The 54,923-nt window shown below is 47.3% G+C and carries 66 protein-coding genes, 1 rRNA gene and 2 other annotated features; all 67 genes read right to left on the bottom strand.

Annotated features, from left to right (window positions below; genetic code table 11):
* Positions 1-71: 71 nt before the first annotated feature.
* Positions 72-806, bottom strand: coding sequence for a hypothetical protein (locus ACTRXH_RS13815; protein ID WP_474282609.1), 735 nt, complete (start codon positions 804-806; stop codon positions 72-74).
* A gap of 70 nt (positions 807-876) precedes the next feature.
* Positions 877-1,614, bottom strand: a complete 738-nt coding sequence (gene truA / locus ACTRXH_RS13810; protein WP_474263653.1) for a tRNA pseudouridine(38-40) synthase TruA — start codon at positions 1,612-1,614, stop codon at positions 877-879.
* A gap of 19 nt (positions 1,615-1,633) precedes the next feature.
* Positions 1,634-2,431: an energy-coupling factor transporter transmembrane component T family protein gene (locus ACTRXH_RS13805; protein ID WP_474263651.1), complete on the bottom strand. Its 798-nt coding sequence runs from the start codon at positions 2,429-2,431 to the stop codon at positions 1,634-1,636.
* Positions 2,424-3,299, bottom strand: coding sequence for an energy-coupling factor transporter ATPase (locus ACTRXH_RS13800; protein ID WP_474282607.1), 876 nt, complete (start codon positions 3,297-3,299; stop codon positions 2,424-2,426). The genes ACTRXH_RS13805 and ACTRXH_RS13800 overlap by 8 nt, the downstream gene beginning before the upstream one ends.
* A 4-nt stretch (positions 3,300-3,303) precedes the next feature.
* Positions 3,304-4,107 (bottom strand): energy-coupling factor transporter ATPase, encoded by an 804-nt coding sequence (locus ACTRXH_RS13795; RefSeq protein WP_474282605.1) that lies wholly within the window; start codon positions 4,105-4,107, stop codon positions 3,304-3,306.
* 137 nt (positions 4,108-4,244) lie between these two features.
* On the bottom strand, positions 4,245-4,604 hold the full coding sequence (gene rplQ / locus ACTRXH_RS13790) for a 50S ribosomal protein L17 (protein ID WP_022794495.1): 360 nt from the start codon (positions 4,602-4,604) through the stop codon (positions 4,245-4,247).
* Between the two features lie 36 nt (positions 4,605-4,640).
* Positions 4,641-5,585, bottom strand: a complete 945-nt coding sequence (locus ACTRXH_RS13785; protein WP_022794494.1) for a DNA-directed RNA polymerase subunit alpha — start codon at positions 5,583-5,585, stop codon at positions 4,641-4,643.
* A gap of 131 nt (positions 5,586-5,716) precedes the next feature.
* Positions 5,717-6,112: a 30S ribosomal protein S11 gene (gene rpsK, locus ACTRXH_RS13780; RefSeq protein ID WP_022794492.1), complete on the bottom strand. Its 396-nt coding sequence runs from the start codon at positions 6,110-6,112 to the stop codon at positions 5,717-5,719.
* Positions 6,113-6,138: 26 nt separating this feature from the next.
* Positions 6,139-6,507 carry a 30S ribosomal protein S13 gene (gene rpsM / locus ACTRXH_RS13775; RefSeq protein WP_022794491.1) on the bottom strand — a complete coding sequence of 123 codons (369 nt, stop codon included), beginning with the start codon at positions 6,505-6,507 and terminating at the stop codon, positions 6,139-6,141.
* Between the two features lie 18 nt (positions 6,508-6,525).
* Positions 6,526-6,639 carry a 50S ribosomal protein L36 gene (rpmJ, locus tag ACTRXH_RS13770; RefSeq protein WP_084687350.1) on the bottom strand — a complete coding sequence of 38 codons (114 nt, stop codon included), beginning with the start codon at positions 6,637-6,639 and terminating at the stop codon, positions 6,526-6,528.
* A gap of 70 nt (positions 6,640-6,709) precedes the next feature.
* Positions 6,710-6,928, bottom strand: coding sequence for a translation initiation factor IF-1 (infA, locus tag ACTRXH_RS13765; protein ID WP_022794490.1), 219 nt, complete (start codon positions 6,926-6,928; stop codon positions 6,710-6,712).
* A gap of 3 nt (positions 6,929-6,931) precedes the next feature.
* On the bottom strand, positions 6,932-7,240 hold the full coding sequence (locus ACTRXH_RS13760; protein ID WP_022794489.1) for a KOW domain-containing RNA-binding protein: 309 nt from the start codon (positions 7,238-7,240) through the stop codon (positions 6,932-6,934).
* 251 nt (positions 7,241-7,491) lie between these two features.
* Positions 7,492-8,145, bottom strand: coding sequence for an adenylate kinase (locus ACTRXH_RS13755; protein ID WP_022794488.1), 654 nt, complete (start codon positions 8,143-8,145; stop codon positions 7,492-7,494).
* A gap of 70 nt (positions 8,146-8,215) precedes the next feature.
* Positions 8,216-9,508 (bottom strand): preprotein translocase subunit SecY, encoded by a 1,293-nt coding sequence (gene secY, locus ACTRXH_RS13750; RefSeq protein WP_322527237.1) that lies wholly within the window; start codon positions 9,506-9,508, stop codon positions 8,216-8,218.
* The gene (gene rplO, locus ACTRXH_RS13745) at positions 9,508-9,948 is read right to left on the bottom strand and encodes a 50S ribosomal protein L15 (RefSeq protein ID WP_298788697.1); all 441 of its coding nucleotides are present in this window, start codon (positions 9,946-9,948) and stop codon (positions 9,508-9,510) included. The genes secY and rplO overlap by 1 nt, the downstream gene beginning before the upstream one ends.
* A 35-nt stretch (positions 9,949-9,983) precedes the next feature.
* On the bottom strand, positions 9,984-10,169 hold the full coding sequence (gene rpmD, locus ACTRXH_RS13740; RefSeq protein WP_022794485.1) for a 50S ribosomal protein L30: 186 nt from the start codon (positions 10,167-10,169) through the stop codon (positions 9,984-9,986).
* A gap of 13 nt (positions 10,170-10,182) precedes the next feature.
* Positions 10,183-10,683 carry a 30S ribosomal protein S5 gene (gene rpsE / locus ACTRXH_RS13735; protein ID WP_022794484.1) on the bottom strand — a complete coding sequence of 167 codons (501 nt, stop codon included), beginning with the start codon at positions 10,681-10,683 and terminating at the stop codon, positions 10,183-10,185.
* Between the two features lie 20 nt (positions 10,684-10,703).
* Positions 10,704-11,063, bottom strand: coding sequence for a 50S ribosomal protein L18 (rplR, locus tag ACTRXH_RS13730; RefSeq protein ID WP_298788702.1), 360 nt, complete (start codon positions 11,061-11,063; stop codon positions 10,704-10,706).
* A gap of 45 nt (positions 11,064-11,108) precedes the next feature.
* Positions 11,109-11,645 (bottom strand): 50S ribosomal protein L6, encoded by a 537-nt coding sequence (gene rplF, locus ACTRXH_RS13725; RefSeq protein WP_474263643.1) that lies wholly within the window; start codon positions 11,643-11,645, stop codon positions 11,109-11,111.
* 32 nt (positions 11,646-11,677) lie between these two features.
* On the bottom strand, positions 11,678-12,076 hold the full coding sequence (rpsH, locus tag ACTRXH_RS13720; RefSeq protein ID WP_079475117.1) for a 30S ribosomal protein S8: 399 nt from the start codon (positions 12,074-12,076) through the stop codon (positions 11,678-11,680).
* Positions 12,077-12,140: 64 nt separating this feature from the next.
* A complete protein-coding gene (rplE, locus tag ACTRXH_RS13715; RefSeq protein ID WP_022794480.1) occupies positions 12,141-12,680 on the bottom strand; it encodes a 50S ribosomal protein L5 in 540 nt (179 codons plus the stop codon).
* 31 nt (positions 12,681-12,711) lie between these two features.
* Complete coding sequence (gene rplX, locus ACTRXH_RS13710) at positions 12,712-13,035, bottom strand: 50S ribosomal protein L24 (protein WP_079475115.1); 324 nt, start codon at positions 13,033-13,035, stop codon at positions 12,712-12,714.
* A gap of 47 nt (positions 13,036-13,082) precedes the next feature.
* The gene (gene rplN / locus ACTRXH_RS13705; protein WP_079475114.1) at positions 13,083-13,451 is read right to left on the bottom strand and encodes a 50S ribosomal protein L14; all 369 of its coding nucleotides are present in this window, start codon (positions 13,449-13,451) and stop codon (positions 13,083-13,085) included.
* Positions 13,452-13,483: 32 nt separating this feature from the next.
* Complete coding sequence (rpsQ, locus tag ACTRXH_RS13700; RefSeq protein WP_462868226.1) at positions 13,484-13,750, bottom strand: 30S ribosomal protein S17; 267 nt, start codon at positions 13,748-13,750, stop codon at positions 13,484-13,486.
* Positions 13,751-13,773: 23 nt separating this feature from the next.
* A complete protein-coding gene (gene rpmC, locus ACTRXH_RS13695) occupies positions 13,774-13,977 on the bottom strand; it encodes a 50S ribosomal protein L29 (protein WP_091616711.1) in 204 nt (67 codons plus the stop codon).
* Positions 13,967-14,401, bottom strand: a complete 435-nt coding sequence (rplP, locus tag ACTRXH_RS13690; protein ID WP_022794475.1) for a 50S ribosomal protein L16 — start codon at positions 14,399-14,401, stop codon at positions 13,967-13,969. Before rplP ends, rpmC begins: the two co-directional genes overlap by 11 nt.
* A 1-nt stretch (position 14,402) precedes the next feature.
* Positions 14,403-15,062, bottom strand: coding sequence for a 30S ribosomal protein S3 (gene rpsC, locus ACTRXH_RS13685; RefSeq protein WP_462868227.1), 660 nt, complete (start codon positions 15,060-15,062; stop codon positions 14,403-14,405).
* A 3-nt stretch (positions 15,063-15,065) separates the two neighbouring features.
* A complete protein-coding gene (gene rplV, locus ACTRXH_RS13680) occupies positions 15,066-15,407 on the bottom strand; it encodes a 50S ribosomal protein L22 (RefSeq protein WP_022794473.1) in 342 nt (113 codons plus the stop codon).
* Positions 15,408-15,430: 23 nt separating this feature from the next.
* A complete protein-coding gene (gene rpsS / locus ACTRXH_RS13675) occupies positions 15,431-15,709 on the bottom strand; it encodes a 30S ribosomal protein S19 (RefSeq protein WP_022794472.1) in 279 nt (92 codons plus the stop codon).
* A gap of 60 nt (positions 15,710-15,769) precedes the next feature.
* Positions 15,770-16,609, bottom strand: a complete 840-nt coding sequence (gene rplB / locus ACTRXH_RS13670) for a 50S ribosomal protein L2 (protein ID WP_022794471.1) — start codon at positions 16,607-16,609, stop codon at positions 15,770-15,772.
* A gap of 32 nt (positions 16,610-16,641) precedes the next feature.
* The gene (gene rplW, locus ACTRXH_RS13665) at positions 16,642-16,929 is read right to left on the bottom strand and encodes a 50S ribosomal protein L23 (protein WP_022794470.1); all 288 of its coding nucleotides are present in this window, start codon (positions 16,927-16,929) and stop codon (positions 16,642-16,644) included.
* A complete protein-coding gene (gene rplD / locus ACTRXH_RS13660) occupies positions 16,929-17,552 on the bottom strand; it encodes a 50S ribosomal protein L4 (protein ID WP_022794469.1) in 624 nt (207 codons plus the stop codon). Before rplD ends, rplW begins: the two co-directional genes overlap by 1 nt.
* 18 nt (positions 17,553-17,570) lie before the next feature.
* Entirely contained in the window at positions 17,571-18,212 is a 642-nt protein-coding gene (gene rplC, locus ACTRXH_RS13655) for a 50S ribosomal protein L3 (RefSeq protein WP_474282603.1), read from the bottom strand.
* 43 nt (positions 18,213-18,255) lie between these two features.
* Positions 18,256-18,567: a 30S ribosomal protein S10 gene (gene rpsJ / locus ACTRXH_RS13650; RefSeq protein WP_027847395.1), complete on the bottom strand. Its 312-nt coding sequence runs from the start codon at positions 18,565-18,567 to the stop codon at positions 18,256-18,258.
* 320 nt (positions 18,568-18,887) lie between these two features.
* Positions 18,888-20,078 (bottom strand): elongation factor Tu, encoded by a 1,191-nt coding sequence (tuf, locus tag ACTRXH_RS13645; protein ID WP_022794466.1) that lies wholly within the window; start codon positions 20,076-20,078, stop codon positions 18,888-18,890.
* 130 nt (positions 20,079-20,208) lie between these two features.
* Positions 20,209-22,287 (bottom strand): elongation factor G, encoded by a 2,079-nt coding sequence (gene fusA, locus ACTRXH_RS13640; protein WP_322527242.1) that lies wholly within the window; start codon positions 22,285-22,287, stop codon positions 20,209-20,211.
* A 51-nt stretch (positions 22,288-22,338) separates the two neighbouring features.
* Positions 22,339-22,809, bottom strand: coding sequence for a 30S ribosomal protein S7 (rpsG, locus tag ACTRXH_RS13635; RefSeq protein WP_022794464.1), 471 nt, complete (start codon positions 22,807-22,809; stop codon positions 22,339-22,341).
* Positions 22,810-22,848: 39 nt separating this feature from the next.
* Positions 22,849-23,268 (bottom strand): 30S ribosomal protein S12, encoded by a 420-nt coding sequence (gene rpsL, locus ACTRXH_RS13630; protein WP_022794463.1) that lies wholly within the window; start codon positions 23,266-23,268, stop codon positions 22,849-22,851.
* Positions 23,269-23,385: 117 nt separating this feature from the next.
* The gene (locus ACTRXH_RS13625; RefSeq protein ID WP_474263638.1) at positions 23,386-23,637 is read right to left on the bottom strand and encodes a 50S ribosomal protein L7ae-like protein; all 252 of its coding nucleotides are present in this window, start codon (positions 23,635-23,637) and stop codon (positions 23,386-23,388) included.
* Positions 23,638-23,714: 77 nt separating this feature from the next.
* Positions 23,715-27,332 carry a DNA-directed RNA polymerase subunit beta' gene (rpoC, locus tag ACTRXH_RS13620; protein WP_474282601.1) on the bottom strand — a complete coding sequence of 1,206 codons (3,618 nt, stop codon included), beginning with the start codon at positions 27,330-27,332 and terminating at the stop codon, positions 23,715-23,717.
* A 121-nt stretch (positions 27,333-27,453) separates the two neighbouring features.
* A complete protein-coding gene (gene rpoB / locus ACTRXH_RS13615) occupies positions 27,454-30,993 on the bottom strand; it encodes a DNA-directed RNA polymerase subunit beta (RefSeq protein WP_474263634.1) in 3,540 nt (1,179 codons plus the stop codon).
* Positions 30,994-31,566: 573 nt separating this feature from the next.
* Positions 31,567-32,163 carry a class I SAM-dependent methyltransferase gene (locus ACTRXH_RS13610; protein ID WP_474282599.1) on the bottom strand — a complete coding sequence of 199 codons (597 nt, stop codon included), beginning with the start codon at positions 32,161-32,163 and terminating at the stop codon, positions 31,567-31,569.
* 105 nt (positions 32,164-32,268) lie between these two features.
* Positions 32,269-32,631 carry a 50S ribosomal protein L7/L12 gene (gene rplL / locus ACTRXH_RS13605; RefSeq protein WP_319630636.1) on the bottom strand — a complete coding sequence of 121 codons (363 nt, stop codon included), beginning with the start codon at positions 32,629-32,631 and terminating at the stop codon, positions 32,269-32,271.
* 52 nt (positions 32,632-32,683) lie between these two features.
* Entirely contained in the window at positions 32,684-33,190 is a 507-nt protein-coding gene (gene rplJ, locus ACTRXH_RS13600) for a 50S ribosomal protein L10 (RefSeq protein ID WP_322527246.1), read from the bottom strand.
* A 43-nt stretch (positions 33,191-33,233) separates the two neighbouring features.
* Positions 33,234-33,387 (bottom strand) — a sequence feature (ribosomal protein L10 leader region).
* Between the two features lie 100 nt (positions 33,388-33,487).
* Positions 33,488-34,186 carry a 50S ribosomal protein L1 gene (rplA, locus tag ACTRXH_RS13595; RefSeq protein WP_474263628.1) on the bottom strand — a complete coding sequence of 233 codons (699 nt, stop codon included), beginning with the start codon at positions 34,184-34,186 and terminating at the stop codon, positions 33,488-33,490.
* A 120-nt stretch (positions 34,187-34,306) separates the two neighbouring features.
* Positions 34,307-34,732, bottom strand: a complete 426-nt coding sequence (rplK, locus tag ACTRXH_RS13590) for a 50S ribosomal protein L11 (RefSeq protein WP_022794455.1) — start codon at positions 34,730-34,732, stop codon at positions 34,307-34,309.
* 179 nt (positions 34,733-34,911) lie between these two features.
* A complete protein-coding gene (gene nusG, locus ACTRXH_RS13585; RefSeq protein ID WP_091616735.1) occupies positions 34,912-35,445 on the bottom strand; it encodes a transcription termination/antitermination protein NusG in 534 nt (177 codons plus the stop codon).
* Positions 35,446-35,500: 55 nt separating this feature from the next.
* The gene (gene secE / locus ACTRXH_RS13580) at positions 35,501-35,698 is read right to left on the bottom strand and encodes a preprotein translocase subunit SecE (RefSeq protein ID WP_474263626.1); all 198 of its coding nucleotides are present in this window, start codon (positions 35,696-35,698) and stop codon (positions 35,501-35,503) included.
* A 296-nt stretch (positions 35,699-35,994) separates the two neighbouring features.
* The gene (gene glpK, locus ACTRXH_RS13575) at positions 35,995-37,524 is read right to left on the bottom strand and encodes a glycerol kinase GlpK (RefSeq protein WP_474282597.1); all 1,530 of its coding nucleotides are present in this window, start codon (positions 37,522-37,524) and stop codon (positions 35,995-35,997) included.
* A 33-nt stretch (positions 37,525-37,557) separates the two neighbouring features.
* A complete protein-coding gene (locus tag ACTRXH_RS13570; RefSeq protein ID WP_474282595.1) occupies positions 37,558-38,385 on the bottom strand; it encodes an MIP/aquaporin family protein in 828 nt (275 codons plus the stop codon).
* A 351-nt stretch (positions 38,386-38,736) separates the two neighbouring features.
* Positions 38,737-39,405, bottom strand: a complete 669-nt coding sequence (sigH, locus tag ACTRXH_RS13565) for an RNA polymerase sporulation sigma factor SigH (RefSeq protein ID WP_474263619.1) — start codon at positions 39,403-39,405, stop codon at positions 38,737-38,739.
* 61 nt (positions 39,406-39,466) lie between these two features.
* On the bottom strand, positions 39,467-39,979 hold the full coding sequence (locus ACTRXH_RS13560) for an NYN domain-containing protein (RefSeq protein ID WP_474263616.1): 513 nt from the start codon (positions 39,977-39,979) through the stop codon (positions 39,467-39,469).
* Positions 39,976-40,728, bottom strand: coding sequence for a 23S rRNA (guanosine(2251)-2'-O)-methyltransferase RlmB (gene rlmB / locus ACTRXH_RS13555; RefSeq protein WP_474282593.1), 753 nt, complete (start codon positions 40,726-40,728; stop codon positions 39,976-39,978). The genes ACTRXH_RS13560 and rlmB overlap by 4 nt, the downstream gene beginning before the upstream one ends.
* Positions 40,725-41,141, bottom strand: coding sequence for a Mini-ribonuclease 3 (locus ACTRXH_RS13550; RefSeq protein ID WP_474263612.1), 417 nt, complete (start codon positions 41,139-41,141; stop codon positions 40,725-40,727). Before ACTRXH_RS13550 ends, rlmB begins: the two co-directional genes overlap by 4 nt.
* 1 nt (position 41,142) lies before the next feature.
* Positions 41,143-42,537 (bottom strand): cysteine--tRNA ligase, encoded by a 1,395-nt coding sequence (gene cysS / locus ACTRXH_RS13545; RefSeq protein ID WP_474282591.1) that lies wholly within the window; start codon positions 42,535-42,537, stop codon positions 41,143-41,145.
* Positions 42,537-43,211: a serine O-acetyltransferase EpsC gene (gene epsC / locus ACTRXH_RS13540; RefSeq protein ID WP_474263608.1), complete on the bottom strand. Its 675-nt coding sequence runs from the start codon at positions 43,209-43,211 to the stop codon at positions 42,537-42,539. The genes cysS and epsC overlap by 1 nt, the downstream gene beginning before the upstream one ends.
* An 88-nt stretch (positions 43,212-43,299) precedes the next feature.
* Positions 43,300-43,517, bottom strand: a binding site (T-box leader).
* Between the two features lie 9 nt (positions 43,518-43,526).
* The gene (gltX, locus tag ACTRXH_RS13535) at positions 43,527-44,987 is read right to left on the bottom strand and encodes a glutamate--tRNA ligase (protein ID WP_474263606.1); all 1,461 of its coding nucleotides are present in this window, start codon (positions 44,985-44,987) and stop codon (positions 43,527-43,529) included.
* A 55-nt stretch (positions 44,988-45,042) separates the two neighbouring features.
* Positions 45,043-45,522, bottom strand: a complete 480-nt coding sequence (gene ispF, locus ACTRXH_RS13530; RefSeq protein WP_474263604.1) for a 2-C-methyl-D-erythritol 2,4-cyclodiphosphate synthase — start codon at positions 45,520-45,522, stop codon at positions 45,043-45,045.
* Complete coding sequence (gene ispD, locus ACTRXH_RS13525; protein WP_474263602.1) at positions 45,522-46,217, bottom strand: 2-C-methyl-D-erythritol 4-phosphate cytidylyltransferase; 696 nt, start codon at positions 46,215-46,217, stop codon at positions 45,522-45,524. Before ispD ends, ispF begins: the two co-directional genes overlap by 1 nt.
* Before the next feature lie 239 nt (positions 46,218-46,456).
* Entirely contained in the window at positions 46,457-47,581 is a 1,125-nt protein-coding gene (locus ACTRXH_RS13520; RefSeq protein ID WP_474263600.1) for a PIN/TRAM domain-containing protein, read from the bottom strand.
* Between the two features lie 183 nt (positions 47,582-47,764).
* Complete coding sequence (gene radA / locus ACTRXH_RS13515) at positions 47,765-49,153, bottom strand: DNA repair protein RadA (protein ID WP_322527260.1); 1,389 nt, start codon at positions 49,151-49,153, stop codon at positions 47,765-47,767.
* 132 nt (positions 49,154-49,285) lie between these two features.
* Positions 49,286-51,742 carry an ATP-dependent protease ATP-binding subunit ClpC gene (gene clpC, locus ACTRXH_RS13510; RefSeq protein ID WP_474263597.1) on the bottom strand — a complete coding sequence of 819 codons (2,457 nt, stop codon included), beginning with the start codon at positions 51,740-51,742 and terminating at the stop codon, positions 49,286-49,288.
* A 30-nt stretch (positions 51,743-51,772) separates the two neighbouring features.
* The gene (locus tag ACTRXH_RS13505; RefSeq protein WP_474263595.1) at positions 51,773-52,837 is read right to left on the bottom strand and encodes a protein arginine kinase; all 1,065 of its coding nucleotides are present in this window, start codon (positions 52,835-52,837) and stop codon (positions 51,773-51,775) included.
* Positions 52,837-53,412: a UvrB/UvrC motif-containing protein gene (locus ACTRXH_RS13500; RefSeq protein ID WP_474263592.1), complete on the bottom strand. Its 576-nt coding sequence runs from the start codon at positions 53,410-53,412 to the stop codon at positions 52,837-52,839. Before ACTRXH_RS13500 ends, ACTRXH_RS13505 begins: the two co-directional genes overlap by 1 nt.
* 14 nt (positions 53,413-53,426) lie before the next feature.
* Positions 53,427-53,891, bottom strand: a complete 465-nt coding sequence (locus ACTRXH_RS13495; protein ID WP_322527264.1) for a CtsR family transcriptional regulator — start codon at positions 53,889-53,891, stop codon at positions 53,427-53,429.
* Between the two features lie 141 nt (positions 53,892-54,032).
* Positions 54,033-54,743 (bottom strand): MgtC/SapB family protein, encoded by a 711-nt coding sequence (locus ACTRXH_RS13490; protein ID WP_474263590.1) that lies wholly within the window; start codon positions 54,741-54,743, stop codon positions 54,033-54,035.
* Between the two features lie 103 nt (positions 54,744-54,846).
* Positions 54,847-54,923, bottom strand: a 5S ribosomal RNA gene (gene rrf / locus ACTRXH_RS13485); the annotation flags it as partial.

The raw sequence follows: 54,923 nt of genomic DNA, 5'->3' as shown, positions 1-54,923 counted from the left end.
CAGGAAACGTTGTTTTTTTATAATCAATTTTTTCCGTAGCCGGCTACGTTTTCAGCTGGCCTTAAAGACTGTTAACGCACGGCCAGCCAGAGTACTGTGTACAGTGCGCAGCCTGCGGCAAAATACCGGAACGTGCTCTTCCGGTGCTGAGGTATTTCTTCCTGCATTACCTGATAAATAATACCCCCGGAAATAAACGCATAGATAACTGACACCCACTCGTCCTTTAAATCAATGAGCAATCCAAAGAGCCAGCCTGCTAAAACTCCCGCTACTAAAAGCCACCGGCCAAATTTATCAAAGAGACGATGATTGATGGAGCGCATGCTGATATCTGAGGTTAACAGATAGACCGAAAGGGCAGCGAAATAAAAGACAGTTTCCTTTGCTGTGCCCATTTGGCCATGAAGCAGCAGGTAGCCTACGATAACATTAAACAATGTATAAAATGTAAGCGGAATTAAAAAGTAGAGGTTCCCGCTCCGAAGACGATCCCTCACGCTGTCTTCCCGATGAAATGAATGAGCAACCTTTTCAAGGGCATAGGTTAAAAGCAGGCCTCCCATAGCCACCAGGTAAGCATCATTATTTACCGTTTCTAAAAAAGCAGTACTGGTCTGGCTGTCAATCTGCTTTTGAGAAGTGCTCAAATTTGGCAGAGTGATAGAAAACACGTAAGCGATCGCTACTCCACCGGAAATCGAAATCAGCTTGCGGCGACCTGCGTTGGATATACGTCCGACAAATTTAACCGCAGCATGGACAGCAGCAAAAACCAGGACGAACAGAAAACTTACAAACGTCATAACCTCAGCTCCCTTAATTTTCTACCCACTACTGCTTTTTATAACCGGCCTGGATAAATACTTTCATCTGTCAGTAATTCACCTTCCAAAGATACAGACCGTGGCCGGGGGCCGTGTTACCGGCAGCAGCCCGCTCCTTCGCTTCAATAATAGATTTCATTTCTTCAGGGGAACGGTTGCCCTTTCCTATTTCGAGAAGCGTTCCTACAGCAATGCGAATCATATTGTATAAAAAGCCCGACCCGCGGAACGTAAACCACAGCTCCTCCCCGTCTAGCGTAGCATCTGCTTTGTATACCGTGCGGGTTTTTTCCTTCACGTCGGTATTGGCAGCGCAAAAGGAGGAAAAGTCGTGCTCCCCTTCAATGTAGCGGACTGCCTTCTGCACAGCTTCAACGTCCGTTGGATATGGGTAATAAAAGGCATGATTCCGGCGAAACACGTCACGCTCCTTACGCAGCAGCACGCAGTACCGGTACTCTTTCTCCACTGCGTCAAAACGTGCGTGGAAATCTTCATTGGCATACGCGGAGTGCCAGACGTGGATATCTTTTGACAGAAAGGATTCAAGGGCCTTTCCCCATTTGTGCTCCGGCAGCTGCAGCGGAGAATCAAAATGGAATACCTGGCCTTTTGCATGCACACCTGAATCCGTCCGGCCTGAAGCATGGATTGGCACATGGACACCTTTGTGCATTTTCTGGAGCGCCTCCTCGATTTCTCTCTGGACCGTCCGGCGGCCCGGCTGCACCTGCCAGCCTTCAAAAAACGTACCATCATACGCTACTGTTGCTTTCACTCTAGGCATTGGACTTTCCTCCTTTCGTTTACTGGCGTAAAAACAATAAAATAACTCCAAATGCCGCGATCAGAACGCAGCATAAAGTATCTCTCCAGCCCCACACGAGCAGACGGAGCTTTGTCCGCCCTTCTCCTCCGTTATAGCCGCGGGCCTCCATAGCATAGGCCAAATCCTCCGCCCGGCGGAAGGCACGTACAAATAACGGCACTAGAAGAGAAACAAATGCCTGCATCCGGTCCCGCATGGAGCCTTTGTTAAAATCAGCGCCGCGGGCCGTCTGGGCTTTAATAATTTTTTCTGTTTCCTGCAGGAGCGTAGGAATAAACCGGATCGCAATCGACATCATCATCGCCACATCGTAGGCGGGAAACCTAAAGCGCTCGAGCGGGGAAAACATTTGCTCTAATGCATCTGTAAGGTCAATCGGGCTCGTTGTCAGCGTTAAAAGCGACGTGAAATACACGAGCAGCAGCAAGCGAAGAGAAATAAACAGTCCCTGGCGGATGCCTTCCTCATAAAACGAAAATATACCGATCGAAAAGAGGATGTCTCCTTCTCTTGTAAAAAAAGCGTGCAGAAAAAATGTTAATATCACTAAAATAAATACCGGAAACATTCCCTTGCGGATATATCGAAATGGCACTCCGGAAAGAAAATAAACGGCTATCGCCGCCGCTCCGAAAAGCGCATATCCATTCCAGCTGTTCACGAGAAAAACTACAATGATTAAAAACAATACGGCGGCAATCTTCGCCCGGGGATCCATATGATGAAGAAAGGAGCGCCCCGGCAGATACTGGCCGATTATGACATTTTCAAACATGTGGCACCTCTCCGTTCTGAACGGCCTGCTCCCAGTAATCTGCAGCTTCTGCCGGAGAAAGCTTATAATGGGGGAAGCGGATACCGCTGTCCCGTTCAATCTGCTGAAGCACCCGTACCTGCTCCGGGATATCCAAATCCATTCCCTGCAGCTTTTCCCGCTGGGCATAAATGGCTTCCGGTTCTCCCTGCATTTTGATCTCTGCATCCTCCATCACATACATGTACTCAGCAAATGCAGCCGCCTCCTCCATTTGATGCGTAATCATAATCGTTGTCGGCTGATACATAAGCTGCCAGTTCATAAATAGCTCCAGAATTTCTTTTTGTCCCTGGGGATCGAGACCAGCAGTTGGTTCGTCCAGAATAAGAATGTCCGGGTTGGTGGCAAGCACCCCGGCTATTGCTACCCTCCGCATCTGCCCCCCGCTCAGCTCGAACGGCGAGCGCTCCAGCAGTGTTTCACTAAGCCCCACCTGCTGCAGCAATTCTGGAAGCTTCTTTTGTATCTCCGCTATGTCCATTCCCTTATTTTTCGGCCCAAACAATAAATCTTTTTCGACGGTTTCCTCGAACAGCTGGTGCTCGGGATACTGAAACACCATTCCTACATGACTCCGCACCGTTTTGACCATTTTTCGCTTTGTTTTGGCTTCCAGCTGGTAATCCCCTACTGTTACCACGCCGGCGGACGGCTTAAGCAGTCCATTGATGTGCTGCACAAGTGTTGATTTCCCGGAGCCGGTACGCCCAATAACAGCCGTCACTGAAGAAGAGCGGAAGCAGGCATCTATGTTTTTAAGTGCTAATGTTTCAAACGGCGTTTTTTTCATATACACATGGCTTACGTTTTGAAAATTCACATCCATGCTGCTACTCTCCTTCAACCATGGTACGGAGCGTTCGTATATCGATCCTCCGCTTCTTTGCTTCTCTGTAAAGCTGATATTTATACGGAAGGGGCATCCCTTCTGCCTCCATCCACTCCAGCTGATCCGGGATGCTGGCCGTAGTTACATCTTTTTCGATTCGTCCTGCTTTCATGAACCAAATACGATCGGACATAAAGGCTTCTTCAAGATAATGAGTAATCGATACGATTGTGATGCCCGATTCGCGGCACAGCCGGTTCATTGTTTCCAAAATTTCTTTTCTGCCATTCGGGTCAAGCATGGAGGTCGATTCATCAAACACCATCACCTGAGGACGTAAAGCAAGAACTCCGGCTATCGCCGCCCGCTGCTTTTGGCCTCCGGACAGGCGGTGCGGCTCCATATGTAAAATATGCCCGATGTTTACCCAACGGCTGACTTCGTCAATGCGTTCGAGCATTACTTCTCGCGGAATTCCGGCGTTTTCCATTCCAAAAGCAATATCGTCACGCACCGTCGGAGCCACAAACTGATGCTCAGGGTTTTGGAAAACCATCCCCACTTCCCGCCGAATCATTTGCAGAGAATCCTCATCTGTGGTCTTTTTACCCAGCACAAGAACGGACCCTCCGGTCGGCTGGGACAGACCGTTAAAGAGACGGGAGAGTGTCGATTTCCCGGAACCATTGGCTCCTATAATCGAAAGCCATTCCCCTTTATGAATCTTTTTATTTAATCCTTTCAGCACCTTTTCGTCGCTTTCCTCGTATTGATATTCAAGATTCTGGAGTTCGATAATCGCCATGCCCTCTCCCCTCCCTTTAATGTTCGATTTTTGCATAGAAAAAAAGCAAGACGCAGTCTTTACAGACATCGTCCTGCCTCTTTTACATGTTACCTTCATTTGCAAATGAAAGAAATGTATAAACGAGGGCTTCCCGTTTATACAAGTTCGATAATAGCCATTTCAGCAGCGTCTCCACGGCGCGGTCCGAGTTTCAGTACGCGCGTGTATCCGCCTTGACGGTCTTCGTAACGAGGACCGATTTCAGAGAACAGCTTCTGAACAGCATCCTGGCCTTCTTCATTAGCTGTTTCCTTGCGAACGAATGCAGCTGCCTGACGGCGGGCGTGCAAATCTCCACGTTTTCCAAGAGTAATAATTTTTTCTGCGATCGGCTGTACTTCCTTCGCTTTTGCGTGAGTTGTTTCGATCCGGCCGTTAATAATAAGGTCGGTAGTCAAATCACGAAAGAGCGCTTTTCTTGCCGATGTGTCGCGTCCAAGCTTTGAGTATGGCATTACAATTCCCTCCTTTGATCAAACAAATATTTATGATTAGTCCTCTTCGCGCAATCCGAGGCCGAGCTCACCGAGCTTTTCCTGAACTTCTTCCAGCGATTTGCGTCCGAGGTTGCGGACTTTCATCATATCTTCTTCTGACTTCTGCGTCAGCTCCTGCACAGTATTGATGCCTGCGCGTTTCAGGCAGTTATAAGAACGGACCGAAAGATCAAGCTCTTCAATTGTCATTTCAAGCACTTTTTCTTTTTGGTCTTCCTCTTTTTCCACCATAATCTCCGCATTCTGTGCCTGATCGGTCAGGCCGATAAAGATATTCAAGTGCTCATTCATGATTTTTGCACCAAGGGATACTGCCTCTTCGGGACGGATGCTGCCGTCTGTCCAGACATCCAACGTTAACTTATCGTAGTTGGTAATCTGTCCGACACGAGTATTTTCCACCTGGTAATTTACACGCTCGACCGGCGTATAAATAGAATCAATGGGAATGACACCGATTGGAAGGTCGTCGCTGTTGTTTCCTTCAGCCGGGACATAACCGCGTCCGCGATGAGCGGTAAGGCGCATATGCAGGTTGGCGTTTTTTGATAACGTAGCGATGTGAAGATCCGGATTTAGAATTTCCACGTCGCTGTCGTGCGTGATATCCCGTGCAGATATCGTACCTTCTCCCTGCACATCAACTTCAAGCACTTTTTCATCATCAGAGTACACCTTTAAAGCAAGCTTTTTCAAATTCAAAATAATGGTTGTTACGTCTTCAAGTACGCCTTCAATCGTAGAAAACTCGTGAAGAACCCCATCGATTTGAACCGTAGAAACCGCTGCTCCCGGTAACGAGGATAAAAGAATACGACGCAGGGAATTCCCCAGGGTAGTACCATAACCACGTTCCAATGGTTCAACAACAAATTTGCCAAACTTGGCATCTTCGCTCACTTCGACCGCTTCAATGTTAGGCTTTTCAATTTCGATCATTTGTTTGCGTACCCTCCTTCAAACGTCGTACATCCGGCAGCCGGTGCCGGAAAGTAAGGAAAACAGGAAAGCGAAATGCAAAAGCACTCCTTTTAGCCTGAATCCTTTGCAATAGTCATGTTCGCTTTCAGTTATGCACGTGGACGTTTTGGCGGGCGGCACCCGTTATGAGGTACTGGCGTAACATCACGAATGACCGTAACTTCTACACCGGTTGCCTGAAGGGAACGAATTGCAGCTTCACGTCCAGCTCCTGGACCTTTCACTGTAACTTCTACGCTTTTCAATCCGTGTTCCATTGCAGCTTTTGTTGCTGTTTCTGCAGTCATTTGAGCTGCGAATGGAGTGGATTTACGGGAACCTTTGAAACCAAGCACTCCAGCGCTTGCCCATGCAAGTGTGTTTCCCTGGACGTCCGTAATGTTTACAATCGTGTTGTTAAACGTCGAGCGGATATGAGCCACACCCGACTCTATATTCTTGCGCTGACGGCGTTTACGTGGTGCGTTCGACTTTGCTTTTGCCATAATAGGTAACCTCCTTTATGAATAAATTATTTACGTTTGTTTGCTACTGTACGACGCGGACCTTTACGGGTACGGGAATTGTTCTTCGTGTTTTGTCCGCGAAGCGGCAGTCCACGACGATGACGGATTCCACGATAGCTTCCGATCTCCATCAAGCGTTTGATGTCGAGGGACGTTTCACGGCGAAGATCCCCTTCTACCGTATGGTTGTTATCAATAGCCGTACGGATACGGGCGAGTTCGTCTTCAGTTAAATCACGCACACGGGTGTTTTGGTCAACGTCAGCTTCGTTCAGAACCTGAACTGCAAGCGATTTGCCGATGCCGTATACGTAAGTGAGTGAAATAGCAATACGCTTATCACGCGGAATATCTACTCCTGCAACACGTGCCATGCGGGCACCTCCTTTTTATTATCCTTGTCTTTGTTTATGCTTCGGGTTCGAGCAAATTACCATTACCGAACCTTTACGGCGAATAACTTTACAATTGTCACAAATCTTTTTAACGGAAGCTCTTACTTTCATTTTCCATTTACCTCCTTCACTGCATGCATGCCATGCATTGGTAAGAGTGCTCAAGAATGAACTTGCGGGTCTATTTGTAGCGGTACGTAATACGTCCGCGGGAAAGATCGTACGGTGAAATTTCTACAGTTACTTTATCACCAGGAAGAATCCGGATAAAGTGCATACGGATCTTACCGGAAACATGCGCTAAAATTTTGTGTCCATTTTCAAGCTCGACACGAAACATAGCGTTTGGAAGAGGCTCAACCACCGTACCTTCCATTTCAATAACATCATCTTTAGCCATGAATTAATTCTCCTTTTCAAATAAGGCTTCTTGTTCAAAAAAGGTGTAAAGAGCGTGCCGGATTTTCGCGTTAGTCACTCGGCCGGTTTCTATTAAACTCGACTGTACCTCCGGCGAAATATACGAAAGCAATTCTACGTGGGACGTGTTTTTCTTCTTTCCCCGATCGAACTTTCGTCTTTCCCCGTCCGCCAGCATCAGAAACTTATCATCCAGCACATCGATTACTACCGCGTACTGACCAGCTTCGCGCCCCCGGGTCACTCGAACGATTTGTCCCAGATCGGGTCGCCTTGACTCCGAATCTTTCATGCATGCATCCTCTTTTCCTTAGGCTTCGTTAGGATTTAGCAACCTGAAACCGTAATAAACGGACCAGGTTGTCCAACCATCGGAGAGGGTGTATACGTGTTTGCTCTAGGCAAATTCAGTGTACCCCTAAAATGATGGTATTGCATCATGTTCCCGGGTCGTATCCGATGGGCTCCGCGTTACTTATGAAACGCTTCTGCCACATCGCACTTCCCGTATTATAACGAGTTCCCGACCCGTTTTACAAACAATCATGCACGAAGGTCTTTCAAGAGTGCTTCAATGTCATGAAATACTTTATCTATATCCTGATCTCCATCGATGTTACGGAGATATCCTTTTTCTTCATAGAAATCAATCAGCGGCTGCTGCTGTTCAATGTTCACTTCCAAACGGCGCTTAACCGTTTCCGGTTTATCATCATCGCGCTGAACGAGTTCACTTCCGTCTACATCGTCAATCCCTTCCTGCTTCGGCGGATTGTAAATCACGTGATAAGTCCTGCCTGAAGAAGGGGAAACGCGACGGCCGGTAAGACGTTCTTCAAGTTTTTCTTTTGGAACATCGATGTTCAGTACGTAATCGAGCTGCCTGCCCATATCCGCCAGCATTTTTTCCAGTGCACCAGCCTGCGCCGGAGTTCTAGGAAAACCATCGAGCAAAAATCCGTTTCGGCAGTCTTCTTTCTGCAAACGTTCTTCAACAATACCGTTTGTGACTTCGTCTGGAACTAAATCACCAGCATCCATGTAAGACTTTGCCTGTCTACCAAGCTCGGTCTCTTCTTTAATGGCTGTGCGGAACATATCCCCAGTAGAAATGTGGGGAATATTGTATTCTTCACTAATTGTTGCAGCCTGCGTGCCTTTTCCAGCACCCGGCAGCCCCATCAATATCAGATTCACGCTATCTCCTCCAACGACTATTTTACCCGAAGGGAAGCGGCATAGGCGAGCTTCGTCTTCGAGGCCAATTCTATTTAATGAAACCGCGATAGTTCCGTTTAACTAACTGGCTTTCTACTTGCTTCATCGTTTCCAAAGCAACCCCTACAACGATTAGAAGGCCTGTACCGCCAATTTGAATCGACTGTGGGAGACCCATCTGTGTGATGAAAAAGACTGGAATGATGGCAACCACGGTTAAAAACAGGGCTCCGACGAATGTAAGCCTGTAGAGCGTCCGCCGAATGTACTTTTCAGTGGCAAACCCTGGGCGTATGCCGGGAATGTAGCCACCCTGCTTTTTCAGGTTCTCCGTCATTTGTTCGGGATTCACCTGCACAAAGGCATAAAAGTACGTAAACGCAATGATTAAAGCTGCATATACGACCATTCCTATAGGCTGCGTATAATCAAAGTTATTTACAATCCAGTTGGCAATCGCATTCTCTTCCCCAATAAAGCTCGCTGCTGTTGGCGGAAAAATAAATAACGCCAAAGCAAAAATTACCGGGATAACCCCTGCAGCGTTTACTTTTAAAGGAAGATGTGTCGACTGGCCGCCAACCGGGCTCCGTCCAACAGTTCGTTTTGCGTATTGAATAGGAATTTTGCGCAGCGCCTGCTGTACAAAAATGACGCCTACAATAATAGCAAGAACTGCTACTGCCAGAAGCGCTATAGTGATAATGCCTATATATAACTCTCCGCCAGCATCCTCGATCTGCGTCGCATAAATTTGGTTGATTCCATTAGGAATACCCGCCGCAATACCGGCAAAGATCAGGATAGAGATACCGTTCCCCACACCTTTTGCAGTGATTTGCTCACCAAGCCACATTAAAAAAGCCGTGCCGGCTGTCATTATCAACGCAATAAATATATACTTTGCAGCATTTGGGTCCGGAATAAGCCCTGGAAAATAGTTGTTAAACCCAACTGACATTCCAAGTCCCTGAACAAACGCAAGAACAATAGTAAAATAACGGGTGAACTGATTCAGTTTCCGTCTTCCTGTTTCCCCCTGCTTTGCCCATTCCGAAAATTTAGGCACAACATCCATACGAAGCAATTGTACCACAATTGAAGCGGTAATGTATGGCATGACGCCCATCGCAAATATGGAATACTGCGACAGCGCCCCGCCTCCAAACGTGTTTAAAAAGCCAAATGCACTTGCTTCATCAGAGAAATTTAGCACCTGGCGGTTTGTTCCAGGTACCGGAATAAAACTTCCGATCCGAAATATAATCAACATGGCTAAGGTGAACAACACCTTGTTTCGAATGTCACTCACACGAAACATGTTGATAATCGTGCGGAACATTAGACCACCTCGGTTTTTCCGCCTGCTGCCTCAATTGCTTGCACTGCTGAAGCAGAGAACTTGTTCGCGTGCACCTGAAGCTCTTTCTCCAACTTGCCGTCGCCTAAAATTTTCACGCCATCTTTGTACTTGCTGATTACGCCTTTTTCAAGCAACGCTTCTGGAGTTACTGTTGTACCGTTGTCGAAGCTGTTGAGCGTTTCCACATTAACAATAGCGTACTCTTTACGATTAATATTCGTAAAGCCGCGTTTTGGCAAACGCTTGAAGATAGGGTTCTGCCCACCTTCAAAACCTGGACGTACACCACCGCCGGAACGGGCGTTCTGCCCTTTTTGTCCGCGGCCGGAAGTTTTGCCGTTGCCGGAAGCCGGCCCGCGGCCTACACGGTTACGCTGTTTGTTTTTGCCTTTTGCAGGCTGAAGTTCGTGGAGTTTCATGTTGCCACCTCCCTGTCATTTAGGAATGAAATTTATTAGTTCAGTTCTTTTACCGTCAGCAGGTGAGCTACTTTGTTCACCATACCGCGGATTGCAGGATTGTCTTCTTTTACTACCGTACGGTTGATTTTATGCAAACCAAGTGTACGGACTGTAACACGTTGTTCTTCCGGGCGCCCGATCATACTGCGGGTAAGGGTGATTTCCAATTGTTTGGCCATTTGCTTTCCCCCCTTATCCTAACAATTCTTCGACGCTCTTACCACGCAATTTAGCTACTTCTTCAGCTGTTTTCAAAGAAGTTAATCCGTTGATAGTAGCGCGAACCATGTTAATAGGATTGTTGGAACCGAGAGATTTCGACAGAATGTCCTGTACGCCGCCAAGCTCTAAGATGGCACGTACCGGTCCTCCAGCGATTACCCCAGTACCTTCAGATGCAGGCTTCAATAGAACGTTGCCTGCGCCGAAGTGACCAGTGATTTCGTGTGGAATAGTTGTTCCTACGATCGGAATCTGTACAAGGTCCTTTTTAGCGTTTTCTACCGCCTTACGGATTGCTTCTGGTACTTCAATAGCTTTACCCTGGCCAAAGCCGACGTGGCCGTTACGGTCTCCAACTACTACGAGTGCTGCAAAGCGGAAGTTACGTCCACCTTTTACAACTTTTGCGACACGGTTGATGGTTACAACACGTTCTTCAAGCTCCAATTTATTCGGATCAATACTTTGCATTCTTGTCCCTCCCTTACTTTTTAGAATTTTAGTCCGTTCTCGCGGGCTGCTTCAGCGAGTTCTTGAACACGGCCGTGATAAACAAATCCACCCCGGTCAAAAACGACTGTGTCATAGCCTTTTTCTGTAGCACGCTTGGCGAGAGTTTCTCCGATTTTGCGGGCTGCCTCTTTATTGCCGCCATTTTCGATTCCGGAATTTTTCTCCATTGTCGATGCTGCTGCCAGAGTCACTCCTGCTTCGTCGTCAATCAGCTGCGCATAGATATGCTTTGCAGAACGGAAAACGTTCAGACGAGGACGTTCTGGTGTGCCGCTGATTTTGCGGCGGATACTCATATGGCGTTTCTTACGTTTTTCATAACTTGTTGCTTGAGCCATCGTACAGTTCCTCCTTTCGTGCTTGTTGCGATGTTAATTAACCGATTATTTACCCGTTTTACCTTCTTTACGGCGAACTTCTTCACCTTCGTAGCGGATTCCTTTGCCTTTGTAAGGTTCAGGAAGACGCACAGAGCGAATGTTGGAAGCTACTGCCCCGACGCGTTCTTTATCAATACCGCGGACGGTCACTTTCGTGTTAGAAGGTACTTCAATATCGATTCCTTCCTCGGAAACGAATTCTACCGGGTGGGAGTAACCAACGTTTAACACTAACTTCTCGCCAGTCTTTTGCGCACGATAACCTACGCCGACGAGCTCGAGGTTCTTTTCGTACCCTTTTGTTACACCTTCTACCATGTTGTTTACAAGGCTTCGGGTCGTACCATGAAGCGAACGGTACGTTTTATTGTCAGAAGGGCGTTCAAAAGTCACTTCCGACTCTCCAATATTCACAGTAATAACCGGGTGAAGATCACGGCTCAATTCACCTTTTGGTCCTTTAACTGTTACTGTATTTCCTTCTTTAGCGATTGTTACGCCTTCTGGAATTTCGATTGGTTTCAGGCCAATACGAGACATATTGCACACCTCCGTTCTTTATAACGATTTTATTACCAAACGTATGCGAGTACTTCGCCGCCAACGTTTTGTTTTCTTGCTTCTTTATCAGACATAACACCTTTAGATGTAGAAATCACTGCGATACCAAGTCCGCCCAGCACTTTAGGAACCTCGTTGGATCCTGCATAAACACGGAGACCTGGTTTACTGATACGTTTGATACCGGAAATAACTTTCTTGTTTTCCGTACCTGTTTTTAAGAATAAGCGGATCATTCCCTGTTTTTTATCATCGACATATTCAACGTCGCGAATGAAACCTTCCAGCTTGAGGATTTCAGCGATTTCTTTTTTAAGGTTCGATGCAGGAAATTCTACTTTCTCGTGGTTCACCATGTTTGCGTTGCGGATACGAGTAAGCATATCAGCAATCGGATCTGTCATGACCATTTGAATACCTCCCTCCCAGTTACGGGGTCGTGCGCCGGCGCCTGCCGGCGTTTACGTGAATAATTTATTTTTGAAATGGCATGCCCATTTGATCGAGCAGCTCGTAAGATTCTTCATCAGTAGAAGCAGTAGTAACGATAACGATATCCATTCCGCGTACTTTTTCTACCTGATCGTAGGAAATTTCCGGGAAGATCAATTGTTCGCGTACACCAAGCGTGTAGTTGCCACGGCCGTCAAATGCTTTGTTTGACACACCGCGGAAGTCACGGACACGTGGAAGCGTGACGTGGATTAATTTCTCCAGGAAGTCATACATACGTGCTCCGCGCAAAGTTACCTTTGCACCGATTGGCATACCTTCACGAAGTTTAAATCCTGCAATAGAACGTTTTGCTTTTGTAATCAAAGGCTTCTGCCCGCTGATTGCTTCCAGCTCTTCTACTGCTTTATCCAATGAGCGAGGGTTTTGTACTGCTTCCCCAACACCCATGTTAATAACAATTTTATCAACCTTCGGTACTCCCATTACGGAAGAGTAGTCGAATTTCTCGTGCAGACTCGGTACGATTGATGTTTGATACTTTTCTTTTAAAGCGTTCATTCGTGTGACCTCCTCTCGTCCTTTGTCTTACTTAGTTCAGGGCTTCACCTGATTTTTTGGCGACACGTACTTTTTTGCCGTTCTCTACCTTGTGACCAACACGTGTTGGTTCGCCGGATTTCGGATCAAGCGGCATAACGTTTGATACGTGAATGGCAGCTTCTTGGTTTAAGATACCGCCTTGTGGGTTTTCCTGGGAAGGCTTCGCATGTTTTTTCACGATGTTAACACCTTCGACGATTACACGTTCCTGTGCAGGCATTGCTTTAAGGATAACGCCTTCTTTGCCTTTATCCTTGCCGCTGATTACTTTTACTTTTTCACCCTGTTTAACATGAAGCTTATTTTGGGCCATTTTCGCACCTCCTTAACGGGACATCACGACTTCGCATGATATTTGTATTACAGAACTTCCGGTGCAAGGGAGATAATTTTCATATACTGCTCATCACGAAGCTCTCTTGCTACTGGGCCAAAGATACGTGTTCCACGTGGTCCTTTGTCCGTACGTACGATTACAGCTGCGTTTTCGTCAAAGCGAATGTAAGAACCGTCTGGACGGCGAACGCCGCTGCGGGAACGTACAATAACTGCCTGAACTATTTCGCCTTTTTTGACAACGCCCCCTGGTGTTGCTTGTTTGACAGAGCATGTAATCATATCACCGATATTAGCAGTTTTACGGCCGGAACCGCCTAAAACTTTTATGCACTGTACTTCGCGGGCACCAGAGTTATCCGCTACTCTTAAGCGTGATTCTTGTTGGATCATAAGTCACGGTACCTCCTTTCTTTAAAAACGATTTAAAGAATAACTGATTCTTCTATTACTTTCACGAGACGAAAACGCTTGTCTTTCGAAAGCGGGCGGGTTTCCATGATCTGGACGATGTCGCCAACTTTTGCAGTGTTTTCTTCATCGTGGGCTTTAAACTTTTTGGAGTCTCTGACACGTTTGCCGTACAACGGGTCTTTTTTATAAGTTTCAACAACAACAGCAATCGTTTTATCCATTTTATCGGATGTCACGCGGCCGTTATAAACCTTACGGTTGTTACGTTCTTCAGCCATATTGGTTTAACCTCCTTTTCCTTTTAGCCTTTGTTCATCCCGAGTTCACGTTCACGCAACACGGTTTTGGCACGTGCAATATCTTTTCTTACAGTACGGATGCGGGCGGGATTTTCCAACTGACCAGTCGCTAATTGAAAACGAAGGTTAAAAAGTTCTTCTTTCAGGCTTTTTGTTTGGTCTTCGATTTCTACTGTGGTTAGATCTCTCAATTCATTAGCTCTCATTTGCCTCACCACCCACTTCTTCGCGTTTCACAAATTTCGTTTTAATCGGTAACTTGTGAGCTGCAAGTCTCAAAGCCTCACGGGCAATTTCTTCGTTAACCCCGGCAATTTCAAACATGATCTTTCCTGGTTTTACAACAGCTACCCAGCCTTCAGGAGAACCTTTACCGGAACCCATGCGGACTTCGAGGGGCTTCGCTGTGTATGGCTTGTCCGGGAAGATTTTGATCCAGACTTTACCGCCACGTTTCATATAACGAGTCATAGCGATACGTGCAGATTCGATCTGGCGGTTCGTGATCCAGGAAGCTTCCACTGCCTGCAGTCCGTACTCGCCAAAAGTGATTTCTTTGCCGCCTTTTGCACGGCCTCTCATTTTGCCACGGTGTTCGCGACGATACTTTACGCGTTTTGGCAATAACATATTAGTTGCCTCCTTCCTCTTTGTTCGTTCCTTTCGTTGGAAGGACTTCTCCGCGATAAATCCAGATTTTTACACCCAGTTTACCGTACGTTGTATCTGCTTCTGCAGTGCCATAATCAATATCTGCACGCAACGTATGGAGAGGTACTGTTCCTTCACTGTATCTTTCAGAGCGGGCGATGTCTGCGCCGCCTAAGCGTCCGTTTACTTCTGTCCGGATCCCTTTTGCTCCTGCGCGCATCGTACGCTGAATAGACTGTTTCATTGCACGACGGAAAGAAATACGATTTTCAAGCTGGCGGGCAATGTTTGCCGCTACGAGACGGGCATCCATGTCTGCCTGCTTTATTTCTGCAATGTTAATGTGAACCCGCTTGTTAGTCAGGTTGTTCAAGTCTTTACGGAGTGCTTCCACTTCCGAACCACCGCGGCCGATAACCATTCCTGGTTTCGCAGTATGGATCGTAATATTCACACGGTTTGCCGCACGTTCGATTTCCACAGTAGAAATAGAAGCGTCAACGAGCTTCGTTTCGATGTGACGGCGCACTCTGTAGTCTTCATGAAGCAAAGTCGCGTATTCTTTTTCCGAATACCATTTCGATTCCCAATCACGGATGACTCCAACACGAAGTCCGATAGGATTAACTTTTTGTCCCACGCGTTATCCCTCCTTTTTTTCTTCGACGATTACAGTAATGTGACTCGTACGTTTGTTAATGCGGCTTGCGCGCCCCATTGCACGTGGGCGGAAACGTTTGAGTGTTACTCCCTCGTCTACGAATGCTTGGCTGATGTAAAGATTTTCTGGTTCCATCTCATAGTTGTGCTCTGCGTTGGCGATAGCAGAGTTAATAACTTTCTCAACAATCGGAGACGCCGATTTTGGCGTGTTCTTAAGGATGGCAATAGCTTCTCCGACGGATCTTCCCCGGACTAGGTCTATCACAAGACGAGCCTTGCGGGGGGCGATACGGATCTGCTTTGCTACTGCTTTTGCTTCCATGTTTCTTTACCTCCCCTCAGGTCTTATCTTTTCGTTTTTCTATCGTCATTTTTATGGCCTTTAAACGTTCTAGTTGGTGCGAATTCACCAAGCTTATGGCCTACCATATCTTCAGATACATAAACAGGTACGTGCTTGCGTCCGTCGTACACTGCAATCGTATGGCCGACAAATTCCGGGAATACTGTGGAACGGCGTGACCAGGTACGAATAACTTCTTTATTGTTCGAATCGTTTAGTCTCTCGATTTTATTCATCAAGTGCAAGTCGACGAAAGGTCCTTTTTTTAAACTACGACCCATGAGAGAACCTCCTTTCGCGATTAACCTGCGATTCCGGAGAACCGCAGCTTCATCTTTTTATTATTTTTTCTTACGGCGACGGCCACGCACGATATATTTATTGGAATCTTTATTGCGTTTTCTTGTTTTATAGCCAACTGCAGGCTGACCCCAAGGGGATACAGGTGCAACGCGTCCGATTGGCGCACGGCCTTCACCACCACCGTGTGGGTGATCGCTAGGGTTCATTGCGGAACCACGAACGTGTGGACGTTTGTTTAACCAACGGGAACGTCCGGCTTTACCGATGTTCACCAGCTCATGCTCTACGTTTCCAACCTGACCGACAGTTGCACGGCAGGAAGCGAGGATTAGACGGGTTTCACCGGAACGAAGACGCACGAGTACGTACTTGCCTTCTTTACCAAGAACCTGGGCTTCTGCTCCAGCGGAACGAACGAGCTGTCCGCCGCGGCCCGGCTTCAATTCGATGTTATGAATAACAGTACCTACCGGAATATCACGAAGGTCCAATGCGTTACCAAGTTTGATATCTGCACTCGAACCAGCCATGATTTCCTGGCCGATTTTCAACCCTTTTGGAGCAAGGATGTACCGTTTTTCGCCATCAACGTAGTTGATAAGCGCGATATTTGCTGAACGGTTTGGGTCATACTCGATCTCAGCAACTTTACCTGGTACGTCGTTTTTATTACGTTTAAAGTCAATAACACGGTATTGACGTTTATGCCCGCCGCCCTGGTGACGACTGGTCATACGACCCTGGTTATTACGACCGCCTTTTTTATGAAGCGGTTCAAGCAGCGAACGTTCTGGTGTTTCTGAAGTGACTTCGCTGTGCTTGTTTACCGACATGTGACGGCGGCCGTTTGTGGTCGGTTTATACTTTTGGATAGCCATGCTCATTACCCTCCTTCGTATCTATTTGTTAATTAAGCACCTTCGAAGAATTCAATATCTTCGCTATCTGCTGTAAGCGTCACGATCGCTTTTTTACGGTTGGGTTTGTACCCTTCATGACGGCCAAAACGACGGAATTTACCTTTTTTGTTCATTGTATTTACTTTCTCTACCTGAACATCAAAGATTTCTTCAACCGCGTTTTTGATTTGGAATTTATTAGCTTTCACGTCTACTTCAAACGTGTATTTCTTTTCGTCCATCAAGTCAGCGGAGCGTTCTGTAATAACGGGTTTTTTAATTAGGTCACGTGCTTCCATTATGCGAACACCTCCTCTACTTTCTTCACGGCGTCCTGTGTCATAACCAATTTGTCATGTTTCACAACGTCCAGGACGTTTACACTGCTTGCCGTGAGGAATGTTACGTTAGGAAGATTGCGTGCAGACAGACCGACTGTTTCATCGTCGTTGCCGGTAACAATCAATACCTTCGTATCAATGGAAAGAGAAGAAAGTACTTTAACCATCTCTTTCGTTTTCGGAGCATCAAACTTCAGCTCATCAAGCACGACAAGATCATTTTCCTGTGCTTTGCTTGCGAGTGCTGATTTGATAGCCAGACGGCGAACTTTTTTCGGAAGCTTATAGCCGTAAGACCTTGGCGTCGGACCGAACACGATACCACCTTTCACCCATTGCGGGGAACGGATGGAACCTTGACGGGCACGGCCTGTGCCTTTTTGGCGCCATGGCTTGCGTCCGCCACCGCGGCGTTCGGAACGGTTTTTCACTTTGTGCGTTCCTTGTCGTAACGATGCTTGCTGCATGATTACTGCGTCATACAGGACGTGCTCATTTGGTTCAATACCGAAGACAGTGTCTGCTAATTCGATATCTCCTACGCGGGAACCGGTTTGGTTTAGTAAATCTACTGTTGGCATCTTGCGCCCTCCTTTCTATTATGCTTTTTCAGTGTTTGCTTTCACAGCGTTCTGTACTGTTACGTAGCTGCGTTTCGCACCAGGAACGTTACCTTTAACTAAAAGCACGTTGCGCTCGGTATCTACTTTAACAATCTCCAGGTTTTGTACTGTAACCGTGTTGTTACCCATACGTCCAGGGAGCTTTTTGCCTTTCAATACGTGGTTAGGGTCGATAACGCCCATCGCACCAGGGGCACGGTGGAAACGGGAGCCGTGCGTCATTGGTCCGCGGGATTGGTTATGGCGCTTGATAGCACCCTGGAACCCTTTCCCTTTGGATTTCCCAGTGACGTCTACGATATCTCCTTCTGCAAATGTTGCTACACTGACCTCTTGACCAACCTCGTAATCCCCTGGGTTTGTCCCGCGGATTTCTCTAACGAAGCGCTTGGGGGTCGTGTTTGCTTTCTCAGCATGTCCTTTTTCCGGTTTGATTGCGCGTGCTTCTTTTTTGTCGTGAAAACCTAGCTGAATAGCTTCGTATCCATCGGACTCAGTAGTTTTCTTTTGAAGCACAACGTTTGGCTCTGCTTCAATGACCGTAACTGGAAGCAGTTCGCCGTTTTCTTTAAACAGTTGCGTCATGCCGAGTTTTTTACCCAAGATTCCTTTGGCCATGAGTCACACCTCCTAATAAATTTTGATTTTCATATATTTGTTATTATAATTTGATTTCGATGTCTACACCCGATGGTAGATCTAAACGCATAAGCGAATCTACCGTTTGTGGCGTTGGCGTTAAAATGTCGATTAAACGTTTATGTGTACGCATTTCAAATTGCTCACGAGCATCTTTAAATTTGTGCGTAGCACGAAGAATTGTATAAACAGATTTCTCTGTTGGCAATGGAATCGGTCCAGAAACACCTGCACCAGAACGTTTTGCCGTGTCTACAATCTTTTCAGCGGATTGATCCAACACTCTGTGATCATACGCTTTTAAACGAATACGAATTTTTTCATTAGCTGCCATTAAAAGCCCTCCTTCTCGTCCGATTTTACAGACATACTCCGCGAAAATTTCCTCACACCTGGTCATGGCAATGGACCCGGGTGTGTCAGCAACCTTCCGCATCATCGCCTGACCGTGGGTGGATATAGAAGTATTTCTATGTCTCCCATGGTCACACTTCATCTATTATAGTGATCGTTCGCCTTTTACGCAAGGGGTTTTTCAAAAAAATCTCGGTGTGTCCCCCCTTTTTCCCTTTTATCTTTAAGAGCTTTAATTAATATGGAAGAAATAAAAAAACCTCTAATGCTTTTCAGCATTAGAGGAGAATAATCGGGTGATTATTTTTGGATAGTAGAAACAACGCCGGCGCCAACTGTACGGCCGCCTTCACGAATAGAGAACTTAGTTCCTTCTTCGATAGCGATTGGGTTGATGAGCTCAACTGTCATTTCTACGTTATCGCCAGGCATTACCATCTCAACGCCTTCAGGCAGTTGGATGATACCAGTTACGTCCGTAGTACGGAAGTAGAACTGTGGGCGGTAGTTAGAGAAGAATGGAGTATGACGTCCACCTTCGTCTTTGGAAAGTACATAAACTTCTGCTTTGAAGTTAGTGTGTGGAGTAATCGAACCTGGCTTTGCAAGAACCTGGCCACGTTTGATGTCATCACGGGACACACCACGGAGAAGCGCACCAATGTTGTCGCCAGCTTCTGCATAGTCAAGAAGCTTACGGAACATTTCTACACCAGTAACCGTGGATTTGCGGGAGTCTTCATCGATACCGATGATTTCAATTTCGTCCCCAACGTTAAGAACGCCACGTTCAACACGGCCAGTTGCAACTGTACCACGGCCTGTGATAGAGAATACGTCCTCTACAGGCATCATGAATGGCTTGTCTTTGTCACGGTCTGGAGTTGGAATGTAGTTGTCTACAGCTTCCATCAGTTCAAGAATTTTGTTTTCATACTCTTCGTCGCCTTCGAGGGCTTTCAGAGCAGAACCGCTGATGATTGGTACATCGTCACCAGGGAAGTCGTATTCGGATAAGAGGTCACGAACTTCCATTTCTACGAGTTCGAGAAGCTCTTCGTCGTCTACCATGTCAACTTTGTTCAAGAAAACAACGATGGATGGTACACCAACCTGACGGGAAAGCAGGATGTGCTCACGAGTCTGAGGCATTGGGCCGTCAGCTGCGGACACAACGAGAATCGCTCCGTCCATTTGAGCTGCACCAGTGATCATGTTTTTAACATAGTCAGCGTGACCTGGGCAGTCAACGTGTGCATAGTGACGGGAATCAGTTTCATACTCAACGTGTGCAGTGGAGATCGTGATTCCACGCTCACGCTCTTCAGGTGCACCGTCGATTGCGTCATAAGCCATAGCCGTTCCGCGGGAATATTTTTTGTGAAGTACCGTTGTGATCGCAGCAGTCAAAGTTGTTTTACCATGGTCAACGTGACCGATAGTACCAATGTTCGCATGCGTTTTCGAACGGTCGAATTTTTCTTTTGCCATTATAATTGTCCTCCCTTTATTTCAGGTAATTAATGTTGTATAGCAGCCAGGCGGGCGCTGCTATCAGTAAACGCCCTACCTTAGCTTACAATAAATCCGTCATGCATACAATCATCAAGCTGCCGGATTTTTACTGTCCTGTTGCCTGCTTGATAACATCTTCAGAAACACTTTTTGGCACTTCTTCGTAATGATCGAAGAACATGGAATACGTTCCGCGGCCCTGCGTGTTGGAACGAAGAGTCGTGGCGTACCCAAACATCTCAGCAAGCGGTACAAATGACCGGATAACCTGAGAGTTGCCTCGTGCTTCCATACCGTCTACACGGCCACGGCGGGATGTTACATCACCCATAACGTCGCCCATGTATTCTTCTGGAACCACGATATCTACTTTCATTAACGGTTCAAGCAGTACCGGCTTACATTTTTGCTTTGCTTCACGCAGAGCCATGGAAGCCGCAACTTTAAATGCCATCTCGTTAGAGTCGACATCGTGATAGGAACCGTCAAAAAGAGTAGCTTTTACGTCGATAACCGGATAACCGGCGAGCATACCGCTTTGAAGGGACTCTTCAATACCGGACTGCACGGAAGGTACATACTCACGAGGTACCACACCGCCGACGATTTTGTTTACAAATTCAAAGCCGGCGCCTTCTTCGTTTGGCTCAAATTTCACCCAAACGTGTCCGTACTGACCGCGTCCACCGGACTGACGTACGAATTTACCTTCGCAGTTAGCTTCCTGGCGGATTGTTTCACGATAGGATACCTGAGGGGCACCTACAGTCGCTTCTACTTTGAATTCCCGTTTCAAACGGTCAACGATAATGTCAAGGTGAAGCTCACCCATACCTTTGATGATCGTTTGTCCGGTTTCTTCGTCTGTTTCTGTCTGGAAGGTCGGATCCTCTTCTGCAAGCTTTCCGAGAGCGATACTCATTTTGTCATGGTCCGCTTTCGACTTCGGCTCTACAGAAAGGGAAATAACCGGTTCAGGGAAGTCCATCGATTCAAGCACGATGTTGTCTTTTTCTGCCACAAGTGTGTCACCGGTGCTCGTATCTTTCAAACCGACGCCCGCTGCAATATCACCGGCATATACCGTTGAAATTTCTTCACGGGAGTTTGCGTGCATTTGAAGAATACGGCCGACGCGCTCACGTTTATCTTTCGTGGAGTTTTTGACGTACGACCCGGAACTGAGTGTACCAGAATATACGCGGAAGAAAGTCAGCTTACCGACATAAGGGTCTGTGGCCACTTTGAAGGCCAGTGCAGAGAACTTCCCGTTGTCGTCTGCCGGCCGCTCTTCCTCTTCTTCCGAATCCGGATATTTACCTTTAATAGCAGGAACATCCAATGGAGATGGAAGATAGTCGAGAACAGCGTCGATCATAAGCTGAACGCCTTTGTTTTTAAAGGCAGAACCACAAAGTACTGGATAAAACTCAACGTTCAGCGTTCCTTTACGGATTGCCAGTTTGAGTTCTTCATTTGTGATTTCTTCTTCTTCAAGGTATTTCATCATAAGATCTTCATCGAGTTCTGATACAGCTTCCACCAGCTTCTGGCGGTACTCCTGAGCCTGTGCCTGATACTCTTCCGGAATTTCACGTGCTTCCGCACGGGTTCCGAGATCATCAAGGTAGTAGTAAGCCTGCATTTCGATAAGATCAATAATTCCTTCAAAATCATCCTCAGCACCGATCGGAAGCTGGATTGCCTGAGCATTCGCGCCGAGACGCTCTGTCAGTGTGCTTAAGGAATAAACAAAATCCGCGCCTACCTTGTCCATTTTGTTAACGAAAACAATACGTGGAACATGGTAGGTAGTTGCCTGGCGCCATACAGTTTCTGTCTGCGGCTCCACGCCGGACTGCGCATCCAATACAGCAACAGCTCCGTCAAGCACACGCAGGGAACGCTCTACCTCTACGGTAAAGTCTACGTGACCCGGAGTGTCGATGATATTGATACGGTGGTTTTTCCATTGGGCTGTCGTCGCAGCGGAGGTGATAGTAATACCACGCTCTTGTTCCTGCGACATCCAGTCCATTTGAGAAGCACCTTCATGGGTTTCACCAATTTTATGGATACGACCCGTGTAATAAAGGATACGCTCTGTTGCTGTCGTTTTACCAGCATCAATGTGAGCCATGATTCCAATATTACGGGTTTTTTCCAAGGAGAATTCACGTGCCATGGACTTTCTTTCTCCTTCCATTCATCAAAGTAGTATTTTCCGCGGTAGTGCTTACCAGCGGTAGTGAGCAAACGCTTTGTTTGCTTCAGCCATACGATGAGTATCTTCACGACGCTTAACAGCAGATCCTGTGTTGTTGGAAGCATCAAGAATTTCATTTGCAAGACGCTCTTCCATGGTTTTTTCTCCACGAAGACGAGCGTAGCTCACGATCCAACGAAGTGCCAGAGTCGTACGACGGTCTGGTTTAACTTCAATTGGAACCTGATAGTTAGCTCCCCCTACACGGCGGGCTTTTACTTCCAATACAGGCATAACGTTTTTCATAGCCTGATCAAAAACTTCCATCGGCTCCTGACCGGAACGCTCCTGCACGAGGTTAAATGCTCTGTATAGGATATTTTGCGCTTTTCCTTTTTTACCATCATTCATTACACGGTTGATCATGCGTGTAACAAGCTTGGAGTTATAAATAGGATCAGGCAGAACATCACGGCGTGGTGCTGGTCCTTTACGAGACATAAATCCTCCTCCTTTCTTTATATTATGAACGAGCTGTTATTATTTCTTTTTCTTCCCGCGCTTGGTTCCGTATTTGGAACGGCTTTGCATACGGTTTTGTACACCGGCAGTATCAAGAGCACCACGAACAACGTGATAACGCACACCAGGAAGGTCCTTAACACGGCCTCCACGGATCAATACTACGCTGTGCTCCTGGAGATTGTGACCAATACCAGGAATGTATGCTGTAACCTCGATTTGGTTAGTCAGGCGCACACGTGCGTACTTACGAAGAGCCGAGTTTGGTTTCTTCGGGGTAAGTGTGCCTACACGAGTACATACACCACGTTTCTGCGGAGCATTTTGATCTGTTGGGACTTTACGCAAGCTATTGTAACCTCGGTTCAACGCCGGAGAGTCAGTCTTTTTAGTCTTCATCTGACGGCCTTTACGAACCAGCTGATTAATAGTTGGCATAGTTGTTTTCCTCCTTTCCGACTAAGTTATTTCAAGACCACCGTTCCAGGTGGTTCATTGATAAGCAAAATGAAAGTTTTTGCCGATGAGATCCGAAATCCCACCAGCAAAAACTCGTTATTGCTTTTTTAAAGCGATCGTAGCCGCTCCTACATCAATTCCGCAAGCTTTTCCAAGTTTTTTCATCGAATCGACAAACTGGATGGAAACACTGCTTTCATTTGCAGCTTTAAGAATACGCTGCTGAATTTCTACAGCGGCATCTTCTGCCACAATGATTTCGGAAGCTGTGCCATGTTCAATCGCTTTAAGCGTTTGTTTAGTTCCAATTAAAACTTCGTCAGCCTGTGTTACTTTTTCATAAGACATCATTCATCCTCCAAAGCACAGGAGCTTAACGCACCTTAGATAGCATATCACCGCGTTTTTGCGATGTCAACACTATTTCATTCCGACGAATATACTTCTTCGCCCGATTCCTGCATTTCCTGAACAGCTTCTTCCGGGAGAACCTGTTCGAGGCTGCGGTAACGCTGCATGCCTGTACCGGCCGGAACCAGTTTCCCGATAATAACGTTTTCTTTCAGACCTAAAAGCTCGTCGCGTTTGCCGCGAATGGCTGCGTCCGTAAGAATTCTTGTCGTTTCCTGGAACGAAGCGGCCGAAAGGAAGGAGTCTGTTTCAAGCGACGCTTTCGTAATACCAAGAATGACCGGCTGACCGACGGCTGGCTGATGGTGTTTTTGAAGTGCTTCACGGTTTGCTTTTTCAAACGCATGCACTTCCACCAGACTGCCAGGCAGAGCATCTGTATTACCGGAATCAGTAATCCGGATTTTACGGAACATTTGACGAACCATTACTTCAATGTGCTTGTCGCCAATTTCAACGCCCTGCATGCTGTATACCTTCTGAACTTCTTTCAGAAGATACTGCTGTACCTGGTCGAGCCCGGTTACTTTCAACAGTTCTTTCGGATCGATCGAACCTTCAGTAAGAGCCTGGCCGACTTCCACCTGATCTCCTACTCCTATGCGGAGACGGGCACCATAAGGAGTTGTATAGGAGCGGCTTTCAAGCGCGCCCTGCACCGTAACTTCTTTTTTATCCGTCAGATCTTTCACATCGACAATTTCGCCGGAGAGTTCAGAAATGACAGCCTGACCTTTCGGATTACGGGCTTCAACAAGCTCCTGGATACGAGGAAGACCCTGGGTAATGTCATCCCCGGCTACCCCGCCTGTGTGGAACGTACGCATTGTAAGCTGCGTGCCCGGTTCACCGATAGACTGGGCAGCAATGATTCCTACTGCTTCGCCCACTTCAACGTCGGCTCCTGTAGCAAGGTTACGGCCGTAGCATTTTTTGCAGACGCCGTGATGCGTATCGCACGTAAAGACAGAGCGGATAACGACTTTTTCGACGCCGGCTTCTTCAATAATACGGGCCGAATCCTCATTCAGAAGCTCGCCTTTTTGAGCCAGTACTTCGTTCGTTTCAGGATGACGCACTGTTTCAAAGGCTACACGGCCGATGAGGCGGTCCTGAAGTTTTTCAATGATTTCGTTACCTTCACGAAGCGTTGCTACCGCAAGTCCGCGGTCGGTGCCACAGTCATCCTCACGGATGATAACGTCCTGGGCCACGTCCACAAGACGACGGGTCAGATAACCCGAGTCGGCAGTTTTAAGCGCTGTGTCGGCAAGACCTTTACGCGCACCGTGCGTGGAAATAAAGTATTCAAGTACAGTAAGTCCTTCACGGAAACTTGATTTAATCGGAAGCTCGATGATTCGTCCGGATGGATTGGCCATCAGTCCGCGCATACCTGCAAGCTGGGTAAAGTTCGATGCGTTACCACGGGCACCGGAGTCACTCATCATAAAGATAGGGTTTCTTATATCAAGCGTACCCATAAGTTTTTCCTGAATGACGTCTTTGGCGCTGCCCCAAATACTGATGATTTTATCGTAGCGCTCTTCTTCGGTAATCAAACCGCGTCGGAACTGTTTCATCACCCGCGAAACCTGTTCCTCGGAATCCGTCAGCACGTCCTGCTTATCCGGAAGTACAACAATATCCGAAATACCAACAGTAATACCTGCTTTTGTAGAGTAATGGAAGCCAAGATCCTTCATACGGTCAAGCATTTTCGACGTTTCGATGATCTGGAAGTTCTTAAATACCGCTGCGATGATATCCCCCAGGAAGCCTTTTTTAAATGGCTGTATGAGTTCGCGGTTTTTAAATTCTTCTTTTACATCTGTCGTGCTCGGTACTACATATTTTTCCGGGAGCTCCTGTTCAAGGTTTAATGCTGTCGGCTCGTTCACGTAAGGGAACGATGTCGGCAGAATTTCATTGAAAATGAGCTTTCCTGGTGTCGTTAAGACGAGCTTGCTCATCTCTTCTTCACTGAAATTCGTTTTATTTAACGCACGGACAGGCAGAGCAATCCGGGTATGCAGATGCACATAGCCGTTTTGATAGGCAGTGAGCACTTCTTTTATATCGTTAAAGGTAGAACCTTCACCCATCGCATTTTCACGCTCAAGTGTCAGGTAATAGTTTCCAAGCACCATGTCCTGGGAAGGTGTAACAACCGGCTTGCCATCCTTAGGGTTCAGGATGTTCTGCGCTGCAAGCATGAGCACCCGGGCTTCTGCCTGCGCTTCTGCCGAAAGCGGCACGTGTACAGCCATCTGGTCTCCGTCAAAGTCGGCGTTATACGCTGTACATACGAGCGGGTGAAGCTTGATGGCGCGCCCTTCGACCAGCGTCGGTTCAAACGCCTGAATACCAAGGCGGTGAAGCGTTGGAGCACGGTTTAAAAGAACCGGATGTTCGCGGATAACGTCTTCAAGCACATCCCACACTTCCGGATGCACGCGTTCTACTTTCCGCTTTGCGCTCTTAATGTTGTGTGCCAGACTCCGGTTCACGAGTTCTTTCATTACAAACGGCTTGAAGAGCTCAAGAGCCATTTCTTTAGGAAGCCCGCACTGATACATTTTCAGGCTTGGCCCGACCACGATAACAGAACGACCAGAATAGTCAACACGTTTACCGAGAAGGTTCTGACGGAAACGTCCCTGCTTCCCTTTAAGCATGTGAGAAAGAGATTTTAGCGGACGATTTCCGGGACCGGTAACTGGACGGCCGCGGCGCCCGTTGTCGATCAGGGCGTCGACAGCTTCCTGAAGCATCCGTTTTTCGTTTTGTACGATGATGCTCGGTGCTCCCAGATCAAGAAGACGCTTCAAACGATTGTTCCGGTTAATCACACGACGGTACAGATCGTTCAGATCAGAGGTTGCAAACCGGCCGCCATCAAGCTGAACCATTGGACGGATTTCCGGAGGAACAACCGGGAGCACGTCGAGAATCATCCATGCTGGATGGTTGCCAGAGTGACGGAACGCTTCAAGTACTTCCAGACGCTTGATCGCACGAGTGCGGCGCTGTCCCTGTGCTGTTTCGAGTTCACCTTTTAGGCCATGCACTTCTTTTTCAAGATCAATATCCTGAAGAAGCTTGCGGATGGCTTCTGCACCCATTTGAGCAGAGAAGGTTTTGCCGTACTTATCGTAATATGCACGGTACTCTCGTTCGGAAAGCAGCTGCTTGTATTCAAGCGGCGTCTCCCCTGGCTCCGTTACTGTATAAGAAGCAAAATAAATAACTTCTTCGAGCGAGCGCGGGGACATATCAAGAACAAGTCCCATACGGCTCGGAATACCTTTAAAGTACCAAATATGAGATACCGGAGCTGCAAGCTCGATGTGGCCCATGCGTTCCCGGCGCACTTTCGAACGGGTAACTTCCACTCCGCATCTGTCACAGACTACGCCTTTATAGCGAATACGCTTGTATTTGCCGCAGTGGCATTCCCAGTCTTTTGTCGGACCAAAAATACGTTCGCAGAACAGCCCGTCTTTTTCCGGTTTTAACGTCCGGTAATTGATCGTTTCTGGCTTCTTCACTTCGCCGTGTGTCCAGGAACGAATTTTTTCCGGAGAGGCAAGTCCAATTTTCATATATTCAAAGTTATTGACGTCTATCAAGAGGTCGACCTCCCTTTCGATCTATAAAGGTGGCATGGCTGAAAGAGGGACAAGAGGTGCCTACAAAAGCTGATAAGCTTTTAATTAGACACCCCGTGTTCTCCATTTTACCGATGAGACCTTATGCGTTTTCCGAGGACTCGAGTCTAAGATTCAAGTTATCTCCGGGTTGTTCATCTTCATCATCGAGTTCTTTCATCTCGATTTCCTCTTCATTGCTCGAAAGCATTTTCACGTCCATCCCAAGGCTTTGAAGCTCTTTAATCAGAACTTTAAACGACTCGGGAACGCCAGGTTCCGGCACATTTTCCCCTTTAACAATCGCTTCGTACGTCTTCACACGACCCACAACGTCGTCGGATTTCACTGTAAGAATTTCCTGCAGCGTATAAGCTGCACCATACGCTTCAAGAGCCCATACTTCCATTTCCCCGAAACGCTGGCCGCCGAACTGGGCTTTACCACCAAGCGGCTGCTGGGTAACGAGGGAGTAAGGTCCGGTTGAACGGGCGTGAAGCTTGTCGTCAACCATGTGGGCAAGCTTGATCATATACATGACCCCGACCGAAATACGGTTGTCAAAGGTTTCCCCTGTACGCCCGTCATACAATACGGTTTTTCCGTCCCGGGCGAGACCGGCTTCCTGAATGGTTTCCCACACGTCTTCTTCACGGGCACCGTCAAATACCGGTGTCGCCATGTGAAGGTTCAGGGAACGGGCCGCCATGCCGAGGTGCATTTCAAGAACCTGTCCGATGTTCATACGAGAAGGCACCCCGAGAGGGTTCAGCATGAGATCAATCGGTGTTCCGTCCGGCAGGTAAGGCATATCTTCCTCTGGAAGAATACGCGAAATAACACCTTTGTTTCCGTGACGGCCGGCCATTTTATCCCCTTCGTGAATCTTACGCTTCTGCACGAGGTACACCCGGACAAGCTGATTCACTCCTGGCGGAAGTTCATCTCCGTCTTCACGGTTAAAGATTTTTACGTCGAGTACAATACCGTCTGCCCCGTGGGGAACACGAAGCGAAGTATCCCGTACTTCACGGGCTTTTTCCCCAAAGATCGCGTGAAGCAGACGTTCCTCTGCTGAAAGCTCTGTCATGCCTTTTGGCGTTACTTTCCCAACAAGAATGTCGCCATCCTTCACTTCCGCACCGACACGGATAATACCGCGGTCATCCAGATCCTTCAGCGCTTCTTCGCCGACGTTTGGAATGTCACGGGTGATTTCTTCCGGTCCGAGCTTAGTATCGCGGGCTTCTGACTCGTATTCATCGACGTGAATGGAAGTATAAACGTCGTCTTTTACTACACGTTCACTCAGGATAACGGCGTCCTCATAGTTATAGCCGTCCCACGTCATAAAGGCGGTTAATACGTTACGGCCCAATGCCATTTCCCCATTGTCCATCGACGGACCGTCTGCAAGTACTTCGCCTTTTTCTATACGATCCCCGTCTTTTACGATCGGACGCTGGTTGTAGCTTGTTCCCTGGTTAGAACGGACGTATTTCATCATACGGTATTTGTCGATATCAGTTTCGACTTCTTTTCCATCCACATTTTCAATGCGGCGGATCCAGATTTCACGTGCGGACGCCCGCTCAACCACGCCTTTGTGACGTGCGATAATGGCAGCGCCTGAATCTTTTGCTGAAACATATTCCATGCCGGTACCTACAAGAGGCGCTTCCGGTTCAAGAAGCGGTACTGCCTGACGCTGCATGTTCGCACCCATCAATGCCCGGTTGGAGTCATCGTTTTCAAGGAACGGAATGCACGCTGTCGCAGCAGAAACTGCCTGCTTTGGCGATACGTCCATATAGTCAATTTTTTCTTTTGGAACGATCGTGTTATCCCCGCGGAAACGGGCAATAACTTCATCGTCGGCAAACGTGCCATCTTCAGCAAGTGAAGCGTTCGCCTGGGCGACTACGTAGTTGTCTTCTTCATCGGCAGTCAGGTAGTCACACTGTTCGGTGACCACTCCCGTATCCGGATCTACACGACGGTAGGCAGTTTCGATGAAGCCGAATTTGTTTACCTTGGCGTAGCTTGATAAGGAGTTAATCAAACCGATGTTCGGACCTTCCGGCGTTTCGATCGGACACATACGCCCGTAGTGGGAATAGTGCACGTCACGAACTTCAAAGCCGGCACGTTCACGGGTAAGACCGCCCGGTCCAAGCGCTGACAGACGGCGTTTGTGTGTCAACTCAGCCAGAGGATTTGTCTGGTCCATAAACTGGGAAAGCTGCGAGCTTCCGAAAAACTCTTTAATGGAAGCAATTACCGGGCGGATATTGATAAGCGCCTGCGGCGTAATGGAGCTTGGATCCTGAATGGACATACGCTCACGTACGACACGTTCCATACGGGAAAGCCCGATACGGAATTGATTTTGAAGCAGCTCCCCGACAGAACGGAGACGACGGTTGCCCAGATGGTCGATATCATCTGTCCGGCCGACACCGTGAAGAAGATTGAAGAAATAGTTAACCGAAGCAATCATGTCTTCAGGAGTAATATTCTTCGTATCATTATCAATATTTCCGTTACTGATTACGTTAATTTCACGGTCTTCGCCTTGACCGTCATCTGCATAAATCTTAATAGACTGTACGTCCAAATCTGCATCTTCCACCACTCCACCGGAAACGGTGTACCGTTTAAATCCAAGATTGTTTTCCAGGTACGGCATCAGACGGTCCAATGTCCGGCGGTCGAGCATCGTACCCGCTTCAACAATGACCTCTCCCGTTTCTGGATCAGCAAGCGTTTCTGCTAAACGCTGGTTGAATAAACGATTCTGGATATGAAGTTTTTTATTCATTTTATAACGCCCGACGTTTGCGAGATCGTACCGCTTCGGATCAAAGAAGCGCGTGTTTAATAAGCTCTTAGCGCTGTCCACCGTTGGCGGTTCTCCAGGGCGGAGACGTTCATAAATTTCGAGAAGGGCTTTTTCACTGCCTTCTGTGTTATCCTTTTCGAGCGTATTTCGCAGGTACTGGTCTTCACCCAGAAGATCGATAATCTCCTGATCCGAGCCAAACCCAAGCGCACGAAGGAGCACGGTAACCGGAATTTTCCGCGTGCGGTCAATACGAACGTGAACGACGTCTTTTGCGTCTGTTTCAAGCTCGAGCCATGCACCGCGGTTTGGAATAACGGTTGCAGTGTGGCCGCGCTTGCCGTTTTTGTCCACTTTATTATTAAAATATACGCTTGGTGAACGTACGAGCTGGGATACGATAACACGCTCAGCACCGTTTATCACAAAAGTACCTGTGTCGGTCATAAGCGGGAAATCACCCATAAATACTTCCTGCTCTTTTACTTCGCCGGTCTCTTTGTTCATCAGGCGAACCTTGACCCGGAGCGGTGCAGAATATGTGGCATCGCGTTCTTTTGATTCATCAATCGGATATTTAGGCTCCCCTAAATTGTAATCGATGAATTCAAGCACCAAGTTTCCGGTAAAATCTTCAATCGGCGAAATGTCCTGGAACATTTCGCGAATACCTTCATCTAGAAACCATTGATAAGAAGCCGTCTGAATCTCAATGAGGTTTGGAAGGTCCAATACTTCATTGATTCGGGCATAGCTTCTCCGCTGGCGGTGACGTCCAAATTGAATAAGTTGACTTGACAACAGATTCACCCCTCAAATCTCGCATGATATCCGCCCGTTTTAAAAACAAGCGTTTTTCCAAGGCAATTATCGGTAATATAGCTAAATAGTGATAAATGCAGAGACGCGTCGTCATGTAGACGGACGGCTCTTTCTGTTCTGATAAAAACGCCTGCGTATCAGAACACAGAGAACAGCCCGCGCACACTTCGTCGTTAAAAAAGCTTCACAAACCGAATAGCCAGTTTGAGAACGCTGATCGCTTCTCCCTGACTTATGTTGATTATCTTAAATGGAATTGTTTTTCCTAATACTTATTACGATCGATTCTCCCATTTCTCATTCGAGTGTGTTAGAATAAGAAGGAATCAAAAGCACAAACGTTCTCGTTGTAGTGGATAAGCTTGCTGTAACCGTAATTCAGCCCAGCCGTGAAGTGGCAAATAGAAAAGAAATGGATGATACTTCTTACGGTATCACCTGATTTAATAAGTAGAATATCACATGTAGTTTGGCGCGTATGGATACTTATACGCATTAAATTATAATACCATATCAAAACAGCACCGTCAACTTCTGATGGTGCTGTTTTATTTATTTACGTGCCCGAAAAATATAATAGCCTTTATTCTTTTTCACATTTTTCACGACCGGAAAAAGCTCATTAAGCTTTTCCTTCGCTGAAGGGGCGCCCTGCTTTTTTTGAATGACAATCCAGCATTCGCCCCCCGGCTTTAGTGCTCCATAAGCTTCTTCGAACAGCCGGTGTACTACTTTCTTTCCGGCCCTGATGGGTGGGTTTGTTAAAACTGCTGCCGCTCCGCCTTTATAGGCGCTAAACAAATCACTCTCCGCCGCCTCTGCGTTATCCAGCTGGTACCGCTGGATATTTTTCTTTGCCAGCTCCACGGCGCGCTGATTGATATCAAAAAGCAGAACGCTTCGGGTGGTTTCTTTGGCGAGAGTAACTCCTACTACGCCGTAACCACAGCCAACATCTACGATGTCCCCGTCTACCTCCGGCCATTCAAAGGTTTCAAGCAGGGTCTCCGTACCAAAATCCACCGTTTGTTTCGAGAAGACTCCGCTGTCTGTAATAAATGACCAGTCTTTTCCCCTAAGCTCTGCATGAATGACTTTCTCGTTGCTCGCCGCGCTTGGATTTGCATGAAAATATTGTTCACCGCTCATAGCATCGCTCCGTTCTAATTATTGGAATATTATCATAGCAGGGCCAGACAGTTTATTGCAACAAAAAACTCACCCGCACAGATGCGGATGAGTTTTATACGAAACTTACTTCAATTCGATAGAAGCGCCTGCTTCTTCGAGTTGACCTTTCATTTCTTCAGCGTCTTCTTTAGATACGCCTTCTTTCAACGTGTCAGGAGCTCCGTCTACCAATGCTTTAGCTTCTTTCAAGCCGAGGCCGGTAATTTCGCGGACAACTTTGATGACGTTGATTTTAGAAGAACCAGCGCTTTCGAGTACTACGTCGAATTCTGTTTGCTCTTCCTCAACGACTTCACCGCCGCCACCGCCAGCTGCTACTGGTGCAGCTGCTGTTACGCCGAATTCTTCTTCAATTGCTTTTACTAATTCGTTCAGTTCCAGAACGGACATTTCCTTAATCGCATCAATCATTTCTTGATTACTCATGGATAATCCTCCTCTTAATATTAATATTTAAGCCGATTTAAACGCCGGTTGGTTAGGCGCTCTCTTCTTCTTCTTTTTGCTCTGCCACTGCTTTTGTAGCCAGTGCGAAGTTACGGATTGGCGCCTGCATAACGCTAAGCAGCATAGCCACAAGTCCATCGTGGGATGGAAGGCTTGCCAATTCCTTGATCTGCTCCTGGGAAACAACGCTGCCTTCAATGACACCTGTTTTGATTTCCAGTGCTTCGTGATCTTTAGCGAAGTTGTACAACACTTTCGCAGGTGCTACTGCGTCTTCTTTGCTTGTCGCAATGGCTGTAGGACCTACCAGGTAATCGTTCAACTCGTCCTTCAGATTCACATCTTCTGCTGCACGACGCGCCATTGTATTTTTATATACTTTGAAGTCAACGTCTGCTTCACGAAGCTGCGCACGCAATTCTGTGATTTCCGATACGTCCAGACCACGATAATCCACCAGTACGGTCGATACGCTGTCTTTCAGCTTAGCCGCGATTTCATCAACAACCGCCTGCTTTTGTTCGATTACTTTGCTCATCCGTTCCACCTCCTGCCATTCTTTATTGTTTGCCGCCTGCAACCGCAGACACAAAAAATCTTCCTGTCCAATTAGCAGACACGAAGACACTACTCCCGTAAAACGCATTAAAACGTTCAATGTATAGGAATGGTACCTCGGCAGGACGTTTAAGTGCTTTGCACCCCTGCTGTCTGCGGCAACAATATAAAATTGTTGGCTGATCCGTCATTTAGTATAAATGGAAGCAGCACCCGGGTCAAGAGCTTTTTCAAGATCGCCCGGGAGCTGCCGGCAAACAAAGTATTACGGTTTAATTTATGCGAATTTCAACGACGAAGTGCTTACTTTTACGCCAGGACCCATGGAAGTCGTTACAGCAACGCCTCTCATGTACGTTCCTTTAGCAGCTGCCGGCTTTGCTTTTTGAAGCGCTTCGGCAACCGTGTTGAAGTTTTCCACCAGGCTTGCAGTATCAAAGGATACTTTGCCGATTGGCGCATGGATGTTACCGGACTTATCGACACGGTATTCCACTTTACCTGCTTTAATTTCTTCAACAGCTTTTGTAACATCCATTGTAACCGTACCAGTTTTCGGGTTAGGCATAAGGCCTTTCGGTCCGAGGGTACGGCCCAATTTCCCTACCTGGGCCATCATGTCAGGAGTGGCTACTACTGCATCAAAGTCAAACCAGCCTTGCTGCACGCGGTTCACCAGATCTTCTTCTCCTACATAATCAGCGCCGGCTGCTTCTGCTTCCTGAGCTTTTTCGCCTTTAGCAAAAACAAGCACGCGCTGGCTTTTTCCTGTTCCGTTTGGAAGTACAATCGCGCCACGGATCTGCTGATCGTTTTTACGCGGATCAATTCCAAGACGAAACGCCACTTCTACCGTTGCATCAAAGTTTACGATCGATGTTTTCTTCGCAAGCTCAATCGCCTCTTCAGCATTGTACTGCTGCTCCTGGTCGATGAGCTGCGCCGCCTCGCGGTATTTTTTACCTCTTTTAGGCATTGTTTTTCCTCCTTGTTGTGGTTTAACGGTAAGACCTCCCACTAGTAAAGGTTGCGAGCCGTCCCTTCGGCAAAAGCGTCAGAGGCGTCCACACAACCTTCAGCAAGGCAAATCTTTCAATTAGTCTTCAACGTTTAAGCCCATGCTGCGGGCTGTTCCTTCAACCATACGCATTGCTGAATCAACGTCAGATGCGTTCAAATCCTGCATTTTCGTTTCAGCAATTTCACGAACCTGATCCCGGGTTACTGAACCGACCTTGTTACGGTTAGGCTCACCGGAACCGCCTTTGACTCCAGCTGCTTCTTTAAGAAGTACAGGAGCTGGCGGAGTTTTCGTAATAAAAGTGAACGAACGGTCTTCATAGACACTGATTTCTACAGGAATGATTGTCCCTGTCTGCTCCTGTGTACGAGCGTTAAATTCTTTACAGAATCCCATGATATTCACACCGGCTTGACCAAGCGCTGGGCCTACCGGTGGTGCCGGGTTCGCTTTACCAGCCGGAATTTGAAGTTTAACAACCTTCTCGACTCTTTTAGCCACGCGACACACCTCCTTCGTCCGTGATGTGGTAGCCGGATACAATGTATCCTCCCACTCATTCTAAAACACCATGTGCTTTAGGCTGTGATATCTTTCAATACCAAACAGGATGATTTTATCACCTGCAGCCAAAATAAGCAACAGCTAATTCAAGAGTGGGCGAAAACAATAAGCCGGCTCTAGATTTTTTCTACCTGAGTAAACTCCAGTTCAACCGGGGTTTCGCGGCCAAACATGTTTACATAAACTTTGACCTTCTGCTTTTCTGCATTAATTTCTTCGACCGTGCCGGTGAAATCAGCAAACGGCCCTTCGGTAACCTTCACTGCTTCTTTAAGCTCAAAATCAACCTCTGCCTTTGGTTCCTTCTCGCCCATCTGACCGAGAATAGCATCCACTTCGTCCGGCAGCAGCGGCGTTGGCTTCGACCCAGCTCCTGTCGAACCGATAAACCCGGTTACTCCGGGCGTATTGCGGACTACGTACCAGGAGTCATCTGTCATTACCATTTCAACAATGACATATCCCGGGAAAACCTTTTTGGAGACTGTTTTGCTCTTCCCATTTTTGGTTTCCGTTTCTTCTTCCACAGGTACCAGTACACGGAAAATCTTATCCGTCATCCCCATGGACTCCACCCGTTTTTCCAGGTTTGTTTTTACTTTGTTTTCATAGCCCGAATAAGTATGGACTACATACCAGCTTTTTTCCATATCTAGAGTGGGAGCTAAGTCCCTTCCCTCCTTTATTCCAAACGTTCAACCATTACTACTCTAAAAATACACGAACAAGCTCAGAAAGCCCTAAATCGATAACGGAAAAATAGATCACAAAAAAGATGATAGTCAGTACCGTGACAATCGTATATTTCGTTAGCTCTTTGCGTGTCGGCCATGTAACACGCTTCATTTCCTGCCCTACTTCTTTGAGAAAGCGGATAGGGCTTTTTTTCGTACCCCCAGCCATGCAGCCACCTCCATCAACCGGTGTTTACGGTTATAGAATTATTAATATAAGGTCTCGTACGAACAAAGTATCTGCATCTTTTTCTGCATCGAATGTACCACCAGGCTTCTTTGCCCTGCTTGTTTTCAACCATTAAAAAAACAGCCGCTCCTAAGGGCTCTGCGGTCTGTTTGCTTTAGGTGCACATATATTTCTACCAATATCAATCATAAACAACTTCCCCACTATAATCAAGAAGAAATTGAAGTGCATATAAAAACCGGCGCTCGCGGTAAGCGCCGGTCCCTTCATAATTATTAGTTAGCTGACTGCGTTGGTGCTTTCTTTTTTCCCGGTTTGAACGCTCTGGTAGCGTCCACTGCTTCTTTCCAGCCTTCGTACAGTTCTGTTCTCGTATCTTCATTAATCTGCGGGTCAAATTGTTTCTCTTTTTTCCATTGCTTTTTTACTTCTTCTTTGCTGCTCCAGAAGCCAGTAGCGATCCCCGCTAAATATGCTGCTCCCATCGCAGTTGTTTCAATAACAGCCGGGCGCTCTACGGGCACTCCGACAATATCACTTTGGAACTGCATCAAGAAATCATTTGAAACAGCGCCGCCGTCAACACGGAGAGATTTCACTTCAATACCAGAGTCTGTTTCCATTGCGCCGAGAACATCTTTTGTCTGATACGCAAGCGACTCGAGGGTTGCTCTTACGAAATGCTCTTTTTCCGTTCCGCGGCTGAGTCCGAAAATAGCTCCGCGCGCTTCACTGTCCCAATAAGGAGCACCGAGTCCTACAAATGCCGGTACAAAGTATACACCGTTCGTATCATCGACGCGCTCGGCATATTTCTGGCTGTCCGGAGAGTTAGTAAACATCCGAAGACCATCCCGCAGCCACTGAATAGCCGATCCGGCTACGAAAATACTTCCTTCAAGAGCGTATTCAACTTTACCATCAATTCCCCAAGCAATAGTAGTCAGCAATCCATTATTTGAAGGCACTGGCTTATCCCCCGTATGCATCAGCATAAAGCAGCCGGTGCCATACGTGTTCTTTGCCATACCTTTTTCAAAGCATGCCTGGCCAAACAGGGCAGCGTGCTGGTCTCCTGCTACGCCGGCAATAGGAACTTCCTGACCAAAGAAGTGGTAGTCCACTGTATTGGCATACACTTCGGAAGAAGAACGTACTTCCGGCAGCATGCTCTTCGGCACTCCCAGAACATCAAGCAGTTCGTCGTCCCACTGCAGATCATAAATATTGTACATAAGCGTCCGGCCGGCATTGGTATAGTCCGTGACATGCGCTTTTCCTCCGGACAGCTTCCAGATGAGCCACGTATCGATTGTTCCAAATAGAAGATCTCCGTTATCCGCTTTTTCCCGGGCACCGTCCACGTTATCGAGAATCCATTTTACTTTTGTTCCTGAAAAATAAGCATCAATCAGGAGACCGGTCTTGTTTCGGAACATTTCCCCGTAGCCCTGCTCATTCAGCTCGTTGCAGATGTCCATCGTCTGCCGCGACTGCCATACAATTGCATTATAGACAGGGCGTCCGGTGTGTTTATCCCATACAACCGCTGTTTCACGCTGGTTCGTGATCCCAATCGCGTTAATCTCTTCAGCCTGAATATTGTTTTCACCAAGCACCTCTGCGAGTACTGCGAGGACAGAAGTCCAGATTTCCTGGGCGTTATGTTCCACCCAGCCGGATTTTGGGAAGTATTGCTTGAATTCTCTCTGCGCGGTGCCTACAATTTCTCCTTCTTTGTTAAAAATAATGGCACGCGAGCTTGTGGTTCCCTGGTCGATTGCTAAAATGTATTTCTTCTCCATCCGCCTCATCTCCTCTTTCGTATATAAATTGTATTAGTTTTTAACTTCAGGGTTGGACATGACTGTTTTCTCAGAACGTTTGCCCATATAGTACAGGCTTCCAAGGAAAACTGCTACGATGACCGAGTAAATCATTAATGCCACAGCGCCTTCTCCTAAGAAGAACGACCGGTAAACCATTGCACCAAACACACCGCCCGCAGCCGGAGCAACTACAGGGATCCAGGCGTAGGACCAGTTGGAATCTCTTTTACCCGGAATCGGCAGCAAAGCGTGCGCAATACGCGGGCCAAGGTCACGGGCAGGGTTGATAGCATATCCTGTCGTACCCCCGAGTGAAAGACCGATCGCTACGATTAGAAAGCCGACAATTAACGGGTTCAATCCTTCAGTAAACTGGTTGGCACCAATTCCCAAAATACCGCCGACAAGGACGGCTGTGCCGATGAATTCACTTAAGAAGTTATTAAACCTATTTGGAAGAGCCGGATCGGTCGAAAATACCCCGAGCTTTGTATTCGGGTCATCTGTTTCTTTCCAGTGACCGAGAAAGTGAAGATAAACTACTACGCCGCCTAGTGCAGCACCAATTAATTGAGCAATAATATAGCCTGGAACCTGGGCCCATGCGAATTCCCCAACAGAAGCAAGACCGAGCGTTACAGCCGGGTTAATATGCGCTCCGGAGAACTGGCCTACTGCGTAAACTGCCATTGCCACCGCAAACCCCCACCCAAGTGCTACAACAATCCAGCCTCCGCCCTGAGCTTTTGATTTGTTCAGGCTGATATTGGCAACTACGCCGCCGCCAAAGATAATAAGAATCATCGTACCGATAAGCTCTGCTAAATAAACAGACATTTCTTCTTCCTCCTTTTTTTATTAAAGCTTACTTATCGTCATAACGTTAGGCGGTTCGTCTTATTATTTGTTGCGGCGCCGCAAGACCCAGACCTTTAATCCCGGTTATTTTCCAGAAAAACGCTTTCATAATAATGAATAAAAATTAGCATGAACAACCGGAAATAACCGGGTGAGCCTAGAAAAAGCCGCACACGTATCCCAATGGAATGACTGGTGTGCGGCTTTCATATACTCAACCTAACGTATTAACTTAAATAAAGCTTACCACTACGAGAAAACGCTGTCAATAACTTGTCACATAATTATTTTTGATTTTTCTGAAATCAAAAAGCCTACAAACCCCGTCTTTCAAGAGATTAACGCATTCCACTCTTCACAATTTTCAAGTTTCCGCTTGATTCTCTGAAGCGCATTATCGATTGATTTATTTCTTCTGCCGAGCAGTCCGGACATTTCCTGATAGGAACGGCCATCGATGTACAGCTGCAGCACCTGCTGTTCGAGTTCACTCAGTACATTGCCAATTTTCGTTTCCATATCCTCCTGCTTCTCCCTGATAATCAGCAGATCCTCCGGACTTTTGGCGTGGGTCTCTACTAAAATATCGAGCAGCGGCCGTTCCGAGTCTTCCTCATACACTGGTTTATCCAATGAAATATATGAGTTCAGCGGCGAATGCTTCTGCCTCGTCGCCGTCTTTATAGCTGTAATGATCTGCCTCGTAATACACAACTCAGCAAAGGCACGGAATGAGGATAGTTTGTCTCCCCGGAAATCTCGTACAGCTTTGTACAGCCCTATCATTCCTTCTTGTATAATATCTTCATAATCTCCCCCGATGAGAAAATACGATCGCGATTTCGCCCGCACCAGATGCCGGTATTTCTCAATCAGTCGTTCTAACGCCTGGTTATCGCCTGCACGTGCAAATTCAATCAATATTTCATCTTCGGTTCGGGTAGTTTGACGTTGTTCCGGTTTCTTGAGGTCTGTACTCAATACAATCCCTCCGCCCATGCGCGTAGTAGTGTAAATATAGCAATCATTATATCGGAGTGTTCATAAGAGCGTCAACTGCCTACAGATCCCTTTTGCGCCATTTGTCGAAAATTTCTGCCATTTCTTCCGTTATAGGAAGAGTAGTCTTATGAATTGCTTTTTTTTGATTTGCAAGCTGTTCTTCAATGCCTTTTTCAACAAGCTTTGCTTCATGCCGGAGCTCCCGGGCTGATTTTCTTAATGCCCCGCTCCCAAACGTCATTGACTGTTCGGCATAATCAGAGGTGGCGACGTGTACTCTTGTTTCCACATTTTTTAACTCTCCAACTAATTTTTCGATGCGCTCATCAGCTGTCTCGTGTTCTCTCGTATATACGACCTCCACACGTTTCAGCTGATAGTTTTTTCCGATACCGGGGACCATGTGGGCATCGAAAACAACAATAACTCTCCATCCTTTATACGCCTGGTATTCCGCCATCGCGTCAATAAGCCGGTCCCGTGCTTCTTCAAGATGACCGGCCCGGAGCGGCTTCAGCTCCGGCCAGTCGCCAATTACATTATATCCATCTACGAGAAGAATGTCCTTCATGGTGTCTGCCTTCCCTTCTCCTGGCGTTTGCGCAGCACTTCGTACATTAGAACACCACCAGCGACAGAAGCGTTCAATGAAGTAACCGGTCCGTGCATCGGAATCTCTACCAGAAAGTCACAGGCTTCCTTTACGAGCCGGCTCAATCCCTTACCCTCATTTCCGATTACGAGAGCAAGAGGCATATCCGCCTGCATCTGCCTGTAATCAGAGGCATTTTCTGTGCCTGTCCCGGCTACCCAAAGACCTTTTTCCTTTAATTCATCGAGCGTCTTATTAATGTTAGTTACCCGGACTACCGGCACGTACTCGACGGCTCCTGCTGATGTTTTTACCACAGTCTGGGTCACACCCGCCGCCCGCCTTTTCGGAATAATGACGCCGTGCACGCCGGAGGCATTCGCGGTTCGTATCATGGACCCCAGATTATGAGGGTCCTCCACCCCGTCCAGTACGAGGAAAAAAGGATCCTCATTCTGTTTTTCTGCTTTACGGAATAAATCATCCAGCCCTGCATACTGATACGAAGGGACAGCAGCTGCCACTCCCTGATGCACGCCTGCATCGAGTTCATCGAGTTTTTTCTTTGAAACCTCCTGAACCGTTATGCCTTTTTTTCCTGCGAGAGCGCGTATTTCCTGTGCTGCTCCTTTTTTGGAAGTGTCTGCGATCATAATTCTTTCAATTTTCCGGTCGGCTTTTAACGCTTCTATAACAGGATTTTTCCCCGCGATCCATTCCTGGCTCATAATGACTGGCCTCTTTCTTGTGTTTTGTCTATCGCAAATGCAATAATTTCGTTCACCCGTTCCTGTCTGCCGGCAAAATACAGATACCCAAGCATTGCTTCAAAAGCCGTACTCATGCGGTAGGTGGCCAGATCCGCATTTTTGGGAATGCTTCCGGATTTCGCGTTACGTCCCCGCCTGGCTACGGCTGTCTCCTCTTCAGTTAAATACCCTTCATCCCACATGGACCGAAGCACTTCCGCCTGTGCCTGAGCCGATACGTAGGAGGTAGCCTGCTTATGCAACTCCTGCGGCCGAACTTTCCCTTCCGAAATTAAATAATGACGGATGTGGGTTTCAAGCACTGCATCTCCCATATAGGCAAGCGCCAGCGCATTTAACTGCTTTTCATCCACTTTACTATAGTTTATCATGTTATTTCCTCTTCCACCGGATTCCCTGCGGCGTATCTTCCAATAAAATTCCGTCGTTCTCGAGCTGGTCCCGGATTTCATCGGCACGGGCAAAGTTTTTGTTTTTTCTTGCTTCCACCCGTTCTTCGAGAAGCTGTTCAATATCTTCGTCGAGCATTTCTTCTTCTTTTTCCAAAGAAACCCCCAGGACGTTTCCGATTTCTGTCATCGTTTCAATAATTGCGTCCAGCGAATCAATACTTGTCTGCGGCTGCTGCATGTATTTATTTGCTTCCCGGGCCAGGTCAAAAAGCACACTGATGGCATTTGCCGTGTTAAAATCATCGTCCATTTCCTCCAGAAAGCGCGCTTTCGCCCGTTCTGCTGCTTCCCGTCCTTCCCTGCTGCCGCCGTCCGCGCTTTCGCCCCGGCGGTGCTTGACGTTTTCAATCGTCGAACGAAGTCGTTCCAGCCCGGCCCTGGCTGATTCAAGCAGGTCGTTGTCAAAGTTAATAGGATTGCGGTAGTGCGCCTGCATCATGAAAAAGCGGATTACTTCCGGATCGTGCTGCTGAATCATGTCATGCACCAGCACGAAATTACCGAGCGATTTCGACATTTTTTCATTGTTAATATTAATATAGCCGTTATGCATCCAGTAGTGGGCCATCGGTTTTCCGGTCAATGCTTCCGTCTGGGCAATTTCGTTTTCGTGGTGAGGAAATTTTAAATCCTGGCCGCCGGCATGGATGTCGATAGTATCTCCCATATATTTTTTCACCATCGCCGAGCATTCAATATGCCAGCCCGGGCGTCCTTCGCCCCACGGGCTGTCCCAGGCGATTTCGTTTTCCTTCGCTTTTTTCCAGAGCGTGAAGTCCATCGGGTCCTCTTTCTGTTCGCCTATTTCAATCCGCGCGCCCATCTGCAGATCCCCGACAGACTGGGAGGAAAGCTTCCCGTAGTTTTTGAATTTCTTCGTGCGGTAATACACATCACCGTTTGATTCATAGGCAAATCCTTTTGCGATCAGCTGCTCGATAAACTCAATCATTTCTGTCACTGTTTCGGTCGCCCGTGGATGAAGATCCGCTTTTTCAACTCCGAGCGATTCGATATCTTCAAGGTACGTATCAATAAAACGATTAGCGAGCACAGGCACTTCTTCATTCATTTCCTGCGCAGCTTTAATAATTTTGTCATCCACATCGGTAAAATTCGACACGTAATACACATTGTATCCACGGTAGATCAGATAGCGGCGGACAGCATCAAAAACGATAGCAGGACGGGCGTTGCCGATATGAATGTAGTTGTACACAGTCGGCCCGCACACATACATCGTAATCCGGTCCGGGTCTATCGGTTGAAACAGCTCTTTTTGATTAGTTAACGAATTGTATATATGAATCGCCATTACTGCTCTCTTCCTTTCACCGATTGTTCGCGGTTTGCACTTTTATGTTCCGGGAGTTGTTCTTTCAGCAGCTCGATTTCCTCTTCGAGTGAACGGATCTTATCAGCCACCGGATCCGGGAGATTCTGATGGTCGAGCGAGTTTCTGTTGATTTTCACGCCATCCTGTACAACGACCTTTCCCGGAATGCCGACGACCGTCGAGTTGGGCGGCACTTCATTCAATACGACCGAGCCCGCACCAATACGGGAATGCTTACCAATCGTCATGGAACCGAGTACTTTGGCGCCGCTTGCGATTAATACGTGGTCTTCAATCGTCGGATGCCGCTTGCCTTTTTCTTTGCCCGTGCCGCCCAGAGTAACGCCCTGGAAAATCGTGACATTATCGCCAATTTCACATGTTTCTCCGATAACGACCCCCATGCCGTGATCAATAAACAACCGTTCGCCGACCACCGCTCCCGGATGAATTTCAATTCCGGTGACAAAGCGGCTGAGCTGAGAGATCACGCGGGAAAGAAAAAACATCTTTTTCTTCCACAGCCAATGAGCGAAACGATGAGACCATACTGCGTGTACCCCCGCATACGTGAAGACCACTTCCAGACGGTTTCTCGCTGCCGGATCCTGGTCAAATACGACGTCCAAATCATTTTTCAGCGTTTTCCACATGGTGCTTCCCCACTTTCTATTCCTTCTCTCAGGCTTTCATATTATATGCTTAGTATATCAATAAAAAAAACGTCTCTGTGCGAATTCGCACAGAGACGCTTTAAAGCGCGGTTCCACTCTGTTTAAGCGCCGGGACAGACGCTTCTCTTTTTGCCGTAACGGGGCACACTCCGCCGCTGCCTACTATATTCAGCAGAGGACTCCAGGATGCATTTCAAAAACCGGCTCAGTGCCCTCTCTCAGCCAACGGAGAGCATCTCTGTATAAAGCCTGTTGTTTTTTACTTCTTCCTGTCATAGTTTTACCGATATTTATTTAGGAGGAGATAACCTGCTGCAGTCTTGCCTGCACGACGTTTCTTCCGAGGAGCGAAATGGCTGCCGGGAGCTCGGGTCCGTGCGTCTGCCCGGTCGTTGCCACCCGGACTGGCATAAATAGCTGCTTTCCTTTATAGCCTGTCGCTTTCTGGGTAGCTTTTACCGCTTTTTTCACCGTTTCCGGTTCAAAATCCGGAGCCTCGTCAAGCTCTTTCGAGAAGTGCTGAAGTACGGTGCTTACATGCTCCTGCTCGAGTACTTCCCGGGCTTCCTGGGTATAGTCGATTTCTGTTTTGAAGAACAGATCTGTCAGATCGACAATTTCTGCTGCATAGTGCATTTGTTCCTGATAGATCCCGACAAGCTGCTTCAGCCACTCGTACTGGTCTTCCGAAAGTTCTGCCGGCAGCTTTCCTGCTTCCTGCAGATGCGGAAGTGCAAGCAGCGTAAGACGTTCTGTGTCCACTTCTTTTACGTACTGGTTGTTCATCCAGGCAAGTTTGTCCGTATCAAAGACCGCCGGCGCCTTCGAAACCCGCTCAAGTGAAAACTGTTCTTTTAATTCTTCAATCGTAAACAGCTCCTCTTCTCCTTTTGGAGACCACCCGAGCAGTGCCAGAAAGTTCACGATAGCTTCCGGAAGATATCCAAGATCACGGTACTGTTCTACAAATTGAATAACGGAGCCATCACGCTTGCTCATTTTTTGGCGGTTCGGATTCAAAATCAGTGAAGCGTGGGCAAAACGCGGCTTTTCCCAGTCAAAGGCATCGTAGACCAGAGCCTGCCGCGGCGTGTTGGAAAGATGCTCTTCTGCACGGATGACGTGGGAAATTTCCATCAAATGATCATCAATCACTACCGCAAAGTTGTATGTTGGTATGCCGTCTTTACGGGCGATGACAAAATCACCGATATCGTTGGATTCGAAAATAACATTTCCTCTTACAACATCATCAATGATGACGCTCTGTCCTTCAGGAACACGGAAACGAACGACCGGCTTAATGCCCTGGTCTTCATATGCTTTCCGCTGCTCTGGTGTAAGATCCCGATCCCGTCCGCTGTATTTCGGCGCTTCCCCGCGGGCCATCTGTTCCTCTCTTTCCTGGGCAAGCTCTTCTTCTGTCATATAATCATAGTAGGCCTTGCCTTCATCGAGAAGACGCTGGACATATTCTTTATACAGTCCGATTCGCTCCATCGACTGATAAGGAGCATGCGGGCCGCCGACATCCACACTTTCATCCCATTCAATGCCAAGCCAGCGCAGGCTTTCCATTAAACGGGCCGTAGCGTCTTCCACATTACGCTCCTGGTCTGTATCTTCAATCCGCAGAATAAAATCTCCGCCCTGGCTTCTCGCGAATAAATAATTAAATAATGCCGAGCGCGCTCCGCCGATATGAAGATGGCCGGTTGGACTCGGAGCAAACCGTACACGTACTTTTTCACTCATTTCCTTCACCCTCCGTAGACTTTCTGTTTTTTATATTCTCTATTTTTACGTATATTTAATCGGCTGGCTGCAGAAGTACAACAGCATGAGCAGCAATACCTTCTTTTCGGCCGACGAATCCTAGCTTCTCTGTGGTCGTCGCTTTTACATTCACCTGGTCCTCTGCTTGTGCTTCAAGCAGTTCGCCGATACGCTTTTTCATTTCCGGAATATGCGGAGCCATTTTTGGCTGCTGGGCCAGTATGGTCGCATCGACATTTCCAAGTTTCCATCCCTTTGCTTTCACAAGACTGCAGGCATGAGCAAGCAGGTCCGCAGAATCAGCATCTTTAAATTCCGGGTCCGTATCCGGGAAATGCCTGCCGATATCGCCGAGCCCGACTGCCCCTAGTATCGCATCTGTTACTGCATGAAGTAAAACGTCTGCATCCGAATGTCCGAGCAGTCCTTTATCGTGAGGAACGTTTATCCCTCCCAGGATTAAAGGCCGTCCTTCCTGCAGCTGGTGTACATCATATCCATGTCCAATTCTCATTACTTTCTTCCCTCTCTTCGCTTCTGCAAAATCGCCCGGGCTACCACCATGTCTTCAGGAGTGGTCAATTTAATATTATCGTAGCTTCCTTCCACAATCTTTACCGGCCGGCCCATATATTCCACAAGGCTGGTATCGTCTGTGCCAATAATCTGGTGGGTTGCTGCGTAATCGTAGGCTTCCGTCACCACCGCTGCCTGAAACGCCTGCGGGGTCTGTACCGCCCATAAGCTGGAACGGTCGATCGTTTCAAGCACCGTCTCCCCATCTGTACGTTTGACGGTGTCTTTCATTTTTGTGCCAAGCACTGCTGCCCCTGTTTGCTCTGCCTGTTCCACGAGGCGGTGAATATCTTCCTGTTCCACGAATGGGCGGGCCCCGTCGTGCACCAGAACGACCCGGTGCTCGGGAAGAAGGCGTTTCAAGCCTTCGTGCACACTGTTCTGTCGCTCATTTCCACCTACAACCACCTGCTTCACCTTCCGAATGCCCCACTCTTCGAAAAGCTCTTCCATGTCATAAATTTCTGAAGCATTGGCAACAACAATAATTTCTTTACACCACGGATCCTGCTCGAAAACAGATGCAGTATGAATTATTAATGGCCGTTCTTCTAAAACGAGAAACTGTTTATTATGGCCTGCCAGCATTCGTTTTCCCTGGCCGGCTGCAGGAATGACTACCGCATAGTTCATAGTACCTCTCCAATTTCAAGACATTATGTTCCCGTTGTATGTATTGCTTTTTCTCTGCTTTTTTAGCAAAGTCCGCCTGTTAATAATATGCTGATACCCGAAAAACGCTGTATTTATTCTACCGCACCGCTTATCAAACATTAATTTTACCAAAACTTCCCCTATAGGAAAAGCTGCCAGCTATTTATATTTGATGGAAATCCGCATAAAAAAACCCTGTGCAGGCACAGGGCATCTCATTATAAAGCTTTTTCACGTTTCGATACCTTTGGTTTTGCAAATATCATCCGTCCCGCACTTGTCTGCAGGACACTCGTGACTACCACTTCTATTTCCTGGCCGATATAGCCTTTGCCGCTTTCGACTACAATCATCGTGCCATCGTCTAAGTATCCAATCCCCTGGCTTTGTTCCTTGCCGTCTTTGATTACCTGGACCATCATTTCCTCACCAGGAAGAACCACCGGTTTGACTGCATTAGCCAAATCATTGATGTTTAATACACTGACGCCTTGAAGGTCGCACACTTTGTTTAAATTAAAATCATTGGTGACGACAATACCATTTCGCACTTTCGCAAGCTTTACCAGCTTGCTGTCCACTTCATGAATGTCTTCAAAATCGGCGTCCGTAATCTCTACTTCGATAGGAAGCTCCTTCTGAATACGATTTAAAATATCGAGTCCTCGACGGCCCCGGTTACGCTTTAATACGTCTGAGGAATCCGCAATATGCTGAAGCTCTTCAAGTACGAACTCCGGGATCACCAGCTTCCCTTCAATAAATCCTGACTGGCAGATATCTGCAATGCGCCCGTCAATAATCACACTTGTATCGAGCAGCTTCTCCCACGCCTGGTTTTCTTCTGAAGCTGCTGCAGCAGCCAGCGCTGCTTCTTCCTTTGCTGCAGCGTTTTTTGAGCTTGAAAAAAGGCCCAACAGTTCATCACGCTTTTTAAATCCAATCTGAAAGCCAAAATAGCCGCAGAAAAAGGATAAAAATAGGGGAAGAACGGAATCAATTACTGGAATACGGATAGAATTGAGTGGAAGAGAAATTAGAAAGGCAACCACCAGGCCAAAAATCAGTCCAAGCGTTCCAAACAGCACGTCTGTGACAGGAGCTTTCACGACCTTTTCTTCAAGGAACCGCATGCCGTTGACAATTGGCGTTGCGATCCAAAGGCTCACGGCCCAAAACACAAACCCAACGATTACCGCTCCTACAACAGCACCGATATAGGCATTGTAAACCCATTCAGGAAAAGTATAAAAAGGAAATAAAGAAATAAGTTCAGGAATATAAAGGAATCCTAACGTAATACCGGCAAGAACAAAAAATAATTGTACAATCTTTTCCAACACTTTCCAAACACCTCCTTAAGTGTATTATAAACATTTTTCCTCTGGTACAAACCACTAACGTCATATTTATCATAACTTTGGACAATTTGATACAATATGTTCATGAGATTGTTGAATTTTCTTAATTATTAGGAAAAAGGATAGAGAAGGTCCCCCTATGCGATCAGGACCTTCATCTTTAATTTATCTAAGCGGCGCTGGTTCGAGTGCAGCATCAAGTGCTTCTTCAAGCGTTTTGACGCCTACTACCTGAATGCCTTCCGGAAATGTCCAGCCCCCGATATTCTTCGATGGAATAATCGCCCGCGAAAACCCAAGCTTCGCTGCTTCTTTCACGCGCTCCTCCACCCTCGAAATACGCCGGATTTCTCCGGTAAGGCCGACTTCTCCCATAACAATATCCCCCGGGTTTGTGGATTGATTCCGAAAGCTCGAGGCAACGCATATAGCAATACCAAGGTCGACTGCCGGCTCGTCGAGCTTCACGCCTCCGGCGACATTAATATAGGCATCCTGGTTTTGAAGAAGCATGCCAAGACGCTTTTCAAGCACTGCCATCAGAAGCGCAATCCGGTTCTGGTCGATTCCTGTAGCCGTACGGCGCGGGTAAGCATAGCTGGTAGGGGCGATCAGCGCCTGCAGTTCTACAAGCACCGGCCGGGTCCCCTCCAGAGAAGCTACAACAGCTGATCCCGAAGTACCCTCCGTCCGCTCTTCAAGAAAGATTTCTGAAGGATTTGTTACTTCCTTCAGTCCAGCCTCCTTCATTTCAAATATTCCAATTTCGTTCGTCGAACCAAATCTGTTTTTAACGGCCCGTAAAATCCGGTACGTATTATGCTGTTCGCCTTCAAAATAAAGCACAGAATCCACCATATGCTCGAGCATTTTAGGTCCGGCAATGGACCCCTGCTTGGTCATGTGTCCTACAACAAATACAGCAATGCCCTGATTTTTTGCAATGTGCATAAATGTCGACGTCGATTCACGCACCTGCGCTACGCTCCCGGGCGCCGACTGGATTTCATCCGAATGGACGGTCTGAATCGAATCGATAATCACAAGATCCGGCTTCACTTCCTCCATCGCAGCTTCAATGCGCTCCATGTTCGTTTCTGTAAAGACAAACAGCGTGTCTGCTTCCACACCGAGCCGTTCCGCTCTCATTTTCGTCTGCTTGACCGACTCCTCTCCGGAAACATAAAGGACACGGTACTTCTGAGAAGCAAGCAGAGCAGAGACCTGCAGAAGCAGCGTTGACTTCCCAATTCCCGGGTCTCCCCCAACAAGTACGAGTGACCCGGGCACGATGCCCCCGCCTAATACTCTGTTTAGTTCGCCTACAGACGTTGAAATGCGGTTTTCCTTTTCTCCGGTTACCTGGGTAATCGGTGTCGGTTTGTCAGCTTCGCTGAATACATTTGCCGCCGGGCGGCGGCCTGCTTTCGATGCCGGTGCTTCTTTTTCCTCTACCATCGTATTCCAGTTGCTGCAGGCAGGACAGCGCCCCATCCATTTTTGGGTTTCATACCCGCACTCCTGGCAGACAAATTTTGTTTTAGCTTTTGCCATACGATCCTCCTCTTTTACTACGGGCTGTATCTATTTTTCGTTTCGATTCCACGTAATTTTATCGTTCATAAAAAGAAAAAAAGCTGCCCCCTGACATTAATATGCCACAAGGCAGCTGTTTCGAGTATAGCTTTATTGCGCTTTCGCTGTGCCTGATTTTGTTTCAACGATAAATTCATCGTCTTTCACGTCAATCACAGCAGTGTTGCCTTCTTCAAGCGTACCTTTAAGCAGCTCATCGGACAAACGGTCCTCCACGTGACGCTGCAGAGCACGTCTGAGCGGGCGGGCCCCGTATTCAGGATCGAAACCTTCGTCAGCAATTTTATCAAGTGCTGTTTCAGTAATTTCAATGCTGATACCATGCTCTTCCACACGCTTTTTAAGCTGCTCTGTCATTAAGCGCACGATCTTTTTGATGTGCTCTTTTTCCAGGCTGTGGAAGACAATGATTTCATCCAAACGGTTGATAAATTCAGGACGGAACGTGTTTTTCAGCTCGCCCATGATTTTATCCCGCATATCATCGAATTTCTGCTCGGTGGACTGGGCAGCGAAGCCGACACTTTTATTTTGACGCAGAGTACTTGCCCCGACGTTTGATGTCAGAATCAGCGCTGTATTTCTAAAGTCGACCCGGCGTCCTTTAGAGTCGGTAAGAAAACCGTCTTCAAGTACTTGAAGCAGAATATTAAATACTTCCGGGTGAGCTTTTTCGATTTCATCCAGCAAAATTACGGAGTACGGGTTACGGCGCACTTTTTCTGTCAGCTGTCCGCCTTCTTCATAGCCGACATAGCCTGGAGGAGAACCGACCAGGCGGCTCGTCGCGTGGCGTTCCATATATTCGGACATATCGATTCGGATAATCGATTCTTCATCGCCAAACAATGTTTCTGCAACAGCGCGTGCCAGCTCCGTTTTACCTACACCGGTAGGCCCGAGGAAGATAAAGGAGCCGATCGGCCGTTTTGGATCTTTCAATCCGGCACGGGCACGGCGCACTGCTTTGGAAATGGCATTGACTGCTTCATCCTGGCCGACAACCCGGTTATGCAGAATGTCTTCCATATGAAGCAGGCGGTCCGTTTCTTCTTCTGCAAGCTTGGAGACCGGAACGCCTGTCCAGCTTGAAACCACCTGAGCAATGTCTTCTGTCGTAATTGCAGAGTTTTCCTGCCCCTGTTTTTCTTTCCATTCGTTTTTCATCTCTTCGACTTCCGCCCGAAGCCGCTGTTCGGAATCACGGAGTGAAGCCGCTTTTTCAAATTCCTGACTCTGCACGGCCGCATCCTTTTCCTTACGCGTTTCTTCGAGATTCTGCTCGAGTTCTTTCAGGTTCGGCGGCGCTGTATAAGAACGCAGACGCACCCGTGAACCTGCTTCGTCGATTAAGTCGATTGCTTTATCCGGAAGGAAACGGTCCGAAATATACCGATCGGATAATTTTACTGCCTGTTCAATCGCCTCGTCTCCGATAGTTACCCGGTGATGGGCTTCGTAACGGTCTCTCAGTCCGGCAAGAATTTGAATGGATTCTTCAAGTGTCGGTTCGTCCACCTGAATTGGCTGGAAACGACGTTCAAGCGCAGCATCTTTTTCAATATACTTGCGGTACTCATCCAGGGTGGTGGCACCGATGCACTGAAGCTCTCCGCGTGCGAGTGAAGGCTTCAGGATGTTCGAGGCATCGATTGCACCTTCTGCACCGCCGGCACCGATTAATGTATGCAGTTCATCAATGAACAGCAGCACATTTCCGGACTGACGAATCTCTTCCATTACTTTCTTCAAACGGTCTTCAAATTCACCGCGGTATTTTGTGCCGGCAACAACAGTACCCATATCGAGAGTCATAACCCGCTTATTGCGGAGTGTTTCCGGCACTTCATTGGAAACGATCGACAGAGCGAGGCCTTCAGCGATAGCTGTTTTACCTACACCAGGCTCCCCGATAAGAACCGGGTTGTTTTTCGTCCGGCGGCTTAATACCTGAATAACACGTTCAATTTCCTGGCTTCTTCCGATTACCGGATCAAGACCTTCTTCTTTAGCTACTGCCGTCAAATCTCTTGCTAAACTGTCAAGAGTCGGCGTGTTGGCACTTCCACCTGCTCCCGGAGCCTGCTGGCTTCCGGAGCTCGAAGCCCCTTCATTGCTTCCGAGAAGCTGAAGCACCTGCTGGCGGGCTTTGTTCAGACTAACTCCAAGATTATTCAGCACCCGGGCTGCAACGCCTTCTCCTTCCCGGATTAATCCAAGCAGAATATGCTCTGTGCCGACATAGGAATGGCCAAGCTTTCGTGCCTCATCCATGGAAAGCTCAATAACTTTTTTCGCCCGCGGGGTATAATGAATCGTTTTCGACCCCTGCTGGCCTGTGCCGATAAGGGTTTCCACCTCCTGCTGAATCTGGTCTGTATCCAAATTCAGTGCCTGCAGAGCTTTTGCAGCAATGCCCTCACCTTCACGCACTAAACCGAGCAGAATATGCTCTGTTCCTATATTATTATGGCCAAGGCGGATAGCTTCTTCCTGAGCTAGCGCCAGTACTTTTTGCGCTCGTTCTGTAAAACGGCCGAACATCATGTTGCACGCACCTCCTACGCATTAGTAAATCTATAGTTCAAGTTTTATTCTCTCACGGATCACATTTGCCCGTCTTATATCTGCTTCTTCCTGACTCAGTGATTTTCCTGCATACTGCTCAAGAAAACCAGGCTGAGTCAGTAACATAAGTTCATTCAAAATATTACCCGGAATCCCTTTAATTAAATCCAGATCGATACCAAGCCTTACATCTGATAAACGGTTAGCAGCCTCTTTTGTCGTCATTGTCCGGCTGTATGCAAGGATACCGTAGGATCTGAACACCCTGTCTTCGAGCTTTAACCTTGAAGAGCTGAGCAGAGACTCGCGTGCATGGCGTTCTCTTTGAATCACCTGCATTACTACACCGCGCAGATCTTCGATAATATCTTTTTCAGATTTTCCCAGTGTCATCTGGTTGGAAATTTGGAAAAGATTGCCGAGTGCTTCACTGCCTTCTCCGTAAATGCCTCTTACGACCAGGCCAAGCTGGTGAATAGCCGGGAGAATACGGCTGAGTTGATTGGTCCAGACTAACGCAGGCAGGTGTACCATTACTGAAGCTCTCATACCTGTCCCTACATTCGTCGGGCAACTTGTTAAGTAACCGAGCCGTTCGTCAAACGCATAGGTAAGGTTAGCCTCTGCCCAATCGTCCAGACGGTCAGCTTCATTGTAACATTCTTCAAGCTGCATGCCGTTACTCAGACATTGAAGACGCAAATGATCTTCCTCATTAACCATAATACTGATTGATTCATCGTTATTCAAAAGAACAGCACTATGTTCCATGTTTTTTATTAAATACGGGCTGACAAGATGCTTTTCCACCAGTACCTGCCGTTCATTCGGACGAAGCTCATTCATATTCAACGCTTCAAGAGAGCCTACTTCTTCTGACTGATTCAAAAGAGTAGAGGAAGCATAGCGCAGAAGTGTTGCACTTGCTTCTTCTGAAGCAAAAACAGGAAAGGGGTACTGCTCTATATTACGAGCAAGCCGGATCCGGGTGCTGAGGGCAATATCGCCTTCCGGTCCCGGCCCTTCCTGCATCCACGGACTGATCGCTTCTGAAAAAAAGTGCTCGGATGCCATCAGCTGTCTTCCTCCCTTCCCTGAAACTGCTTTTCAAGGGTACGGATTTCGTCTCTTAATTCCGCAGCTTTTTCAAACTCTTCATTTTGGACGAGAATGTTAATCTGTTGTTTTTTCTCCTCGAGCTCTCTTTGGGCATGCAGCTTCTCGTGCCTGTGTTTTGGGACCTTGCCGGTATGATTGGTATTGCCGCTGTGCACCCGGCGAAAAACAGGCGTCAGCTTCGACTCAAATGCGTGATAACAATGAGCACAGCCCAATCGGCCGGTTTTAGTGAACTGCTTATACGTCAGTCCGCAGTTGTCGCATGTCAGCGGCCTGTTTGTGTTTGTTTTTTTCGGCTGTTTTTTTTCAGCGTTTCCAGCTGTACTGGGCTGGTCCATGTTTAGTAAGTCCGACAATAAATCCTGGATGGTATAGCCGCCCGCAGCCGACATGAAAGAATGCTCTGTTTCAGAGGATTCCCCCTGTTCTTTGGCACACTCTTCGCATAAATGAAGCTCTGTTTTAGCTCCATTAACGATTTTCGTATAATGCAAAGAGGCCGGACGCTGACCGCAATTCTGGCAGATCATATATCTTCCCTCCCTTATTCATAGCGCAGACTTTCTATCATAGCTTGCATAATCCGCGCACGAACAATATCCCTTTCTTCTGGATACTTTAAGGCCAGTATAGACCTATCAACTGCCGCAAGCATCAAATTTGCTTCACGCTTATTCACCACGTTTTCCTCAAACAAACGCATAATAACGCTCTCTGCTGTTCTTTGGTCAATACCGTGCCCTACAAGATCTGAAACTTGCCGAAGCAGTTCTGCGTGATCTGAAATTTTAGCCCTTGTAATTCGTATATACCCGCCACCACCACGTTTACTCTCTACTACATAGCCTTTTTCAATAGTAAAACGCGTGCTTATGACATAGTTAATCTGGGAGGGGACACACTCAAAGCGCTTTGCAAGTTCACTTCTTTTAATTTCAATTAGATCCTGTTCACTCTGTGTTAAAATTTGTTTCAAATAATTTTCAATAACATCAGACATGCTTTTCATTCCCGCGACCTCCTCTCCGCCCCGGTTCGTCTTGCTATTATCAAAAAATTGATTTTGACTATCTTTGACTATAATATATAATATTATTCAACTGTTTTCAAGCTAGAGACGAGCAAAATGAAAAATCCGTCCTGCAGTATGTTACTCATAGGACGGATTAAGCTCTATTTCTTTTATGCTTTCTATTTTATATAAAGACTCATACAGTTCTGTTTCAGCTATCCCCTCCGGCAGTTGAACTTTAATATAATAATGAAGCAGAGGGGCTTCGTCTTCATCAAATTCCTTGCCCTTTATTTTTTGAACTTGAACTTCCATGCTTTCCAGACGTTGAATCGTCTCGCCGAGCTCATTTGCCTCTTTGTTCATAGCTATAAACAATACGTCCGTATCAGAAACGTTTTTAAACCATTTGTCTACGTGGTTTAAAAAGATAAGACTTGTCAATACAAGAACTGTAGCGGCAATACCAGCAAAAAACATGCCTGCTCCTATAGTCAAGCCGATAGCAGCGACTATCCAGATGGAAGCAGCAGTAGTCAGCCCCCGGATAGAAGCACCCTGGACTATAATGGTACCAGCGCCGAGGAAGCCAATCCCACTTATTACATAAGAGGCCAGACGTGAAGGATCATAAGCAACCAAATCCCCGTTTTGGTTTAAATAATCCTGAAAGCCAAACAACGCAAGCAGCATCACTAAACAGGAACCGGTCCCAACCAGCATGTGGGTCCGAAAACCAGCTGGATGGCCTTTCGATTCACGTTCAATTCCTATTACTCCCGCCAAAAAGGCAGCAAGAATTAAACGAATGAGTATCGTAATTGATTCATATTCCATCCACTGCTCCACCTGAGTCACATCCTTTCATTTATTATACCTTATCTTTTTTACTTTGTTTAACGCTTCATGATATAAAAAAACCGCTTCCCCAACAAGGGAAACGGTTGAACTCGCCCGGCAGCGATCTACTTTCACGGGGGGAGAACCCCCGGCTATCATCAACGCTGAAGAGCTTAACTTCCGTGTTCG

This window comes from Marinococcus sp. LNHM5E3-2.1, assembly GCF_056034365.1.
The sequence above is the reverse complement of the archived record's forward strand: the minus strand, read 5'-3'. Positions and strand labels throughout refer to the sequence as shown.

What these genes read in the sequence shown, in the direction of transcription:
- ACTRXH_RS13815 (WP_474282609.1), bottom strand. Translation starts at nt 806, where the DNA reads ATGACGTTTGTAAGTTTTCTGTTCGTCCTGGTTTTTGCTGCTGTCCAT.
- truA (WP_474263653.1), bottom strand. Translation starts at nt 1,614, where the DNA reads ATGCCTAGAGTGAAAGCAACAGTAGCGTATGATGGTACGTTTTTTGAA.
- ACTRXH_RS13805 (WP_474263651.1), bottom strand. Translation starts at nt 2,431, where the DNA reads ATGTTTGAAAATGTCATAATCGGCCAGTATCTGCCGGGGCGCTCCTTT.
- ACTRXH_RS13800 (WP_474282607.1), bottom strand. Translation starts at nt 3,299, where the DNA reads ATGGATGTGAATTTTCAAAACGTAAGCCATGTGTATATGAAAAAAACG.
- ACTRXH_RS13795 (WP_474282605.1), bottom strand. Translation starts at nt 4,107, where the DNA reads ATGGCGATTATCGAACTCCAGAATCTTGAATATCAATACGAGGAAAGC.
- rplQ (WP_022794495.1), bottom strand. Translation starts at nt 4,604, where the DNA reads ATGCCATACTCAAAGCTTGGACGCGACACATCGGCAAGAAAAGCGCTC.
- ACTRXH_RS13785 (WP_022794494.1), bottom strand. Translation starts at nt 5,585, where the DNA reads ATGATCGAAATTGAAAAGCCTAACATTGAAGCGGTCGAAGTGAGCGAA.
- rpsK (WP_022794492.1), bottom strand. Translation starts at nt 6,112, where the DNA reads ATGGCAAAAGCAAAGTCGAACGCACCACGTAAACGCCGTCAGCGCAAG.
- rpsM (WP_022794491.1), bottom strand. Translation starts at nt 6,507, where the DNA reads ATGGCACGTGTTGCAGGAGTAGATATTCCGCGTGATAAGCGTATTGCT.
- rpmJ (WP_084687350.1), bottom strand. Translation starts at nt 6,639, where the DNA reads ATGAAAGTAAGAGCTTCCGTTAAAAAGATTTGTGACAATTGTAAAGTT.
- infA (WP_022794490.1), bottom strand. Translation starts at nt 6,928, where the DNA reads ATGGCTAAAGATGATGTTATTGAAATGGAAGGTACGGTGGTTGAGCCT.
- ACTRXH_RS13760 (WP_022794489.1), bottom strand. Translation starts at nt 7,240, where the DNA reads ATGAAAGATTCGGAGTCAAGGCGACCCGATCTGGGACAAATCGTTCGA.
- secY (WP_322527237.1), bottom strand. Translation starts at nt 9,508, where the DNA reads ATGTTCCGCACGATTATCAACATGTTTCGTGTGAGTGACATTCGAAAC.
- rplO (WP_298788697.1), bottom strand. Translation starts at nt 9,948, where the DNA reads ATGAAACTCCACGAACTTCAGCCTGCAAAAGGCAAAAACAAACAGCGT.
- rpmD (WP_022794485.1), bottom strand. Translation starts at nt 10,169, where the DNA reads ATGGCCAAACAATTGGAAATCACCCTTACCCGCAGTATGATCGGGCGC.
- rpsE (WP_022794484.1), bottom strand. Translation starts at nt 10,683, where the DNA reads ATGCAAAGTATTGATCCGAATAAATTGGAGCTTGAAGAACGTGTTGTA.
- rplR (WP_298788702.1), bottom strand. Translation starts at nt 11,063, where the DNA reads ATGGCTCAAGCAACAAGTTATGAAAAACGTAAGAAACGCCATATGAGT.
- rplF (WP_474263643.1), bottom strand. Translation starts at nt 11,645, where the DNA reads ATGTCTCGTATTGGCCTGAAACCAATCGAAATTCCAGAAGGCGTAACA.
- rpsH (WP_079475117.1), bottom strand. Translation starts at nt 12,076, where the DNA reads ATGGTCATGACAGATCCGATTGCTGATATGCTTACTCGTATCCGCAAC.
- rplE (WP_022794480.1), bottom strand. Translation starts at nt 12,680, where the DNA reads ATGAACGCTTTAAAAGAAAAGTATCAAACATCAATCGTACCGAGTCTG.
- rplX (WP_079475115.1), bottom strand. Translation starts at nt 13,035, where the DNA reads ATGGCCCAAAATAAGCTTCATGTTAAACAGGGTGAAAAAGTAAAAGTA.
- rplN (WP_079475114.1), bottom strand. Translation starts at nt 13,451, where the DNA reads ATGATCCAACAAGAATCACGCTTAAGAGTAGCGGATAACTCTGGTGCC.
- rpsQ (WP_462868226.1), bottom strand. Translation starts at nt 13,750, where the DNA reads ATGGCTGAAGAACGTAACAACCGTAAGGTTTATAACGGCCGCGTGACA.
- rpmC (WP_091616711.1), bottom strand. Translation starts at nt 13,977, where the DNA reads ATGAGAGCTAATGAATTGAGAGATCTAACCACAGTAGAAATCGAAGAC.
- rplP (WP_022794475.1), bottom strand. Translation starts at nt 14,401, where the DNA reads ATGTTATTGCCAAAACGCGTAAAGTATCGTCGCGAACACCGTGGCAAA.
- rplV (WP_022794473.1), bottom strand. Translation starts at nt 15,407, where the DNA reads ATGGAAGCAAAAGCAGTAGCAAAGCAGATCCGTATCGCCCCCCGCAAG.
- rpsS (WP_022794472.1), bottom strand. Translation starts at nt 15,709, where the DNA reads ATGGGTCGTAGTTTAAAAAAAGGACCTTTCGTCGACTTGCACTTGATG.
- rplB (WP_022794471.1), bottom strand. Translation starts at nt 16,609, where the DNA reads ATGGCTATCCAAAAGTATAAACCGACCACAAACGGCCGCCGTCACATG.
- rplW (WP_022794470.1), bottom strand. Translation starts at nt 16,929, where the DNA reads ATGGAAGCACGTGACCTAATTAAAAAACCCGTTATTACAGAACGCTCC.
- rplD (WP_022794469.1), bottom strand. Translation starts at nt 17,552, where the DNA reads ATGCCAACAGTAGATTTACTAAACCAAACCGGTTCCCGCGTAGGAGAT.
- rplC (WP_474282603.1), bottom strand. Translation starts at nt 18,212, where the DNA reads ATGGCCAAAGGAATCTTGGGTAAAAAACTCGGCATGACGCAACTGTTT.
- rpsJ (WP_027847395.1), bottom strand. Translation starts at nt 18,567, where the DNA reads ATGGCAGCTAATGAAAAAATTCGTATTCGTTTAAAAGCGTATGATCAC.
- tuf (WP_022794466.1), bottom strand. Translation starts at nt 20,078, where the DNA reads ATGGCAAAAGAAAAATTCGACCGTTCGAAAACGCATGCGAACATTGGT.
- fusA (WP_322527242.1), bottom strand. Translation starts at nt 22,287, where the DNA reads ATGGCACGTGAATTCTCCTTGGAAAAAACCCGTAATATTGGAATCATG.
- rpsG (WP_022794464.1), bottom strand. Translation starts at nt 22,809, where the DNA reads ATGTCTCGTAAAGGACCAGCACCACGCCGTGATGTTCTGCCTGATCCT.
- rpsL (WP_022794463.1), bottom strand. Translation starts at nt 23,268, where the DNA reads ATGCCAACTATTAATCAGCTGGTTCGTAAAGGCCGTCAGATGAAGACT.
- ACTRXH_RS13625 (WP_474263638.1), bottom strand. Translation starts at nt 23,637, where the DNA reads ATGTCTTATGAAAAAGTAACACAGGCTGACGAAGTTTTAATTGGAACT.
- ACTRXH_RS13610 (WP_474282599.1), bottom strand. Translation starts at nt 32,163, where the DNA reads ATGAGCGGTGAACAATATTTTCATGCAAATCCAAGCGCGGCGAGCAAC.
- rplL (WP_319630636.1), bottom strand. Translation starts at nt 32,631, where the DNA reads ATGAGTAATCAAGAAATGATTGATGCGATTAAGGAAATGTCCGTTCTG.
- rplJ (WP_322527246.1), bottom strand. Translation starts at nt 33,190, where the DNA reads ATGAGCAAAGTAATCGAACAAAAGCAGGCGGTTGTTGATGAAATCGCG.
- rplA (WP_474263628.1), bottom strand. Translation starts at nt 34,186, where the DNA reads ATGCCTAAAAGAGGTAAAAAATACCGCGAGGCGGCGCAGCTCATCGAC.
- nusG (WP_091616735.1), bottom strand. Translation starts at nt 35,445, where the DNA reads ATGGAAAAAAGCTGGTATGTAGTCCATACTTATTCGGGCTATGAAAAC.
- secE (WP_474263626.1), bottom strand. Translation starts at nt 35,698, where the DNA reads ATGGCTGGGGGTACGAAAAAAAGCCCTATCCGCTTTCTCAAAGAAGTA.
- glpK (WP_474282597.1), bottom strand. Translation starts at nt 37,524, where the DNA reads ATGGAGAAGAAATACATTTTAGCAATCGACCAGGGAACCACAAGCTCG.
- ACTRXH_RS13570 (WP_474282595.1), bottom strand. Translation starts at nt 38,385, where the DNA reads ATGTCTGTTTATTTAGCAGAGCTTATCGGTACGATGATTCTTATTATC.
- sigH (WP_474263619.1), bottom strand. Translation starts at nt 39,405, where the DNA reads ATGGGCGGAGGGATTGTATTGAGTACAGACCTCAAGAAACCGGAACAA.
- ACTRXH_RS13560 (WP_474263616.1), bottom strand. Translation starts at nt 39,979, where the DNA reads ATGAAGGACATTCTTCTCGTAGATGGATATAATGTAATTGGCGACTGG.
- rlmB (WP_474282593.1), bottom strand. Translation starts at nt 40,728, where the DNA reads ATGAGCCAGGAATGGATCGCGGGGAAAAATCCTGTTATAGAAGCGTTA.
- ACTRXH_RS13550 (WP_474263612.1), bottom strand. Translation starts at nt 41,141, where the DNA reads ATGATAAACTATAGTAAAGTGGATGAAAAGCAGTTAAATGCGCTGGCG.
- cysS (WP_474282591.1), bottom strand. Translation starts at nt 42,537, where the DNA reads ATGGCGATTCATATATACAATTCGTTAACTAATCAAAAAGAGCTGTTT.
- epsC (WP_474263608.1), bottom strand. Translation starts at nt 43,211, where the DNA reads ATGTGGAAAACGCTGAAAAATGATTTGGACGTCGTATTTGACCAGGAT.
- gltX (WP_474263606.1), bottom strand. Translation starts at nt 44,987, where the DNA reads ATGAGTGAAAAAGTACGTGTACGGTTTGCTCCGAGTCCAACCGGCCAT.
- ispF (WP_474263604.1), bottom strand. Translation starts at nt 45,522, where the DNA reads ATGAGAATTGGACATGGATATGATGTACACCAGCTGCAGGAAGGACGG.
- ispD (WP_474263602.1), bottom strand. Translation starts at nt 46,217, where the DNA reads ATGAACTATGCGGTAGTCATTCCTGCAGCCGGCCAGGGAAAACGAATG.
- radA (WP_322527260.1), bottom strand. Translation starts at nt 49,153, where the DNA reads ATGGCAAAAGCTAAAACAAAATTTGTCTGCCAGGAGTGCGGGTATGAA.
- clpC (WP_474263597.1), bottom strand. Translation starts at nt 51,742, where the DNA reads ATGATGTTCGGCCGTTTTACAGAACGAGCGCAAAAAGTACTGGCGCTA.
- ACTRXH_RS13505 (WP_474263595.1), bottom strand. Translation starts at nt 52,837, where the DNA reads ATGGCATCCGAGCACTTTTTTTCAGAAGCGATCAGTCCGTGGATGCAG.
- ACTRXH_RS13500 (WP_474263592.1), bottom strand. Translation starts at nt 53,412, where the DNA reads ATGATCTGCCAGAATTGCGGTCAGCGTCCGGCCTCTTTGCATTATACG.
- ACTRXH_RS13495 (WP_322527264.1), bottom strand. Translation starts at nt 53,891, where the DNA reads ATGAAAAGCATGTCTGATGTTATTGAAAATTATTTGAAACAAATTTTA.